Genomic DNA, 57,096 nt, shown 5'->3' with positions numbered 1-57,096 from the left:
GTCGGAGATGCTGATCCGGCCGAAGTCCATGGCCACGGTGGTGGCCGTCTTGGACTCCGAACCGTAGTTGTCGTCGATTCCGATACCGGCCTGCGTCATGGTCTCCTCGGTGGTCAGCGGCCTGATCTCGCTGACCGAGCCGACCATGGTGGTCTTGCCGACCCCGAAGCCGCCGACGATCACGATCTTCGCCGCGGCCTGGGCCGAGTGCGGCAGGTGGTCCCCGGTCCGCGGGCCGGAGAGGGTGTCAGAGCCGTTGAAGTCCATGCATCACCGCTTCGAGGAGGGAACGGTCGGGTACCGCCTGGCGGACGATCGGCGCGCGCGCCTGCACCAGTTCGGCCGTCAGCAGCTCCGTGATCAGGACCGTCATCGCGCTGAACGGCAGGTTGAGGTAGGCCGACAGCTCGGCCACGGACAGGGGGGCGGTGCACAGCCGCAGCAGTGCCGCCTGCTCGGGGGTCGCGGACGGGGGCGGGTCGGCGCGGGCCACGATCAGGGTCACCAGGTCGACGGCGGCACGGGCTCCGTCCTCGGCCGCACCGGCGACCACGTACAGCCGCTCGGGGTTCTTCTCCTCGCCCTCCTTGGCGGGCCTGGGCGGGGGCGTCGGTTCGTGTGCGGGGTAGCGCCTCTGGCGTCGCGGAGGAGTCATACGGTCTGCCCGTTGCGCCGCGGCGGACTGGTCAGATGGGCGCCGATGCGGACCACCAGGTCGCGCATCCGGGCGCTCATCAGTCCGGGCTCGGTCCGGATGTCCGCGAGCACCGCCAGGTAGGCGTTGGCACCGGCGGACATCAGATAGAAGTAGCCACCGTTGATCTCGATGATGACCAGCTTCATCCGGCCGTCGCTGTCCGGGATCTCCACGGCCACGGCGCCGGCCAGGCTCTGCAGTCCGGCGCAGGCCGCGGCGACCCGGTCGGCGGCGTCCGGATCGCCGCCGTAGCGGGCGATGCGCAGGCCGTCGGCCGAGAGGACGACGATCATCTCGATGCCCGGTACGCCGTCGTGGAGCTCCTTGAGCATCCAGTCGAAGTTGGCTCGCTGCTGGATCACTTGACGTCCCCCTCGTCGTCGGCCTCGGCGCGGGCCGGCTTCTCGATCAGGTGGGTGAAAGCGGTCGGGTTCTGGGTGAAGGCGGTCGGATCGGGGCCGGGATTGTCCTTCTTCAGTCCGTCCCAGAAGGCCTCGACCCACAGTCCGGGCTCGGGCTCCTTCTCGGCGGGCGCCGGCTCGGGCTCGGGCGTGCCCCACGGGGAGCGGCCCTCCTGCTCGGCGCGCTCGGCGGCGACCTGTTCGGCGATGCGCTGGCTGAGCGGGGTCTTGACGCGGCTGCGGCGCTGCGGCAGCCCGTTGGCGGTCCACTCGGTGACCTCGGGGACGTCGTCGTCCGCGGGCACCGGGGCGGGGATGCGCGGGCTGGTCGGGCGGCGTCGCTTGGGGGCGCGCTTGGGGCCCTCCACCGCGTCCTCACCGGGCCTGGGGATGGAGGTGGCGCCGATGCCGTGGGCGAGGCCCGGAGCCGGATCGGTGGTCATCATGTTGCTGGGCACCACGAGGACCGCGCGGACCCCGCCGTAGGCCGAGGCCCGCAGCGAGACCTGCATCTTGTACGTCGTGCACAGCCGGCCCACGACCGCGAGACCCAGGCGGGGGCTCTCGCCCAGCTCCTGCATGTCGACGCCGGCCTTGGCCTGCTCCAGCAGGTACTCGATCCGGGCCCGGGCCTCCTCGGTGAGGCTGACGCCGCCGTCCTCGATCTCGATGGCGACGCCGCTCTGCACCTCGACGGCGGTGACGTGCACCTTGGTCTGCGGCGGGGAGTAACGGGCGGCGTTGTCCAGCAGTTCGGCCGCCGCGTGGATGACGGGCTCCACGTCGGTGCCCTTGATGTTGACCTTGGCGATGGAGTGCAGTTCGACGCGGCGGTAGTCGAGGATCCGGGACATCGCGCCGCGCAGCACGCTGTACAGGGTGACCGGGTTGGGCCACTGACGGCCGGGGCGGCCGCCGCCGATGACGGAGATGGAGTCGGCGAGGCGTCCGATCAGCGCGGTGCCGTGGTCGATGCGCAGCAGGTCGTCGAAGACCTCCGGGCTGCGGCCGTGGTCCTCCTCCATCTCCCTGAGTTCCTTGGCCTGCTGGTGCACGATCGCCTGGACCCGCCGGGCGAGGCTGACGAAGGAGCGCTGGGTGGAGTCGCGCAGGACCTCCTCGCGGTCCACGATCTTGAGGATCATCCAGACCACCGAGCGCTGCGACTCGGGGATCCGCCGCCAGTCCGGGTCGGCGTCGATGATGTCGCGCATCACCTCCTGGGGGGTGTTGTTGGCGCGCAGGTACTGCACCGCCGTGGGGATGATCTCCGTTCCTAGACGGGTGATCTCCGCGTCGTGGTCGGCCAGGCGCCGCTCCAGGTACGCGCTGTGACGGGCGTGCTCGGCCCGCTGGTCGCGGAGGAGCCGCCCCCGGCGCACCGCTTCGGCGGCCGTGGCGCACACGAGCAGGGTGGCGACGGCGCCGCAGCAGGCGACGGCGAGGCGTGCCGGTTCCGGCACCAGGGCGACGGCGGCTCCGGCGGCCGCCGCCATCACCGTGGCGGGCAGCAACAGCACGCGTGTGTAGGGAAGTTCACGGCCACTGGGGGGCGGTTGAACACTCACCATGTAAGCCCTCTGAGACGAATCGGCTGGGGGTTCGGGGCAGCTTGCGAGGGGTATGCCAGGGAACTGACGGGATCTACCCGGCTTTTGGGAACAGGCGCACGATCCACCTCAACTCGGTGCGCCGCGGGCGAGCCTAGTCCGGCCGGATCATCGCCATGTCATATTCGGCAAGCACCTGAAACGACCCCTGTGACAGGAGTACGCTCCTGTCGCTTGCACGCTGCGACTCCGTTCGAACACGGAACGTCACGGCGTACGCCTGTACGACCGTGACTGACTGTGACGGGTGACCGCGAGCTCCACGGCCGGTCCGCCCGTGACACGAAGCGGCCCCCGCCCTTGAGCACAGGGTGGGGGCCGCTCTCGGCGTGCCGCCGGCCGGGCGCGCCACCGGCCGGGCGTGCGGTCGGTCTGGCGTGCCGCCGGCCGGGCGTGCGGTCGGTCTGGCGTGCCGTCAGTCGGGCATGCGGTCGGTCTGGCGTGCCGTCAGCCGACGGAGGAGTAGGCGACCACGCCGCGCAGCAGTCCGTCGACGGCCTTGCGGGCGTTCCTGGCGACCGTGGAGCCCTCCGCGGGGGCGGCGGCGCCGATCTGTCCGAGGACGTCGATCACCTGCTTGCACCAGCGCACGAAGTCGCCCGCCGGCATGTCCGCCTCGCGCAGCACCTCGTCCAGTCCCTTGCCCGAGGCCCACATGTAGGCGGCCCAGGCGAAGCCGAGGTCGGGCTCGCGCTGGCCCACGCCCTCGGTCTGGTTGATGCGGAACTCCTCCTCCAGGGCGTCCAGCCGGCCCCAGATGCGCACCATCTCGCCGAGCGCGGCCCTGGCCTTGCCCGAGGGCAGCTTGGGCGCCATGGCGTCGTCGCCCACCCGGGACTCGTAGACCAGCGCCGAGACGCAGGCGGCCAGTTCGGCCGGGGCGAGACCCTCCCAGACCCGCTCGCGCAGGCATTCGCTGGCCAGCAGGTCGAGTTCGCCGTAGAGCCGGGCGAGCCGCTTGCCGTGCTCGGTCACCTCGTTGCCGCGCAGGTAGTCGAGTTCGGTGAGCAGCGCCACGATCCGGTCGAAGGTGCGGGCGATGGTGTTCGTACGGCCCTCGATGCGGTGCTCCAGCTGCCGGGTGTCGCGCAGCAGCCGGTGGTAGCGCTCGGCCCAGCGGGCGTGGTCCTCGCGGTCGTTGCACCCGTGGCACGGGTGGGCGCGCAGCGCGGCGCGCAGCCGGGCGATCTCACGGTCGTCGGCCGCCTGCGAGCGGCGCTTGCGGTGCCGCTCCGGCGGGATGTGCCCGGCCTTGGTGCGCAGCGCGGAGGCCAGGTCCCGGCGGGACTGCGGGGAGCGGGGGTTGAAGGACTTCGGGATGCGCATCCGCTCCAGCGGTTCGACCGGGACCGGGAAGTCGATCGCCGCCAGCCGCTTGACCTGCCGTTCGGCGGTCAGCACCAACGGGCGCGGCCCGTCGTGCTGCTCCAAGCCGCGGTGGCCGTTGGACCGGCCCGCGGGCAGCCCCGGGTCCAGGACCAGTGCCAGGCCGGCGTACTTGCCGGTGGGCACGTGGATGACGTCGCCGGGCTTGAGCCGCTCCAGCGCGACGGCGGCCTCGGCGCGGCGCTGGGCGGCGCCCTGGCGGGCCAGTTCGGTCTCGCGGTCCTTCAGCTCCCGGCGCAGCCGCGCGTACTCCTCGAAGTCGCCGAGGTGGCAGGTCATGGACTGCTTGTAGCCCTCCAGGCCCTCCTCGTTGCGCTGCACCTGCCGGGAGATGCCGACCACCGACTTGTCGGCCTGGAACTGGGCGAAGGAGGTCTCCAGCAGCTCGCGGGAGCGGTGCCGGCCGAACTGCTCGACCAGGTTGACCGCCATGTTGTACGACGGCTTGAAGCTGGAGCGCAGCGGGTAGGTGCGCGTGCCGGCCAGCCCCGCCACCTGCTCGGGGTTCATGCCGCGCTGCCACAGCACCACCGCGTGGCCCTCGACATCGATGCCGCGGCGCCCGGCCCGGCCGGTGAGCTGAGTGTACTCGCCGGGGGTGATGTCGGCGTGCTGCTCGCCGTTCCACTTGACGAGCTTTTCCAGCACCACCGAGCGGGCGGGCATGTTGATGCCGAGCGCGAGGGTCTCGGTGGCGAAGACCGCCTTGACCAGCCCGCGCACGAACAGCTCCTCGACGACCTCCTTGAAGGTCGGCAGCATGCCCGCGTGGTGGGCGGCGATGCCGCGCTCGAGGCCCTCCAGCCACTCGTAGTAGCCCAGTACGTGCAGGTCCTCGGGCGGGATGGCGGCGGTGCGCTCCTCGACCAGCGCGCGGACCCGCTCCCGGGCCTCCTCGTCGTTGAGCCGGAGCCCCGCGTACAGGCACTGCTGGACGGCGGCCTCGCAGGCGGCCCGGCTGAAGATGAAGGTGATCGCGGGCAGCAGGCCCTCGGCGTCGAGCCGCTCGATGACCTCCGGGCGGCCCGGTGTCCAGACCCGGGAGCGCTGTCTGCGCTCGCGCTCGCGGTCGGCCTCGCGCATGGTCCGGCCGCGCCTGCGGTCCAGGTACGAGGGGCGGCTGGCCTCCATGCGGGCCATGCGCACCAGGTCGGGGTTGACGGCCTTGCGGTGGCCCTCGCCCTCCTCGAACAGGTCGTACATCCGCCGCCCGGCCAGCACGTGCTGGAACAGCGGCACCGGCCGGTGCTCGGAGACGATCACCTCGGTGTCGCCGCGGACCGTGTCGAGCCAGTCGCCGAACTCCTCGGCGTTGGACACGGTCGCCGACAGCGACACCAGGGTCACCGACTCCGGCAGGTGGATGATCACTTCCTCCCAGACCGCGCCGCGGAACCGGTCGGAGAGGTAGTGCACCTCGTCCATCACCACATAGCCGAGGCCGAGCAGGGTCTGGGAGCCGGCGTACAGCATGTTGCGCAGCACCTCGGTGGTCATCACGACCACCGGGGCGTCGCTGTTGAGGCTGTTGTCGCCGGTGAGCAGGCCCACCTTGTCGCTGCCGTAGCGGCGGCACAGGTCGGAGTACTTCTGGTTGGACAGCGCCTTGATGGGCGTGGTGTAGAAGCACTTCTTGCCCTGCTGCAGGGCGAGGTGGACGGCGAACTCGCCCACGATGGTCTTGCCGGAGCCGGTGGGCGCGGCGACCAGCACGCCCTTCCCCGCCTCGAGCGCCCGGCAGGCCTCGATCTGGAAGGGGTCGAGGCCGAAGTCGTACATCTCGCGGAAGCCCGCGAGCGCGGTGGCCTGCTCGGCAGCTCGCCTGCGCGCTGCCGCGTACCGCTCGGCCGGTGAGAGGTCCTGAGTCATCGTGCTTTCGAGCGTACCGGGCCGCGCTGACAACAGGACGATCAATATCCGCATCGGGCCCGGCAGGGGTGTTCCTGCCCTGCTCCGGACCCGGGACGGCCGGCCGCTCGCGGGGCGTGCGGCCGGCCGTGGGCCGGGGTGGCTCAGGTCACGTCGTCGTAGCCGTTGACCCGTTCCGGACCCGACTGCTCCGGCAGCGGGCCGGCCGCGCCGACCGGCTCGATCTCGCCGATGGCCTCGGGCGTGAGGTCCAGGTCGGAGGCCTCGTCGTCGGACAGGCCCGTCCCCTCACGCCGGCGCCTGCGGCGGTCGTTGAACAGGGAGAACGCCACGGCGACGAAGAACAGTCCCCAGATCGGCGCCGCCAGTGCCAGCATCGTGCCCGGGTCGGGGCTGGGCGTGGCCACGGCCGCGAAGGCGGCGATGCCGACGACCATGCCGCGCCACCAGCCGAGCATGCGCCGGCCGGACAGGATGCCGGTGAGGTTGAGCATGATCAGCAGCAGCGGCATCTCGAAGGCGAGGCCGAAGACGACGACCATGCGGATGCTCAGGTCGAGCAGGTCGTCCAGGGGCAGCAGGTTCTCGGCGCCGCTGGGCGTCAGGTCGATCATGAACCGCGCCGTCGTCGGCAGCACGTTGTAGGCGAGGTAGCCGCCGGCCAGGAAGAGCGGGAAGCCGAAGCCCACGAAGGCGTAGGCGTACTTCTTCTCGTTGCGGTGCAGGCCGGGGGCCACGAACGCCCACAGCTGGTAGAGCCACACCGGCGACGCCAGGACGACGCCGGTGGTCAGCGCGACCTTCAGGGCCAGCGTGAACGGCGCCAGCAGGCCGTTGACCGTGAGATGCGCGCAGTGGGCGTCCTTGGTCTTGGCGAGCTGACCGAAGGACTGGGGGCACCCGATGGAGTCGAGGACCGGCGCGGTGACGAAGTCGGTGATGTCCTTGTAGTAGAAGGCCGCCACCACTGTCACGACGAGGATCGCCAGGACACCCTTCGCAAGCCGGTTGCGCAGCTCACGCAAGTGGTCCGCGAGCGGCATGCGCCCCTCGGGATCCCTCTCCTTCTTAAGGGCAGGCTTGAGCAACCCACTTCCTCATCTCGTGCAGTGGACCGGCGGGTGCCGGTCCTCGCGTCAGCGCTGGGTCGTCGTGTTCGTCGGCTCGCTGACCGGCCGGGAGCTGGTCACGTCACCGGGGGATGCCTGAATCGTGCGCTGCGCCTGCTGGGGCTGCTCCTGCTCCGGCTGGGCGGAAGCGGACTCCGCCTTGCCGTCGCTCTTCATGGCCTTGGCCTCGCTCTTCAGGATGCGTGCGGACTTGCCGAGCGAGCGCGCCATGTCGGGAAGCTTCTTGGAGCCGAAAACGAGGACGATCACGACAATCAGCAGCACCAGGTGCCACGGCTCGAGTGCGTTGCGGAACATCGGTCTTCACCTTCTCACTGAGGCGGGGCGGCGGTTCCTGCCCGAGGGCACGGGCAGGGGGCTGGCCATCATGCTGACAGCGATCGTATCGCCCGGGGATGAACACGAGACCATCCCCACGTGGACTCGTGCGCGCGGACCGTGCCTCGTGTCCCGGGCCGCGCATAGAGCGTACCCAGCCGCGAGACCACGGGTACAGGCCCGGGCACCCCTGTGGACGACGTCCGGAACCGCCCGGAAGTTCCCGGGCCGGCTCACCGGGTGCCGGCCGCCCTCGTCGCGCTCACCGCCGCCCGTTCCAGGTCCTCCGCCGCCCTGCTGATACGCCGCGCCGAGTCCGACACCTGCCTGCCGAGGCGTTGCGCCTCGAGGAAGACCCGGACCGCCAGCACACCGAGGACCGCAAGTCCCACAAACCCCGCGGCTACCGCGAGCATCGGCCACACCATGGCCCTGAGCCTAGACGGTCCCCGGCCGGGGCCGTGCGGGGCGGGGGCCGGCGGCCGGTCCCGCAGGGCGTGCGAGGCGGGGGCCGGCGGCCCGTATCCGCCGCCGAGAGGGCGGACTTCGCGGTGATGAGCGGTCTTGGTGACGCGTGCCGATCTTCGTTTAAGATCTACGCCGACCACGGGGGATTGAGGGACCACGGACAAGTACGGCTGCCGACCAGCGGCCGGCCACCGCGTGTCCCGGCTCCCCCGACCACTCTCCGTACGCAGGGGGAAACATGAAATCCAGGCACCGCATCGGTCTCGTCGCCGCCGGCTCCGCGGCCCTCCTCGGCCTCGCGGCCGTCACCCCGGCGAGCGCCGCCACCATGTCGGCCGCCTCCGTCCACCGCGGCAGCGTGGGCTGCTTCAACTACTCCTGGGGGGACGGCAGCGCCACCTACACCATCTACTACCACAACACCTGCAATGTGAGGTCCGCCATCGCCGGCACCACCAACGCCCTGTTCAACAACAAGTGGTGTGCCACGGTGGGCGCGGGCGCCAAGGGCCACACGGTGGTGTACAACAAGCCCATGACCTTCTCCTCCGCCAAGGGCGGCCACTGCTGACCCGTCGGCACAGCGCTCGGGGGGCCGGGTCACGGCGACGTGGCCCGGCCTTCCGCTTTTCCGGGCGGGGCGCGCAGGGCGGCCGGGCCCGGGCGGCCGGGCGGGCTCAGACGGCGCAGTGCAGGCGCAGGGTCCTGACCCCGCCGCTGGTGAGCAGCTCGACGATGCGCTCCCCGGCCGGCTTGCGGGCCGAGACACCGCACGCGGGGCAGGTGAACGAGTAGAAGGTGGTACGGCTGGAGGCGCCGACCACCAGCCGCAGCGCGCCGGCGGCCAGCTCGAAACGGGCCCGGCAGTCGGGGCAGCACGCGCGGAACACCGCGGGAGCCACGTTCCGCATCCCCGCGAAGGCCCTTGCGACCGACATGCCACGCTCCCCTGCTGCCGCCGACTCGTTCACAGCGCTCGCTCCCGCCTGTCGTCGTTGCCGACCGGACCGGCCGGTCCACCGCGCACCCCGTGTCCCGCCCGGTCGCCATCGCCGCCCGGGGCTCCGGCGCCGGGTGCCGGGGCCCTGCCGCGGCCGGCCTCCTCCTCGACGCCGTCGTACGCGGCCAGGGCTTCGACGGCCGCCCGCCGGGCGGCCTCGGCCAGCTCGGCCGGCGCCACGATCCGGCCGTCCGGGCCCAGCCGCAGCGCCAGACGCCTGAGCGATGCCGGATCGGGGGTGCGCAGAGTGATACGGAGCCCGCCGTCGGGAAGCTCATCGGCGCTGTCGTGCGGGTAGTACTCGGCGACCCACCGGCCGCCGGGCCCGACCTCCACGACCACCTCCGGGTCCTCGGCCGCGGGCTGCACCAGCGCCTCGGACAGATCGCGCAGCTCCATCTCCGGCGGCGCGGACGGCTCGTCGAGGATCTTGATCTCGGCGACCCGGTCGAGCCGGAAGGTGCGCCGTGCCTCGGAGCGCCGGCACCAGGCCTCCACGTACGTGTGACCGACGCTGACCAGGCGGATCGGGTCGATCTCACGCTCGGTGACCTCGTCCCGCGCGGGCGAGTAGTAGCGGATCCACAGCCGGCGGCGTTCGGAGATCGCCCGGTCCACGTCGGCGAAGACACCGCCCTCGGACTCGAAGGTCACCGACAGCCGGGAGCTGGCGCCGGCTGCCTCGCCGGCCGCGGTCTCCACCTTGGCGGTCGCGCGCAGCAGCGCCTGCCGGTCGCTCTCCCGCAGGCCCGGCAGGGTGGCGACGGCGCGGGCGGCCACCAGCAGCGCGGTCGCCTCGTCGGCGGCCAGCCGCAGCGGCTCGGCCGCCTCCGCGCCGAGCGCCGCGGGGTTGTGCCACCAGATCCGCTCGCCGTCGGTGTCGATGTCCAGCAGATCGCCGCCGCGGAAGCTGGTGCCGCACATGGGCAGCACGTCGAGGTCGGAGACCAGCTCGTCCTCGGTGATGCCGAAGGCGCGCGCGACGTCCGCGACCCGGGCCCCGGGGCGCTCCCTGAGGTACGTCACCAGGGAGAGCATGCGCCGGGTCTGGTCGATGGCGTTCACGGGCCTGACCGGTTTGCCTGCCACAGTCCTGCTCGCTCCCCCTCAGCCCTTGGCCACGGCACGCAGCCGGTCCATCACGTCGGCACGCAGCTCGGCGGGTTCCAGGACCACCACGTCCGGTCCGAACTCCACCAGCCAGGCATCCAGTCCGTGCCCGTACGGAATCTCCAGCTCGTCCCAGCCGTCGCCCAGTTCCCGCACCGCGGTGGCCCTGGCCCGCAGCGGGTAGCCCGCGCCCGTGCGCAGGCGGATCCGCGCGGAGCGGTCGGCGATCTCGCCCGCCCAGCTCGCGACGGTCTCGCGCACGGTGACGACGTCGGGGACGGGAGCGGTGAAGCCGGTGCCGCGGCTGCGCACCCTGCCGGTGATCCGGGAGAGCCGGAAGACCCGCTCGGCGCCCCGGTCGCGGTCGTAGCCGGCGAGGTACCAGTGGCCGCGCCAGCACTCCAGCGCCCAGGGCTCGACGTGCCGGGTCTCCGGGCGGACGGCGCTGGCCTTGCGGTAGTCGAAGACCACCGGCCGGCGGTCGCGGCAGGCGAGCATCAGCGGCTCGAAGGCGGCCTCGTGCACCGGGATGCGCGGCTCCAGGGCGCCGTGCGCCTCGTAGGGGTCGACGTCCTCCGGCAGTCCGGCCGCGCGCAGTTTCTGCAGGGCGCCGCTGGCGGCCCCGGCCAGGCGGGCCTGCTGCCACACCTTGGCGGCCAGGCCCAGCGCGGCGGCCTCCTCGGCGTCGAGGGTGATGGGCGGCAGGCGGTTGCTGTCCCGGCGGGCGAGATAGCCGACCTCGCCGTCCAGGCCCTCCACGGTCTCGATGACCAGGCCCAGCTCGCGCAGGTCGTCCTTGTCGCGCTCGAACATGCGGTTGAAGGAGTCGTCGCTGCCCGCCGCCCGGCCCGGTCCGGAGGCCTCCACGTACGCCTCGATGGAGTCGCGCAGCTCGCGCTTGCTGAGCGGCCGGCGGGTCCCGAGCAGACACAGCGCCAGGTTCATCAGCCGCTCGGCCTTGGCAATGGCCATCGACGCCCTTCACCTTCCCTATGTGCTTACGAGCGTTGACCGTACCGCCCCGTGGTGCGCGGGCAAAAGCCGAGGGCCCATGCCCGGACAGGCATGGGCCCCAGGTGATCGGATCCCGTACGGGATCCGGCACGCCACGATCAGACCGCGACCAGGTCGCAGACGAAGATCAGCGTCTCTCCGGGCTTGATCCGGCCGCCGGCGCCGCGGTCGCCGTAGGCGAGATGCGGCGGGATGATCAGCTGGCGGCGGCCGCCGACCTTCATGCCCTGCACGCCCCGGTCCCAGCCGGCGATGACCTGGCCGACGCCGAGCTGGAAGCGCAGCGGCGTGCCGCGGTTCCAGGACGCGTCGAACTCCTCGCCGCTGGAGAAGGCCACGCCCACGTAGTGCACGGAGACGGTGTCGCCCGCCTTGGCCTCCGGCCCGTCGCCCTCCCAGATGTCCTTGATCTCGAGGTCGGCCGGGGGCTCGCCGCCCGGGAAGTCGATCTCGGGCTTCTCGATGCTCACGTCTTTCGCTCCTGCTCATCTACGACAAGGCAACGCGCACAGTCTCGCATTCCCGCCGCCCGCCCGCGCGCCCGAACCCGCCCCCGCGCGGGTCACATCACGGCCAGGATGTCCAGCGAGAACACCAGGGTGGAGCCCTTCTTGATCTCGCCGCCGGGCGGCGGGTTGTCGCCGTAGGCCAGGTCCGGGGGAACCACGATCAGCACCCGGCTGCCGACCTTCTTGCCGGTCACGCCCTGGGCGAGCCCCTTGACGATCTGTTCCATCTGCGGCAGCGCGAACTGGCTGAGCCGGCCCTGCTGGTACGTCGACTCGAACGTCTTGCCGCTCTCCCAGACCACCCCGGCGAACTGGCACAGCACGGTCTGGCCGGCCTTCACCACGGGTCCGTCGCCCTCCAGGACGTAGGCGGACACCAGCTTCTTCGGCGGGGCCGTCTTCGCCGGGATCTTCACCTCGGGGGCCTTGCCGTCGGTGTTGGTGCCCACGGTGGGCAGGCTCTTGTCCGTCTGCGGGACGGGCTTGCCCTTGGCGGAGCTCCGCGTGTTGAAGCGGTCGATCAGGTCGATGACGAAGACCAGGGTGTCGGTCCCGCTGATGCCGGCCTGGGCGTTGCCCTGGGGGCCGTAGCCCCAGGTCGGCGGCACGGCCATCTGCACCCGGCTGCCCGTCTTCTTGCCCGCGAGACCGTAGCGCCAGCCGTCGATGATGCCGCCCTGCGCCAGCTGGATGAGCAGCGGCGACTTGCGGTCGTAGGAGTTGTCGAAGACCTTCGCCGTGCTCCAGATCTGGCCCAGGTAGTGCGCCTGGATGAAGTCGTTCTCCGCGACGGCGGCGCCACGGCCCGCGATCACCGTCTTGACCGCGAGGTCCTTCGACGGCTCACCGCTGCCCTTGGCCACCGTCGGCTTCTCGCCGAACTTCGTGCCCGCGGTGATCGCCGGCAGCGGCCCGGAGACGATCTTCGGCGGCGGCGCGGCGGACGTGGCCGGGGCGGAGGGGGACGGCGTGGCGCTGTCGCTGGGCTTGCCGGAGTCGGCCTTGCCGTTGTCGCAGGCGGATAGCGTGATCAGTCCCGCGGGGACGGAAAGCAGAAGTGAGCGTCGGCGCACGGTGGGGGCCTCGTAATCGGTCGATCTTGCTGATGGCGTGCGCGCTACCTTACTGATGCGCGGGCGCCCGGACGGGTTTCGGCCCGCTCGGTTCCCGATTTCGGCCACGGCCGGACGACCCCCGGAACGGCGCCTCGGCACCATTCGGGCGCCGTACGCGGAAAACGTACGGCGCCCGGCTCTCGTTCCGGCGACTGTGCCGGCCGGTGTCTCACATTCCGGCGATGAGCTTCTCCACCCGGTCGTCCACCGAACGGAACGGGTCCTTGCACAACACGGTCCGCTGCGCCTGGTCGTTGAGCTTGAGGTGCACCCAGTCGACGGTGAAGTCCCGGCGCTGTTCCTGCGCCCGCCGGATGAAATCGCCGCGCAGCCGCGCCCGAGTGGTCTGCGGCGGGACCGACTTGCCCTCGAAGATCTTCAAGTCGTTGCAGATACGGGCGGCTTGGCCCTTCTTCTCCAGCAGGTAGTACAGGCCACGACGGCGGTGGATGTCGTGGTACGCGAGGTCTATCTGGGCGACCCGCGGATGCGACATGGTCATGTTGTGCTTGGCCCGGTACCGCTCGATGAGCTTGTACTTCATCACCCAGTCGATCTCGGTGCCGATCCGGTCCAGGTCCTCGGTCTCGATGGCGTCCAGCGTGCGGCCCCACAGCTCCAGGACCTGCTCGACCGTGCCGGTGCGGATGCCGCGGCGCTCGCAGAAGTCCACGGCCTTCTCGTAGTACTCCCGCTGCACCTCCAGCGCCGAGGCCTCCCGGCCGCTGGCCAGGCGCACCTTGCGGCGGCCCGTGATGTCGTGGCTGACCTCGCGGATCGCCCGGATCGGGTTCTCCAGGGTGAGGTCCCGCATCACCGTGCCGGCCTCGATCATGCGCAGCACCAGGTCGGTGGCGCCGACCTTCAGCAGCATCGTGGTCTCGGACATGTTCGAGTCGCCCACGATGACGTGCAGCCGGCGGTAGCGCTCGGCGTCCGCGTGCGGCTCGTCGCGCGTGTTGATGATGGGCCGGGAACGCGTCGTCGCCGAGGAGACGCCCTCCCAGATGTGCTCGGCCCGCTGGCTCACGCAGTACACGGCCCCGCGCGGGGTCTGCAGGACCTTACCGGCGCCGCACAGCAGCTGCCGGGTGACCAGGAAGGGAATGAGGATGTCCGCGAGCCGGGAGAACTCCCCGTGCCGTGCCACCAGGTAGTTCTCGTGGCAGCCGTAGGAGTTGCCCGCCGAGTCCGTGTTGTTCTTGAAGAGGTAGACGTCGCCCGCGATTCCCTCCTCGTGCAGGCGTCGTTCCGCGTCTACCAGGAGTCCTTCGAGAATGCGCTCGCCGGCCTTGTCGTGGGTGACCAGTTCGATCACATTGTCACATTCGGGTGTCGCATATTCCGGATGTGACCCCACGTCGAGATAGAGCCGGGCGCCGTTTCGCAGAAAGACATTGCTGCTGCGGCCCCATGACACGACACGGCGGAAGAGGTACCGCGCCACCTCGTCAGGCGACAGGCGGCGCTGTCCCCTGAACGTGCACGTGACGCCGTACTCGTTCTCCAGCCCGAAAATGCGGCGGTCCATGAGGGAACATTACGCCCGATCCCCCGAGCTGAAACGGGGTTCGGCAGCACGATTTGGATCATTTTCCGGTGAAGCCGCAACGACCGCGCCCCCGGCGGGAGCTGCGAGGACCCGTCCGGTGGCCATCAGGACCAGCAACGACACGGCCCCGGCCGCACCCGGCACGGCGAAGCCCCACAGCGCGCCACCCGCCTGGACCACCGGTCCCGCCACCCCCGTTCCGGCGGACGCGCCCACGGTGAAGGTGGTCACGAGCCAGGAGAACGCCTCGGTGACCGTCCCGGCCGGCGCGTGCCGGTCCACGATGACGAACGCGCAGGCGATGCAGGGCGCCAGGAACACCCCCGACAGCATCGTCAGCCCCACCATGGCCACCGCGCCGGGCATCAGCGTGAGCGGCAGGTAACACACCGCCAGAAGGGCCACCAGCACACGCAGTCGCCGCTCGGGCACACCTGTGAACCGGCGCGCGCCGTAGACGCTGCCGCCCGCCAGCGCGCCCAGCCCCAGCGCCGCCATCAGCCATCCGTACACCGCGTCGCCCCCGTGGGCGTCCGCGTAGGGCACGGCGGCGACCGTGATGGACCCCAGCGCGATGCCGACGAACAGGAAGGCCCCGAGCAGGGCCAGCAGGCCGGGCGAGCGCAGCGCGCCCAGCCAGTGCGCCTCCCGGGGCGCCGAGCGCCAGGCCCGCGAGGGCGGCGAGAGGACCACGGACAGGGCGCCCAGGACCCCGATGAGGTTGAGCACCACCAGCGCGGTCCGCGCCGACCACAGCGACACGCACAGGGTCACCAGCAAGGGTCCGGCGGTGAACATGACTTCCTGCGCCACCGCGTCCATGGCGTACGCGGTGTGCACCTGCTCCGGCCGGCGCAGCACCGCGGGCCACAGGGCGCGCAGACCGCCCTCCAGGGGCGGGGTGAACAGGCCGGCGGCCGCCACGGCCGGGTACGCGAGCGCGCGCGGCTCGGTGCCGGCCACGGCGAACACGGTCATCGCCAGCGCCGCGGCGAGGGCGGCGGGCAGCTGGACGCGGGGCTGCCCGTACAGGTCGACGAGCCGGCCCAGCACGGGCTGGCCGGCCGCGTTGGCCACGCCGTACACCGCGGCCAGCGCCCCGGCGAGGCTGTACGTGCCGCCCTCGGCGCGCACGAACAGCACGATCGCGATGGCGGCGGTCGCGTTCGGCAGCCGCCCCACCAGGGTGCCGGTCAGCAGCCGGGCGGCGTGCCGCGCCCGGAGGATCTCCAGGTATCCCGCGAATCCCGCGGTCATCGCTCCCGCCCTTCGTCGCCACCGGCCCGCCGGGGTGCGGGTCCTCCGGTGAAGTTTTACGTATAACGCGCTCGGCCATACGTACCATGTGCGCTGTTCGCCAGTCCAGACGACGTCCGTGAGCCGCGAGGCGCACGACCCCACGAACAGGAGCAGCCGCGCGGTGGCACCAGCTAGCACGCGTCCCACCAGCCGTGACGTCGCCCGGGCCGCCGGGGTGTCCCAGGCCGCCGTCTCGCTGGTGCTGGGCGGCAAGTGGCGCGGCCGGGTCTCGGAGGCCACCGCCGAACGGGTCCGGCGGGCCGCCCTCGATCTCGGCTACCGGCCCAACCTGGCCGCCCGCAATCTTCGCCTGGGCAGCACCCGCACGGTGCTCCTCGTCGTCCCGGCGCTCACCACGGAGTTCTTCGCGGGCGTCTACACGGGTGCGGCCCGGGTCGCCGCCGAGCACGGGTTCGGCGTGGTCCTCTACCCCTCCCCCGAGGGCGTCGGCCCGGCCCGGAACCCCTTCGCCTCCGCGCAGGCCGCCCTGGACGGCGTGATCGCCTCCTCCATGGCCGCCGACGCGCTCACCGCCATCCGCGGCGACCAGCTGCCCCTGGTGATGCTGGACAGCGACCCCGAGGGCAGCCTGGGCGCCGCCACGGTGAACCTGGACATCGCCGACGGCGTGCGCCAGGTCGCCGCGCATCTGCTGGACCTCGGCCACCGGCGTTTCCTGCACCTCGCCGCGGACGTGCCCTCCTGGACCTTCGAGGTACGGGCCCGGGAGCTCGCCGCCCGTGTGGGCGCGGTGCCCGGGACCACCCTGCGCACCGCCCGCGCCCCCATCTCCATCGAGGACGCCGTGGCCGCCACCGAGGCCGCGCTCGGCGCCCCGGGGCCCCGGCCGACCGCCCTGGTCTGCGACGACGACAAACTGGCCGCGGGCGCCTACAAGGCCCTGCGGCGCCTGGGTCTGCGCGTGCCCGACGACATGTCCGTCACCGGGCTGGACGACCTCGCCCTCGCCACGGCCATCGACCCCGAGCTGACCACGGTGCGGCTGGACGCCGAGCTGTTCGGCGAGCGGGGGATGCGGGCCCTGCTGGCGGTCCTGGAGGGCGGCGTCCCGGAGGGCGGGGACATCCCGGTGGAGCTGGTCGTCCGGGGGTCCACGGCCCCGCCCGCCGCCCGCTGAGCACCGCCGGGCGCCGCCCGCCGCCCGCCGAGCCGCGCTGCGCCCCGCCGGAAGTGACTGGCGCCCCGCAACGCCCGGTGCCCCGGCCGGATCACCGGGCGGGGCACCTGAGCGGGACGACCGGGAAGGGCGGGCCGGGCCGGCTACTCCTCCTCGGAGGCGTTCTCGCCGGAGCCCTCCGCCTGCGCGGCCGTGCCGTCGGCCTCCAGCAGCCGGGCGAGCTGCCGGCCGACGATGCGGCGGAACTTGCGCTTCTGCGGACGCGTCCGGTCCAGCACCGCCACCTCCAGGCGCTCGGCGGGGATCTCCCGCTCGCTGCCGTTGGTGTCCCGGGACAGGGCCTGCACCGCCAGCTTCAGCACCTCGGCCAGCGTCATGCCGTCCCGGTGCCGCTGGTCCAGGTAGCCGCTGATCTGCTCGGCGTTGCCGCCGACCGCCACCGAGCCGTGCTCGTCGACGATCGACCCGTCGTGCGGCAGCCGGTAGATCTGGTCGCCCTCCGGGGTCTCCCCCACCTCGGCGACCACCAGCTCCACCTCGTAGGGCTTCTCCGCCGCGCTGGAGAAGATCGTGCCCAGCGTCTGGGCGTAGACGTTGGCCAGCCCGCGGGCGGTGACGTCGTCCCGGTCGTAGGTGTAACCGCGCAGGTCGGCGTAGCGGACGCCGCCGATGCGCAGGTTCTCGTACTCGTTGTACTTGCCGGCGGCGGCGAAGCCGATCCGGTCGTAGATCTCGCTGAACTTGTGCAGCGCGCGGGACGGATTCTCACCGACGAACACGATTCCGTCGGCGTACTGCAGCACGACCAGGCTGCGACCGCGGGCGATGCCCTTGCGGGCGTACTCCGCCCGGTCGGCCATGGCCTGCTGGGGTGACACGTAGAACGGCGTCGACACCGGTTATCCGTCCCTTTCTGTGGCAGTCACTTCGATCACCTTCACACGTCCCGGCCGCCGCTACAGCAGCGCGGCGCGCGGGCCGTCGGGCTGCTCCAGACGCCGCTGGAGCACCGAGCGGGCGATCTCGGAGGACTCGTCCTCGGTGAGCCGGCGGAAACCCCCGTCGGTGATCACGGTGACGATCGGATAGATCCGGCGGGCGACGTCGGGACCGCCGGTCGCCGAGTCGTCGTCTGCCGCGTCGTACAGCGCCTGGACCACCAGCGTGGTCGCCTCTTCCTCGTTCAGGTCCTCGCGGTAGAGCTTCTTCATGGCACCGCGCGCGAAGATCGAGCCGGAGCCGGTCGCCGCGTAGCCGTGCTCCTCGGAACGGCCGCCGGTGACGTCGTAGGAGAAGATGCGCCCCTTGTCGCGGTCCACGTCGTAGCCGGCGAAGAGCGGCACCACGGCCAGGCCCTGCATGGCCATGCCCAGGTTGGAGCGGATCATGGTCGACAGCCGGTTCGCCTTGCCCTCCAGCGACAGCTGCGTCCCCTCGACCTTCTCGAAGTGCTCCAGCTCGAGCTGGAACAGCTTCACCATCTCCACGGCCAGGCCGGCGGTGCCGGCGATGCCGACCGCGGAGTACTCGTCGGCGGGGAACACCTTCTCGATGTCGCGCTGCGCGATGACGTTGCCCATCGTGGCCCGCCGGTCACCGGCCAGCACGACGCCCCCCGGGAACGTCACGGCCACGATGGTCGTGCCGTGCGGCGCCTCCAGGACGCCCTGCGTGGGCGGCAGCTGCCGGTTGCCGGGCAGCAGCTCCGGCTGGTGCTCGGAGAGGAAGTCCATGAACGAGGAGGACCCAGGCGTCAGGAAGGCAGCTGGTAGACGCCCGGTGCTACGAGTGTTGGCTTCCACGCGTTTCCTTCCAGGTAGTCGGCAGCTCGGTGCGCGGCGTCCGGGACCGTCCCGCAACAGGCCGAGGCCGGAATTGCAGTTGAAGCACAGTACGCCACGGACCCTACCCGTCTTGTGGCGGTGATCCACACGAACGGCGGAAGCCTTCGCCGGGCCCGCCGCGAGCCCTCTGCGGCCCCCGGCCGGGGCGGCATGCCGGGAAGCGAGGACTGCGTGCGGCGCGGTCCCACCGCACCGCACGCAGCACCTCGCCGACCTGCTCGTCCGCCGCCGCTCCGCCCGCCCTCCTCCGCAGGGAAGGAGGAAGGGGCCTACTGGCCGCCCTTCTGGACGAAGGACCGCACGAAGTCCTCGGCGTTGGCCTCGAGCACGTCGTCGATCTCGTCGAGGACGTCGTCGACGTCGTCGCTCAGCTTCTCGTGCCGTTCCTTGAGGTCGTCGCTCGCCTGGGCGTCCTGCGCCTGCTCCTCGACCTCCTCGGTGGAGCGCGTGGCCTTCTGCTGGCCGCCGCCGGTGTCCTTCGTTGCCATATCCCTCACCCCGCTCAGTTCGCCCGACATGGTCGGCAGGTCGGCATTCCTGCCGATCGGTGATGATCAGACCCTACAAGCCGGGTCCGACATCGGCCCCGCAGTTTCTCCAACGTACGGGGGCCATCTCGATGATTCCCGGACGCCGGGGTTTCCACCCCGCGCCGGCCGCCCGGCCCGGGTACCCGTTCAGCCGCCGGACAGGACCCTGACCAGGTCCTCGGCCGTGCGGCAGCGGTCCAGCAGCTCCTTGACGTGATTACGCGTTCCGCGAAGCGGTTCCAGGGTTGGGACGCGCTGGAGGGAGTCGCGGCCCGGCAGGTCGAAGATGACCGAGTCCCAGGAGGCCGCGGCCACGTCGTCGGCGTACTGCTCCAGGCAGCGGCCCCGGAAGTAGGCCCGGGTGTCCTCCGGCGGCTTCCTGCGGGCCCGGTCCACCTCGGACTCGTCCAGGAGGCGCTTGACGCGTCCGCGGGCCACCAGACGGTTGTACAGGCCCTTCTCGGGGCGGACGTCGGCGTACTGCAGGTCGACCAGGTGCAGGCGGGCGGCGTCCCAGTCCAGGCCGTCGCGGCGCCGGTAGCCCTCCATGAGCTCCCGCTTGGCGACCCAGTCCAGCTCGCCGGCCAGGCTCATGGGGTCGTTCTCCAGACGGTTGAGGGTGTCCTCCCAGCGGGCCAGGACGTCCTTGGTCTGCTCGTCGGCGTCCGCGCCGAACCGCTCCTCCACGTACTTGCGCGACAGCTCGAAGTACTCCATCTGGAGCTGGACCGCGGTGAGGGTCCGGCCGCTGCGCAGGGTGATCAGGCGCTTGAGGCCGGGATCGTGCGAGACCTGGTGCAGGGTGCGCACGGGCTGGTCCACGGCCAGGTCGACCGCGATGAAGCCGTCCTCGATCATGGAGAGGACCAGGGCGGTCGTGCCCAGCTTGAGGTAGGTGGAGATCTCCGACAGGTTGGCGTCGCCGATGATCACGTGCAGCCGGCGGTACTTCTCGGCGTCGGCGTGCGGCTCGTCGCGGGTGTTGATGATGGGGCGCTTCAGCGTCGTCTCGAGGCCGACCTCCACCTCGAAGTAGTCGGCGCGCTGGCTGAGCTGGAAACCGTGCTCGTGGCCGTCCTGGCCGATGCCGACGCGGCCGGCGCCGGCGAAGACCTGGCGGGAGACGAAGAAGGGCGTCAGGTGGCGCACGATGTCGGAGAAGGCGGTCTCCCGCTTCATCAGGTAGTTCTCGTGCGTGCCGTAGCTGGCGCCCTTGTTGTCGGTGTTGTTCTTGTACAGGTGGATCGGCTGGGCCCCGGGCAGCTGGGCGGCCCGTTCGGCGGCCTCGGCCATGATCCGCTCACCGGCCTTGTCCCACAGCACGGCGTCGCGCGGATTGGTGACCTCCGGCGCGCTGTACTCGGGGTGGGCGTGGTCGACGTAGAGCCGTGCGCCGTTGGTCAGGATGACGTTGGCCAGGCCGATGTCCTCGTCGGTGAGCTGGCTGGCGTCGGCGGCCTCCCGCGCGAGGTCAAAGCCTCGCGCGTCCCGCAGCGGGTTCTCCTCCTCGAAGTCCCACCGGGCCCGGCGGGCCCGGTGCATCGCCGCCGCGTAGGCGTTGACGATCTGGGACGAGGTGAGCATGGCATTGGCATTGGGGTGGCCGGGGACGGAGATCCCGTACTCCGTCTCGATGCCCATTACTCGCCGTACGGTCATGCGGCCCTCCTTGCCCGGCGGCGCCCTCGGTCGTGGGCGGCGCTCAAGTACCGCTGATGCCCGGGTGCCTGTGCGGTGCCCGTCCCCGCACTGCGCGACCCGGCGGTACGAAAGAGCCTAGAACGCCTTTGCGCTGGTGGGGAGATCATTTGCGTCATTGCCTGCTCCAGCCGTGGCCCGGAGAAACAGGTCGGCTGCGGGTACCCGCGAAGGGCACCCGCAGCCGCCCCGCCTTTACAGGTACTGACCGGTGTTCGCCACCGTGTCGATGGAGCGTCCGGTGTCCGCGCCCTGCTTTCCGGTGATGAGGGTGCGGATGTAGACGATCCGCTCGCCCTTCTTTCCGGAGATCCGGGCCCAGTCGTCCGGGTTGGTGGTGTTGGGCAGGTCCTCGTTCTCCTTGAACTCGTCCACGCAGGCCTGGAGCAGGTGGGAGACGCGGAGGCCCTTCTGGTTCTTCTCGAGGAAGTCCTTGATCGCCATCTTCTTGGCGCGGCCCACGATGTTCTCGATCATGGCGCCGGAGTTGAAGTCCTTGAAGTACAGGACTTCCTTGTCGCCGTTGGCGTAGGTGACCTCCAGGAAGCGGTTCTCCTCGGATTCGGCGTACATGTGCTCGACCGCGGTCTGGATCATGCCCTGGACCGTCGCGTCCTTGTCGCCGCCGTGTTCCGCGAGGTCGTCCGCGTGCAGCGGGAGACGCTCGGTGAGGTACTTGCCGAAGATGTCCTTGGCCGCCTCGGCGTCCGGACGCTCGATCTTGATCTTCACGTCCAGCCGGCCGGGCCGCAGGATGGCCGGGTCGATCATGTCCTCGCGGTTGGAGGCGCCGATCACGACCACGTTCTGCAGGCCCTCGACGCCGTCGATCTCGGCGAGCAGCTGCGGGACGATGGTGTTCTCCACGTCCGAGCTGACGCCGGAGCCGCGGGTGCGGAACAGGGACTCCATCTCGTCGAAGAAGACGATCACGGGAGTGCCCTCGCTGGCCTTCTCCCGTGCGCGCTGGAAGACGAGTCGGATCTGCCGCTCGGTCTCGCCGACGTACTTGTTCAGCAGCTCGGGGCCCTTGATGTTGAGGAAGAAGCTCTTGCCCGCGGCCTGCCCCGTCACCTCGGCCACCTTCTTGGCGAGCGAGTTGGCGACGGCCTTGGCGATGAGCGTCTTGCCGCATCCGGGCGGGCCGTAGAGCAGCACACCCTTGGGCGGACGCAGTTCGTGCTCCTTGAACAGGTCCGGGTACAGGTACGGCAGCTCGACGGCGTCGCGGATGGCCTCGATCTGGTTCCCGAGGCCGCCGATCTGCTCGTAGCCGATGTCGGGGACCTCTTCGAGGACGAGTTCCTCGACCTCGCTCTTGGGCACGACCTCGTAGACGTAACCGGAGCGGGGCTCCAGGAGCAGGGCGTCGCCGGGGCGGATGGTGACGTCGAGCAGCGGCTCGGCGAGCCGTACCACCCGCTCCTCGTCGGTGTGCCCGAGCACCAGGGCGCGCTCGCCGTCCTCGAGGATCTCCTTGAGGGTGACGATGTCGCCGACGCGCTCGAACTCCATGGCCTCGACCACGTTCAGCGCCTCGTTGAGCATCAGCTCCTGGCCGCGCCTGAGCTCGTCGAGGTCGACGCTGGGGCTGACGTTCACCCTCAGCTTGCGGCCGCCGGTGAAGATGTCGGCGGTGCCGTCCTCGTTCGCCTGCAGGAAGACACCGAAGCCGGCCGGCGGCTGGGCGAGCCGGTCGACCTCCTCCTTGAGGGCCACGATCTGGTCGCGGGCCTCGCGGAGCGTGTTCGCGAGCCGTTCGTTCTGCGCGGACACGCCGGCCAGGTTGGTCTGCAGCTCGACGATCCGCTCTTCGAGAATCCTCGTGTGTCGCGGAGAGTCGGCGAGCTTGCGTCGCAGGACGGCGATCTCCTGCTCAAGGTAGGCGATCTGCCCGGCCGGGTCTTCGGACCCTCGTCCCGGGCGGATGCCGCGGTTCATGTCGTCGTCGTGGGCTGCCACGGTCCTCACCTCCTCCAAGGGGAGCTGGACGCTTCCAGACCCTACCTGGGTGGGTGTCGATTGAAACCCCTAGATCACAAAGACTGTCGGGGTGTGTCCGATCTTCACCCTTGCGCTCTCCCTCACGCCAGGGGAATACCCACCGAACATGATTGGAAAGCCGTCAAGGGTAGGGTCGAGATGTTCAACACCCGTCGGAGCTGGCCGGATTCCCGTACGGCCCGACGTGACACGGCAGGAGAGACGATCGTGCAGCAGCGGACCTCGGACGGTGGCGAGGCACTGGAGGTCTGGATCGACCAGGATCTGTGCACCGGTGACGGCATCTGCGTGCAGTACGCACCCGAGGTGTTCGAGCTGGACATCGACGGCCTGGCGTACGTGAAGGGCGCGGACGACGAACTGCTGCAGGACAGGGGCGCGGCAACGCCCGTACCGCTGCCGCTGCTCACGGACGTGGCGGCCTCGGCGAAGGACTGCCCGGGCGAGTGCATCCATGTACGCCGGGTTTCGGACGGGGTCGAGGTCCACGGTCCGGACGCTGAGTGATGCACCAGGTGCGCCTGGTGACCTCTGTCTGATTCCTCACACCGTGCGAGGGGAGCCGCTGGGGCACGGGCGGCCCCCGGTCAGACGCTGTGTGCCGCGGAGGGCGCGGAACGGACGAACGCGCCGTTCTTCCACTGCCACTTCACGCTGTCCTTCAGATCGGGACAGCAATTGGGCACCTCGGGCGAGGAGTAGCCGAGCAGCGTGGCGGTGACCACGCCGGCGCGCACGGTGAAGTCCTTGACCGTGTACCGGTCCTTGGTGGCTATGAGGGTGGCGACCACGCGCGCGGTGCGGGCGCCCTCGGCCCGGGTGAGGACGTAGACGGCGTCGGGCGGCGTGCCCATCGAGCCGTCGCAGTGCACGACGGCCACCGTCTCCGGGCGCCCGTCGCCGTCGAGGTCGCCGGACGCCTTCTTGACCACGACCGGCTTCAGCGGCCCGCATTCGATGGGGAACGTCACGCCCGCGGTGTCCGGGGGCGCCGCCGCGGCGGGGGCGGCCCGGTCCCGGGCGCCGGAGGGCTGCGCGGCGGTGGCGGAGCCGGGCTGCAGCAGCGGGGAGACGGCGATGACCCCGGCCACGGCCGTGGCGGTCGCGACCCAGTGGATGGGCCGGGTGTGGGTGTGTGCCAGTTCCGGAGCGGCGGGGTGCTGCACTGGGCGTGTCTCCCGTGAGGGCTGTGCCGGTGGGGGGTGGCCAGCATCGTGCCACACGTCACAGGAGGGGGGAACGGGTGGGTGGGTACCCGGCCGGGTCCGGGCGCCGCGGGCGTGCTGGTGCGGTGTCAACGCGAGGGCGCCGTGGCGGAGTTCCCGTCCTTCCGGGGAACTCCGCCACGGCGCCCGTACGTTGTCCGCGTGCCCTGGGCGGCGGCGGGGGCCGGGTCAGCGGCCGGCGCCTCCGTCGGCGTTGGGGCCCTCGTAGTCCTCGCCGTAGGCGCCCTTGGCGGGGCGGCGGCGGCGCATGGGCGGCTCGACTCCGTCGGCGAGGCGGCGGGCGGTGAGCAGGAAGCCGGTGTGCCCGATCATCCGGTGGTCGGGGCGGACGGCCAGGCCCTCGATGTGCCAGTTGCGGATCATCGTCTCCCAGGCGGTCGGCTCGTTGAAGCAGCCGATCTCCCGGATGGACTCCACGGTCCGGGCGAGCTGGGTGGTGGTCGCGACGTAGCAGCACAGGATGCCGCCCGGCACGAGCGCCTTGGAGACGGCCTCCAGGCACTCCCAGGGCGCGAGCATGTCGAGGATGACGCGGTCGACGTCGGTGTCCGACAGGTTGTCCTGGAGGTCCCCGACGGTCAGCTGCCAGGCGGGGTGCGGACCGCCGAAGTAGCGCTCGACGTTGGCCTGGGCGATCTCGGCGAAGTCCGCGCGGCGCTCGTAGCTGTGCAGCATGCCCTGGTCGCCGATGGCCCGCAGCAGGAAGCTGCTGAGCGAGCCGGAGCCCACGCCGGCCTCCACGACGCGTGCGCCGGGGAAGATGTCGGCGAAGGCGAGGATCTGTCCCGCGTCCTTGGGATAGACGACGGCCGCCCCTCGGGGCATGGACAGGACGTAGTCGGGGAGCAGGGGACGCAGCGCGAGGTAGGCCACGTTGCCGGTGGTGCGGACAACGCTGCCCTCGGGTGCGCCGATCAGTTCGTCGTGCGGGAAGGAACCCTTGTGGGTGTGGAAGTTCTTCCCGGCCTCGAGCGTGAACGTGTAGTGGCGGCCCTTGGGGTCGGTCAGCTGTACCTGGTCCCCGACCTTGAAGGGCCCGCGGCGGCGGGCGGCACCGGTCGGTTCGGACATGTGACCAGCCTACCGGTCCGGCGGGGGGCCGCCGACCACACGGAGGGGGCGCCGGTGGCCGGTGGCGGGTGGCCTGTGGGGGGCGGCGGGTGGCCGGTGGGGGGCGACGGGCTTACGGGCGCCGGGCCTACGGGTGCCGGGCACCGGCGCCGGGATCCGGCTACGAGGGCTGGGGGCGGGCCATGGCCTTGACGAAGGCGCGCTCGACGTCGGCGGCGGACAGCACGCCGTAGATCTCGCCGGTCTCCTCGACCACGAGGTACTCCGTCGCCGGGGTGGCGCGCAGCACGTCCAGCAGCTCCTCACCGGCGAGCTCGGCGGAGACCCGCATCCCCTCGGTGAGGTCCTGGGCGAGTTCGCTGGCGTACACCCAGGGGCGGCGGTGCTCGGGGACGCCCGCGATCGCGGACTCGCGGACCAGGGACAGCGGCTCGCCCTGGCCGTCGACGACGACCAGGGCGCGGGCGCCGGCCGCGTTGGCCCGGCGCAGCGCCTCGGCGAGGGAGGTGTTGGTCTCCACCGGGACGGCACGGCGGGTCAGGGTGCGGGCGCGCAGTTCGGGCAGGTGCTCGCGCAGGCGGGCCATGCGCAGGCTGTTGCCGGCGCCGGTCCAGATGATCGCGGCGAGGATCGCGGCGAGCAGGGCGTCGGTGACCGTGTCCATGCCGACGCTGTCCTCGGCGGGGGAGCCGAGGGTGCCGGACTGGGTGAGCAGCGGCAGTCCGATCAGTACGGAGACGGCGAGGGCGCGGCCCACCCAGGCGGCGGCCACGGTGCCGCTCATCGGCCTGCCGGTGATCTTCCAGACGACGGCGCGCAGCATGCGGCCGCCGTCGAGGGGCAGACCGGGAAGGAGGTTGAAGACGGCGACGATGAGGTTGGAGATCATCAGCCCGGCCAGCAGGACCCCGAGGACCGTGCCCGGCTCGACGGGCTGGAGCGCCAGATAGAAGACACCGGCCAGGACCAGGGAGAGCAGGGGTCCGACGAAGGCGAGGACGAATTCGCGTCCGGGGGTCTCGGCCTCCTTCTCGATCTCGGAGACGCCGCCGAAGAACTGGAGCTGGATGCGGCGCACCGGGAGCTTGAAGCGGAGGGCGGCGACGGTGTGGGCCAGCTCGTGGACGAGGACGGAGGCGTAGAAGGCGACGGCGAAGAACAGGGAGACGAGGTAGCGGGCCGCGCCGAGCTCGGGCAGCACGCGGTCGAGCTGCCCGCCGAACACCCAGGTGATCAGCGCGGCGACCAGGAACCAGCTGGGGGCGACGTACACGGGCACACCGAAGGGGCGGCCCATGAGCAGCCCGCCGCCCGGCTCCCGCGGCCTGCGCGGCGGCGTGCCGCCGCCCCGGCCGGCCGGGGAGTGCGCGTGGGCCCGGTCGGGGTGGGCGTCGGGGCCGTCGCCCGGACGCCCGCCCGCGGCGGGGGCCGGGGCGCCCCAGGGGGCGGGGCGCCGGCCGGCCGGAGCGCCGGCCTGCGCCGGTGCGCCGGCGTCCGGCGGCGTCTGCGCGGGGCCGGCTTCGGGTCCGGGTCCGGCGTCGGGTCCGGGGCCGGGCGGGCGGGAGTCGTCGGCCGCACCGACCGCGGTCGGCTCCTCGCGCTCCTCCCCCGGCGCGCCGCCGGCCGGGCGGCCGTCGGTTCCCCCGCCCTCGCCCGTGCGCTCGCCGGCCGCGGCGCGGTCGGCCGGATCCCGGTGGTCCCCGGCCGGCGCGCGGCCGGCGGCCTGACCCGGACCGGCGGGCTCGACGCGCTCCGCGGGCTGCTCGCGGGTCGCCGCTTCCGTGCTGCCCGCAGCGTCCGCGCTGCCCGCAGCGTCCGCGCTGTCCGCAGCGTCCGCGGTCTCCGCGCGGTCCGCGGGCGTCGCTTCGTCGGCGGGCTCCGGGCCGCGCTCGGCCGGTCCGGTCCCGGGTCGTGCGGCACCGGCGGCCGGGGCCCCGGGACCCGTGGGGCGCTCGGCCGTCTCGTCGTTTCCGGGACGCGGCTGCCCGCTCCCGCCGCTCACGTCCACGGTGTCCCCTCGTTCGAAGCGCGTCTCCCGCGCCTGACGGCCGGAAGGTTACGGGTCGATGGTATGCGGCCGGGGCGGACGGTTCCGCCCGGCACCCCCTCTGTCTTCCCCGTCGGCGCGGGCATCATCACGGCGGCTGGGTCACTGTCGGTGGCCGGCCGTAAGGTCGGTGCCATGGAGACGACCACGGAGGCCGGGGCGGCACACCCCGGGAACGGCGACGCACCCGGACGCCCTGCGGCGCCGGCGCCGGAGGCGGGCACCGGCGCCCCGGCCACCGAGCCTGCCGCGCCCCCGGCCGCGACACCGGAACCGGCCCCCGCACGAGCGGCGGGCGCCCCCGCCCGGGGGGCCGTGCCGGAACCGCCCCCTGGAGGGGGCGCGAGCACATCCGCTGCGGGACCGGCCCGGGAAGCTGACACCGCCCCGGCCACCGCGGGCACCGCGACCGCACCGGCTCGGGAACCGGACGCGGCACCCGCCCCTGTACGGGTCGCCAGCGCACCCGCTCCGGGACCGGCCCCCGAACCGGACACGGCCCCGGCCACCGCGGCCACCGCGACCGCACCGGCTCCGGAACCGGACGCGGCACCCGCCCCTGTACGGGTCGCCAGCGCACCCGCTCCGGGACCGGCCCCCGAACCGGACACGGCCCCAGCCACCGCGGCCACCGCGACCGCACCGGCTCCGGAACCGGACGCGGAACCGGACACGGCACCCGCCCCGGGACCAGCCGCGGGCCCACTCGCCCCGGACCCCGCCCCCGAACCGGACACGGCACCCGCCCCGGGACCAGCCGTGGGCCCACTCGCCCCGGACCCCGCCCCCGAACCGGACACGGCACCGGCACCGGCACCGGCACCGGCACCGGCACCGGCACCCAGCCAAGCCACAGCCGCGCCCGCCCCGGAACCGGCCCCCGCACCCGGCGACGCCCCGGGAACCCCGGCGGCGGGTCCCGGCGCCGCGGCCGGGCCTGTCGCCCGCCCGGCGTCCGGCGCCCCGGCCGAACCCGGCGCTCCCCCGGTCCCCGCCGCCCCTCCCGAGCCCCACGCTTCTCCGGCGGCCGGCGCCGCCGCACCGGGCGCCGGGACGGCGGCGGGTGACGGGGCCGCCGGTGTGGCAGCCGCGGCCGGTGAGGGTCGGGGCGGCCCGGGCGGGGTGCCCTCCTCGTTGTCGCCCTCCCGGGCCGGGGACTTCATGCAGTGCCCGTTGCTGTACCGGTTCCGGGTGATCGACCGGCTGCCGGAGAAGCCGAGCGAGGCGGCGACCCGGGGCACCCTGGTGCACGCCGTGCTCGAGCGGCTCTTCGACGCCCCGGCCGCCGAGCGGACCGCGCCCCGCGCCAAGTCGCTGATCCCCGGCCAGTGGGACCGGCTGCGCGAGAGCAGGCCGGAGCTGATGGAGCTGTTCGCCGGCGACACCGACGGCGAGCGGCTGGCCGGCTGGCTGGCGCAGGCCGAGCAGCTCGTCGAGCGGTGGTTCACCCTGGAGGACCCCACGCGGCTGGAGCCGGCCGAGCGGGAGCTGTTCGTGGAGGCCGAGCTCGACTCGGGGCTGCGGCTGCGCGGCATCATCGACCGGGTGGACGTGGCGCCCACGGGCGAGGTGCGGATCGTCGACTACAAGACCGGCAAGGCCCCCCGCCCCGAGTACGCCGAGGGCGCGCTGTTCCAGATGAAGTTCTACGCCCTGGTGGTCTGGCGGCTGAAGAAGGTCGTGCCCCGCCGGCTCCAGCTGGTGTATCTCGGCAGCGGCGACGTGCTGACGTACGACCCGGTGCTGGCCGATCTGCAGCGGGTGGAGCGCAAGCTGCTCGCCCTGTGGGAGGCGATCCGGCGGGCCACCGAGACCGGTGACTGGCGGCCGCGTCCCACGAAGCTGTGCGGCTGGTGCGACCACCGGGCCCACTGCCCGGAGTTCGGCGGCACTCCCCCGCCCTACCCGCTGCCCGTGAGGGCGGCGGTCACCGGCGGTGACGCGCAGGGCAGAATGGGGCCGGACTAGCGAAGGAGACTCACGTGGCCATCCGCGTCCTACTCGTCGACGACCAGCCCCTGCTGCGCACCGGATTCCGCATGATCCTCGAGGCGGAGCAGGACATCGCGGTCGTGGGCGAGGCCGGAGACGGCCTGCAGGCCCTGGACCAGGTGCGCGCCCTGCAGCCCGACGTGGTGCTGATGGACATCCGCATGCCCCGGATGGACGGCGTGGAGGCGACCCGCCAGATCACCGGCCCCGGCCGGGACGGCCCGGCCAAGGTGCTGGTGCTGACCACGTTCGACCTCGACGAGTACGTGGTGGAGGCGCTGCGGGCCGGCGCGAGCGGCTTCCTGCTCAAGGACGCCCCCGCCAACGAACTGGTGCAGGCGATCCGGGTGGTGGCGGCCGGCGAGGCGATGCTGGCGCCCAGCATCACGCGGCGGCTGCTGGACAAGTACGCCACCCATCTGCCCTCCGGGGACGAGCCGGTGCCCGACACCCTGCACACCCTCACCGAGCGGGAGGTGGAGGTGCTCAAGCTGGTGGCGCGCGGGCTGTCGAACGCGGAGATCGCCGCCGACCTGTTCGTCAGCGAGACGACGGTCAAGACGCATGTCGGGCATGTGCTGACCAAGCTGGGCCTGCGGGACCGCGTGCAGGCCGCGGTGTACGCCTACGAGAGCGGTCTGGTGCGCCCCGGCGCGCAGTGACCGCGGGCGGCGGCAACCTACGCACGAGGGCACGCACGAGGGCGCCCCTCCCGGATTCCGGGAGGGGCGCCCTCGTGTCGTCGGTGGCCGCCGTCAGGCGCCCACGCCCCGGCCGAGCTCCCACAGCTGCAGCGTGGAGGAGGAGTTGAGCGCGTACGAGGCGCCCGTGATGTCGTCCCGGGCGGCGATGTACTGCTTGCCCTGCCACAGCGGCAGCAGCGGCACGTCGTTCGCGACGATGTCCTGCATCTCCGTCAGGCTCGAGGAGGCGGCCAGCCGGTCGGCCTCGCGGCGGGACTCCGGGATGAGCGTCTTGCGGATCTTGCTGTTGGCGTACGGCGTGTTGAGGGTGTTGTCCTTGTCGAGGAACGGCGCCAGGTAGTTGTCCGCGTCCGGGAAGTCGGGGAACCAGCCCATGCCGTAGACGTCGTAGGCGCCCTTCTGCTCCGCCGTGCGGAACTTGGACCACGGTGCGCCCTGGATGCTCACGTCGAACAGGCCGCTGGCGTTGAGCTGCTGCCGCAGGATCTGGAACTCCTTGGCGGTGGCCGGGCCGTAGTGGTCGGTCGTGTAGTGCATCGTCAGCTTGACCGGGGTGGTGATGCCGGCCTGCTGCAGCAGCGACTTGGCCTTGCTGACGCTGGGGTCGCCGTACTTGTTGAAGAACGAGTTGGAGTGCCCGGTGACGCTGGCCGCGACGAGCGAGTACAGCGGCTCGGCCTGGCTGCCGTAGACCTTGGAGACGAGCTCGCTGCGGTTGACGACCTGGGCCATCGCCTGGCGCACGGCCTTGCTCTTCACCGACGAGGCGTCGGTGTTGAAGCCGAGGTAGCGGATCTCCAGACCGGGCATCTCGACCAGGTCGATGTCGCCGCCGGAGGCGTTGGAGAGCTTGCGGATCTGCTCCGGCGACATGGTGCGGGTCATGACGTCGATGTCACCCTTGCTCAGGGCGTCGCCCATCGCGTCCGCGTCCTCGTAGGAACGCATCTCCACCTTGTCGTTGTTGACCTTCAACGTCCCCTTGTAGTTGGGGTTCTTGGTGAAGACGGCGCCGATGAGAACGTTGTCCTGGACCTCGCCCTTCATCGTGTACGGGCCGGAGCCGTCCACGTCGAAGCCGTCGCGCAGCTTGTTCTTCTCGTAGTCCTTGGAGCTGACGATGCCCGCGACGGGCGTCGACAGCTTGTACGGGAAGGTGGCGTCGGCGGTGTTGAGGTGGAAGATGACCTCGCGGTCGCCCTGGGTCTCCACGGTGTCGACGGTGGACAGCAGCGAGGCCACGCCGGAGGGGGCCTTGATGGCGCGGGCACGGTCGATGGAGTACTTCACGTCGGCCGCGGTGACGCGGTCGCCGTCGGCGAACTTCAGGCCCTCGCGCAGGGTGCAGGCGTAGCGCTCGTTGCCGCTGTCGGTGAAGCCGCACTTCTCGGCGGCCTCGGGGACGGGCTCGCCGTCGCCCTTGGGCTGGATCATCAGGGTCTGCACCGTCTGGCGCAGGATGTTCCAGGTGCCGACGTCGTAGGCGGACGCCGGGTCGATCGGCGCGGGGTCCTCCTTCGAGGCGGTGAACCGGTCGGTGGTGCCGACGACGATGGCGTCGCCGCTCTTGCTGCCGCTGTCGGACCCGCCGCAGCCGGCAAGAACCGGGGCGAGCAGGCCGGCTACGGCCGACAGCACCAAAGTCTTGCGGTTCATGCTCGAGTTTCTCCAGAGCTGTGATGTCCGTGTACCCGCCAAGCAGGGGTTGTTGCGACGGTTCACGGGGGTAGGGGCGATGTTCTCGCGACGAGATTAGTCGGCGCCCGCAGCAGGGTTCGCAGCCACCGGAGTTGAGTTCCCATCACGCAGCGGAACCGGGTGCGGACGGTCCGAAAACCCGCCACCGGAAGGATTAGTGCAGCGTTCCATCAATCGGGACACAAGGGCGTGCGGGCGCCGCACCAAAGGGGGTGAACAGCACACCTCGGGCCCCTTGTCGACCCCCGGCGGAGTGGCGAAACTCACACCTTCGTCCCGGTGGACGCGCACCCGAATTCGGCCATCCGGCCATGTTCGAATTCCTTCGGTGGCCCTGCGCCGGGCATTTCCTGTTCGCTTTTGCACGCTCGGTGAACAGCTAGGGCATTTCTGTCATCAGGCTGTGCAGAAAGGGCAGGTCCACCTCTTCGAGGGAGGTGACCACGGTGCGGCGCGGCGCCGGGGAGATGGGCGCGACGGACGGCACCGCGACGACCCGGCACCCGGCGGCCTCGGCCGCGGCGACTCCGGTGGCGGTGTCCTCGACGACCGCGCACCTGGCCGGGTCCACGCCCAGGCCGGAGGCGGCCAGCAGATAGGGGTCGGGGTGCGGCTTGGTGCGGGACACCTCGTCGCCGGCCACCGACAGGCGGAAGTGGTGGGCGCCGAGCGAGGTCAGCACCCGGTCGATGATGCGCCGGTGGGAGGCGGAGACCAGGGCGGTGGGGATCCGGTGGGCGGACAGCTCGGCCAGCAGCCGCTTGGCGCCCGGCATCAGCGGCAGCGCGTGCCGGATACGGCTCTCGAAGCCGTCGTTCAGCAGGACCATGACCTCGGCGAGGGTGACGGCGGCGCCGGTGGCCTCGATCAGGAAGCCGGCGCTGCGGGCCATCGGGCCGCCGACCACCACATGTCTCCAGGACTCGTCGAGCACGTGGCCCAGGGCGGCGAAGACCTCGACCTCCACCTCCCACCAGAAGCCCTCGGTGTCCACCAGGGTGCCGTCCATGTCGAGGAGCACGGCCTGCAGGGCCGACCCCTCGGCCGTACGGGTGCCGAGGGCGGGGACCGTACTGGTCATCCGGCATACCTCCTTGAGGGACGATCAGGCCGGTTCCCGCGCGGGAACCGGCCTGCAGTGGACCGACCAGTGTACGACGCGAACCGGGCGAACGCCTCGTTTGAACCGCTCCGGTCCGGGCACCCCCTGTACACGCCCCGTCAAGGGCCGGGGGTCACTTCGGCGCGCGTCGACGTACGTCTCAGCGTGCGTTGAAGTACTTCGCCTCCGGGTGGTGGATCACGATGGCGTCGGTGGACTGCTCGGGGTGGAGCTGGAACTCCTCCGAGAGACGGACGCCGATGCGCTCCGGCCGGAGCAGCTCCGCGATCTTGGCGCGGTCCTCCAGCTCGGGACAGGCGCCGTAGCCCAGCGAGAAGCGGGCGCCGCGGTACTTCAGGGCGAACATGTCCTCGATGCCGGCGGGGTCCTCACCGGCGAAGCCGAGTTCGGCGCGCACCCGCGCGTGCCAGTACTCCGCGAGGGCCTCGGCCAGCTGCACCGACAGCCCGTGCAGCTCCAGGTAGTCGCGGTAGGCGTCGGCGGCGAACAGCCGGGCGGTCTCCTCGCCGATGCGGGAGCCGACGGTGACCACCTGGAAGCCGACCACGTCCGTCTCCCCCGACTCCTCCGGGCGGAAGAAGTCGGCCAGGCACAGCCGGCGCCCGCGGCGCTGGCGGGGGAAGGTGAAGCGGGTGCGCTCGTTGCCCCGCTCGTCCAGCACGATCAGGTCGTCGTCCTTGGAGACGCAGGGGAAGTAGCCGTAGACGACCGCGGCCTCGAGCAGGTTCTCGGTCTGCAGGCGGTCCAGCAGGCCGCGCAGCCGGGGCCGGCCCTCGGTCTCCACCAGCTCCTCGTAGCTGGGGCCGTCGCCGGTGCGGGCCTGCCGCAGCCCCCACTGGCCCTTGAACAGGGCGCCCTCGTCCAGCCAGGAGGCGTACTCCTTGAGCTGTACGCCCTTGACCACGCGGGTGCCCCAGAAGGGCGGGGTGGGGACCGGGTTGTCGGTGGCGACGTCGGAGCGGACGTGGCCCTCCTCGGGGCGCTCCTCGATCTCGACCGTGGCCGCCCTGACCCGGCGCGGCCTCAGTTCGGGCAGCGTGGCCCCGGGCACGCCCCGCTTGACGCCGACCAGGGCGTCCATCAGGCGCAGGCCCTCGAAGGCGTCCCGGGCGTAGCGGACCTCGCCCTCGTACAGCTCGTGCAGGTCCTGCTCGACGTACGCCCTGGTCAGCGCGGCGCCGCCGAGGATGACCGGGTAGCTGGCGGCGAGGCCGCGGGCGTTGAGCTCCTCCAGGTTCTCCTTCATGATCACCGTTGACTTCACCAGCAGCCCGGACATGCCGATGACGTCGGCCCGGTGCTCCTCGGCGGCCTCCAGGATCGCGGAGACGGGCTGCTTGATGCCGAGGTTGACGACGTTGTAGCCGTTGTTGGACAGGATGATGTCGACGAGGTTCTTGCCGATGTCGTGCACGTCGCCGCGGACGGTGGCCAGCACGATGGTGCCCTTGCCTGCCTCGTCGCTCTTGTCCATGTGCGGTTCGAGGTGGGCGACGGCGGCCTTCATGACCTCGGCGGACTGCAGCACGAACGGCAGCTGCATCTGCCCCGAGCCGAACAGCTCGCCGACGACCTTCATGCCGTCCAGCAGGGTCTCGTTGACGATGTCCAGGGCCTTGCGGGTGGTGAGCGCCTCGTCGAGGTCGGCCTCCAGGCCGTTGCGCTCGCCGTCGATGATCCGCCGCTTCAGGCGCTCCTCCAGCGGCAGCGCGGCCAGTTCCTCGGCCCGTCCCGCCTTGAGCGACTTGGCGGTGGCGCCCTCGAACAGCTGCATGAGCTTCTGCAGCGGGTCGTAGCCCTCGCGGCGGCGGTCGTGGATCAGGTCCAGGGCAGTGGTGACCTGCTCCTCGTCGAAGCGCGCGATCGGCAGGATCTTGGAGGCGTGCACGATCGCCGAGTCCAGGCCGGCCTTGACGCACTCGTCCAGGAAGACGGAGTTCAGCAGGATCCGGGCGGCCGGGTTCAGGCCGAAGGAGATGTTGGACAGGCCCAGGGTGGTCTGCACCCTCGGGTGGCGCCGCTTGAGCTCGCGGATGCCCTCGATGGTGGCCAGGCCGTCCTTGCGGGACTCCTCCTGGCCGGTGCAGATGGTGAAGGTCAGGCAGTCGACGAGGATGTCCTCCTCGCGGATGCCCCAGTTGCCGGTCAGGTCGGCGATCAGCCGCTCGGCGATCTCCACCTTCTTCTCGGCGGTACGGGCCTGGCCCTCCTCGTCGATGGTGAGCGCGATCAGGGCGGCGCCGTGCTCCCGGGCGAGCGCGGTGACCTTGGCGAACCGGGACTCGGGGCCGTCGCCGTCCTCGTAGTTCACGGAGTTGATCACCGCGCGGCCGCCGAGCTTCTCCAGGCCGGCGCGCAACACGTCGACCTCGGTGGAGTCCAGCACGATCGGCAGGGTGGAGGCGGTGGCGAACCGGCCGGCCAGCTCCGTCATGTCGGCCACGCCGTCGCGGCCCACGTAGTCCACGCACAGGTCGAGCATGTGCGCGCCCTCGCGGATCTGCTCGCGTGCCATCTCCACGCAGTCGTCCCAGCGGCCCTCGAGCATGGCCTCGCGGAACTTCTTGGACCCGTTGGCGTTGGTCCGCTCGCCGATCGCCAGGTAGGAGGTGTCCTGCCGGAACGGGACGCTTTGGTAGAGGGAGGCGGCGCCCGGCTCCGGGCGCGGGTCGCGCTCGGGCGGGGTCACGCCCCGGACCCGCTCCACCACCTGGCGCAGGTGCTCGGGCGTGGTGCCGCAGCAGCCGCCGACCAGGGAGAGTCCGTAGTCGCGGACGAAGTGGGAGTGCGCCTCGGCCAGCTCCGGGGCGGTCAGCGGATAGTGCGCGCCGTCCTTGGTGAGCACCGGCAGGCCGGCGTTGGGCATGCACGACAGCGGGATCCGGGCGTGCCGGGACAGATAGCGCAGGTGCTCGCTCATCTCGGCGGGGCCGGTGGCGCAGTTCAGGCCGATCATGTCGACGCCGAGCGGTTCCAGCGCGGTCAGCGCGGCGCCGATCTCCGAGCCGAGCAGCATGGTGCCGGTGGTCTCCACGGTCACCGACACGATCAGCGGCACCTCGAGCCCGGCCACCTCCATCGCCCGGCGGGCGGCGATGACGGAGGCCTTGGTCTGCAGCAGGTCCTGGGTGGTCTCCACGATCAGCGCGTCCGCGCCGCCGGCGAGCAGGCCCTCGGCGTTCGCCTGGTAGGCGTCGCGGATGGCGGTGAAAGTGGTGTGCCCGAGGGTGGGCAGCTTGGTGCCCGGGCCCATGGAGCCCAGCACCCAGCGGGGGCGGCCGTCCCCGGCGGCGTACTCGTCGGCCGTCTCGCGGGCGATGCGGGCGCCCGCCTCGGACAGCTCGGCGACCCGGCCGGCGATGTCGTACTCGCCGAGCGCGGTGAGGTTCGCGCCGAAGGTGTTGGTCTCCACGCAGTCCACTCCGGCGTCGAAGTAGGCGGAGTGGACCGAACGGACGATGTCGGGGCGGGTCACGTTCAGGACCTCGTTGCAGCCCTCCAGCTGCTGGAAGTCGTCCAGCGAGGGCTCCTGGGCCTGGAGCATGGTGCCCATCGCTCCGTCGGCGACCACCACACGGGTGGCGAGCGCCTCGCGGAGCGCGGACACACGGGTCCGGCTGTCGGCGGAAGGGGACGGCGGCGACGAGGCCATGAAGGGGCTCCCTTGAATGCGACGGCTGTCGGCTTTGCGTCCTCACGAGAAGCCCGCGGGGAGCTTCCCAACGAGGGCGCACGCCGCCAGGGTATCCGGGACCGGCGCAGGGCGACCGGGGCGTCCACCACCCGGACGACGGCGACCCGCGCGCCACGCCGGGGAGCCGGGCGGCGTAACAGGTGACGACCGACCATTGGCGGACAGTCGCCATGGACCGGTAGTGTTCGACATTGCCGAACGGCGGCGCGGCCTGCTCGCCGGCGGCCGAACGGGACGGAGGCAGGACGGCGATGGCACGGAACATCCAGTCGCTCGAACGGGCGGCCGCGATGCTGCGGCTGCTTGCGGGCGGCGAGCGGCGGCTGGGCCTGTCGGACATCGCCTCGTCACTGGGCCTCGCCAAAGGCACGGCCCACGGCATCCTGCGCACCCTCCAGCAGGAGGGCTTCGTGGAGCAGGACGACGCCTCCGGGCGGTACCAGCTGGGCGCGGAGCTGCTGCGCCTGGGCACCACCTACCTCGACGTGCACGAACTGCGCGCGCGGGCCCTGGTGTGGACCGACGACCTGGCCCGCTCCAGCGGGGAGAGCGTGTACCTGGGCGTACTGCACCAGCAGGGCGTGCTGATCGTGCACCACGTGTTCCGCCCGGACGACAGCCGGCAGGTGCTGGAGATCGGGGCGATGCAGCCGCTGCACTCCACGGCCCTGGGCAAGGTGCTGGCGGCCTGGGACCCCGTGGCGCACAGCGAGGTGACCGAGGCCGACCGCAAGGCGTACACCGACCGGACCGTGTGCGACCTGGAGGACTTCGAGCACATCCTCGACCTCTCCCGCGCCCGCGGCTACGCGGCCGACGTGGAGGAGACCTGGGAGGGCGTGGCCTCCATCGCCGCGCCCATCCACGACCGCCGGCGCATGCCCGTCGGCGCGGTCGGCATCACGGGGGCCGTGGAACGGGTGTGCCGGGAGGGCGAGCTGCGCCAGGAGCTGATCGCGGCGGTGCGGGACTGCGCCCGCGCGGTCTCACGGGACCTGGGCGCCGGACGGTTCTGAGCACCGCCCCGGCTCCGGGCGCCGCCTGGCGTTTCGCATCGTCGGAGCCCTCGTACGGCACGCGCGCTCGCGCTCGCCGTACGAGGGCTCCGTCCGTGCGCCGCCGGGTGCCGAGCGCCGCCCTGTCCCCCCGTCACCAGGCAGCTGCGCCACAGCCCCGCCGCCGCGTCACCAGGCCGCTGAACGCCACAACCCCTCCCCCACGTCACCAGGCCGCCGCACGTCACAGCCCCTCCGCGTGCGCCCCTCCGCGCGCCACCAGCCGCTGAGCGGGGTGCCCCCGGTGCCCCGCCGCCGCCCGCCGCCGCGGCCCGCGCCCGGCCGGTCTCCGGTTTCCGCCTCCGTACCCCGGCCGGCGGTCCCCGCCCAGGCCTCACCCGGTGACGCGATCAGTAACGATCGGGCTTCCGGCGGCAGAACTCTTGACGCCCGTGTGACAGCGAGGTGAGACTCCCGTCCATCGGTCGGCATTGTCGAACACCTTGCGGCAAATACGCGTTAGAGTGTGACAACGCCAAGGGCCAGCACATCGCTCTCACCCCCGAGGGCGCCAGACCCCCGGTGGGACCCGGGGTGTGGCTACCCCTGGACGAAGGACAAAGGAGTCGCGGGTGTCCAGCTCCGACATCTTCATCGGCGAGACCATCGGTACCGCCATACTCATCCTGCTCGGCGGAGGCGTCTGCGCCGCCGTGACGCTCAAGGCCTCCAAGGCCCGTAACGCCGGTTGGCTTGCCATCACCTTCGGGTGGGGCTTCGCCGTACTGACGGCGGTCTACACTTCGGCGCCGCTGTCCGGCGCCCACCTCAACCCGGCGGTGACCGTCGCACTCGCGATCAAGGACAACGACTGGAGCAACGTTCCGACCTATCTGGCCGGACAGCTGCTCGGCGCCATGATCGGTGCGGCCCTGGTCTGGGTCGCCTACTACGGCCAGTTCCACGCCCACCTGACCGACAAGGAGATCGTCGGCGGTCCGGGCGCGCAGGCCACGGCGGCCAAGGCCGTCGAGGCCCAGGAGCAGGGCGCCGGCCCGGTCCTGGGCGTCTTCTCCACCGGTCCGGAGATCCGGAACGTGGTGCAGAACCTCCTGACGGAGATCATCGGCACGATCGTGCTGGTGCTCGCCGTCCTCACGCAGGGCCTGAACGACAAGGGCAACGGCCTGGGCAACCTGGGCGCGCTGATCACGGCGCTCGTGGTGGTCTCCATCGGTCTGTCCCTCGGCGGCCCGACCGGCTACGCGATCAACCCGGCCCGTGACCTCGGTCCGCGCATCGTCCACGCCCTGCTGCCCCTGCCCAACAAGGGCGGCTCCGACTGGGGCTACGCCTGGATCCCGGTGGTCGGCCCGGTCATCGGCGGCGCCATCGCCGCAGGCATCTACAACGTCGCCTTCGCCTAGCCGGGCGTCCCGGTGCCGCGGCCCTCGCGCCCGGCACCGGGGCCCCACCGCACGCGCCGTACGGACAGCCCCCTCAACCACGGAACCTCCAGGAGCACACAGTGACCGACGCCCACACCGCCGGCCCCTTCATCGCCGCCATCGACCAGGGCACCACCTCCAGCCGCTGCATCGTCTTCGACCGGGACGGCCGGATCGTCGCCGTCGACCAGAAGGAGCACGAGCAGATCTTCCCCAAGCCGGGCTGGGTCGAGCACGACGCCACCGAGATCTGGACCAACGTCCAGGAGGTCGTCGCCGGAGCGGTCGAGAAGGCCGGCATCACCCGCGACGACATCAAGGCCATCGGCATCACCAACCAGCGCGAGACCACCGTGCTGTGGGACAGGAACACCGGTGAGCCCGTCCACAACGCCATCGTCTGGCAGGACACCCGCACCGACGCCCTGTGCAAGGAGCTGGGCCGCAACGTCGGCCAGGACCGCTTCCGCCGGGAGACCGGCCTGCCCCTGGCGTCCTACTTCGCCGGCCCCAAGGCCCGCTGGCTGATCGACAACGTCGAGGGCCTGCGCGAGCGCGCCGAGGCGGGCGACATCCTCTTCGGCACCATGGACACCTGGGTCATCTGGAACCTGACCGGCGGCGTCGACGGCGGCAAGCACGTCACCGACGTCACCAACGCCTCGCGCACCCTCCTGATGAACCTGCACACCATGGAGTGGGACGAGAAGATCGCCGAGTCGATCGGCGTCCCGACGCAGATCCTGCCCGAGATCCGCTCCTCCGCCGAGGTCTACGGCGAGATCAAGGGCGGCAAGCTCGGCGAGCTGCTCGGCGGCATCCCGGTCGCCTCCGCGCTCGGCGACCAGCAGGCCGCCCTGTTCGGCCAGACCTGTTTCGCCGAGGGCGAGACCAAGTCGACGTACGGCACCGGCACCTTCATGGTGATGAACACCGGCGACAAGATCATCAACTCCTACAGCGGTCTGCTGACCACGGTCGGCTACCAGATCGGCGACCAGAAGCCGGTCTACGCCCTGGAGGGCTCGATCGCCGTCACCGGCTCCCTGGTGCAGTGGATGCGCGACCAGATGGGCCTGATCTCCACCGCCGCCGAGATCGAGACGCTCGCGCTCTCGGTCGAGGACAACGGCGGCGCCTACTTCGTGCCGGCCTTCTCCGGCCTGTTCGCCCCGTACTGGCGCTCCGACGCCCGCGGTGTGATCGCCGGCCTGACCCGGTACGTCACCAAGGCGCACCTCGCGCGCGCCGTGCTGGAGGCCACCGCCTGGCAGACGCGGGAGATCGCCGACGCCATGACCAAGGACTCCGGCGTGGAGCTCGCCGCCCTCAAGGTCGACGGCGGCATGACCTCCAACAACCTGCTGATGCAGACGCTCTCGGACTTCCTCGACGCCCCCGTGGTGCGCCCGATGGTCGCCGAGACCACCTGCCTCGGCGCCGCCTACGCCGCCGGCCTCGCCGTCGGCTTCTGGAACAGCACCGACGACCTGCGCCAGAACTGGCGCCGGGCCGCCGAGTGGACCCCCCGCATGGACGCGGACACCCGCGACCGTGAGTACAAGAACTGGCTCAAGGCCGTCGAGCGGACCATGGGCTGGCTCGAGGACGAGGAGTAAGAAACCGCAATGACCAGTCAGTCCACCCTGCAGTCCGTGCCTGCCCTGGGAACGCGCCCGGCCTACGGCGTAGGCCCGAGCCGAGCCGAGACCCGGGAGCAGCTCTCGAAGGCGACGTACGACCTCCTCGTGATCGGCGGCGGCATCCTGGGCATCTCCACCGCCTGGCACGCCGCGCAGTCCGGCCTCAGGGTGGCTCTGGTCGACGCCGGCGACTTCGCCGGCGCCACCTCCTCCGCCTCCTCCAAGCTTCTCCACGGCGGTCTGCGCTACCTGCAGACCGGCGCGGTGAAGCTGGTGGCGGAGAACCACTTCGAGCGCCGTGCGGTCTCCCGGCAGGTGGCCCCCCACCTGTCGAACCCGCTGACCTTCTACCTCCCCGTGTACAAGGGCGGGCCGCACGGCGCGGCGAAGCTCGGCGCGGGCGTCTTCGCCTACTCCGCGCTGTCCGCCTTCGGCGACGGCGTGGGCCACCTGCTCAGCCCCTCCAAGGCCGCGCAGGACGTGCCCGAGCTGCGCACCGAGAACCTCAAGGCCGTGGCCGTCTACGGCGACGACCAGATGAACGACGCGCGCATGGCGCTGATGACGGTCCGCGCGGCCGTGGAGGCCGGGGCCGTCGTACTCAACCACGCGGAGGTCACCGGCCTGCGCTTCACCAAGGGCCGGGTCACGGGCGCGGAGCTGAAGGACCGGCTCTCCGGCGACGAGTTCGGCGTGAACGCCCGCCTGGTGCTCAACGCGACCGGCCCCTGGGTCGACCACCTGCGCAGGATGGAGGACCCCGATGCCGCACCGTCCATCCGGCTGTCGAAGGGCGCGCATCTGGTCCTGAAGCGCACCGCCCCGTGGAAGGCCGCGCTCGCCACCCCGATCGACAAGTACCGCATCACCTTCGCCCTCCCCTGGGAGGACATGCTGCTGCTCGGCACCACCGACGAGGAGTACGAGGGCGACCCGGCCGATGTCGCGGTCAATGACAAGGACATCGCCCAGATACTCGACGAGGCCGCGTTCTCCATCCGCGACCAGCAGCTCGACCGTGACCTGATCACCTACGCGTTCGCCGGTCTGCGCGTGCTGCCGGGCGGCCCCGGCGACACCGCCAAGGCCAAGCGCGAGACGGTGGTGACCGAGGGCAGGGGCGGCATGCTGTCCGTGGCCGGCGGCAAGTGGACCACCTTCCGGCACATCGGCCGCACGGTGATGGCCAAGCTCCAGTCGCTGCCCGGCGCGCCGCTCGGCGACGACTTCGAGCCGGTCTCGGCGCTGCCGAAGAAGCTGCCGCTGCCGGGCATCGCCAACCCGCGCGCGGTGGCGCACCGGCTGCTGGTGGACCGTCCCGCGCCCGGCCCCCGCATGGCCGCGGACACCGCCCGGCACCTGGCCACGCACTACGGCTCGCTCGCCTTCGACATCGCGCGGCTGGCGAACGAGGACCCGGAGCTGGGCGAGCGGGTCCACCCCGACGCCCCGGAGATCTGGGCGCAGGTCGTGTGGGCCCGGGACCACGAGTGGGCCGAGACCGCGGACGACGTGCTGCGCCGGCGCACCACGCTGACCATCCGCGGCCTGGCCACGGACGAGGTCCGTGCGAAGGTGCAGGACCTGCTCGACCGGAAGTGACCGTCGGGCGGAAACGGGCGGCCAGCTCCCACCGCACTGGGGGCCGGCCGCTTTTCCGATCATGGGTGTCCCGTCCCGGGGAACGGGGCAGTCATCCGTTCACTCCCCCGTGCAAGGGGGCTGCGGGCGCACCCGCCGGACGCCGTAAGGTTGGTGGGTCAGGCGAGGGCACGTCGGAAGGAGGCGCTGGGTGATCGAGCTCGAGGGGGTTCCCGAGCTGATCGACCCGGTCATGGTGGCCGCGTTCGAGGGCTGGAACGATGCCGGTGACGCCGCCTCCACCGCGGTCGCGCATCTGGACAAGGAGTGGAAGGGCGAGGTGTTCGCGGCGCTGGACGCCGAGGACTACTACGACTTCCAGGTGAACCGTCCCACGGTGTTCATGGACGCCGGAGTGCGCAAGATCACGTGGCCCACGACAAGGTTGTCGGTGGTCCGGGTCGGCGGCGAGAAGCCGCGCGACCTGGTGCTGGTGCGCGGCATCGAGCCGTCCATGCGCTGGCGCTCGTTCTGCAACGAGCTGCTCGGCTTCGCGCACGAGCTGGGCGTGGAGCTGGTGGTCATCCTCGGCGCGCTGCTCGGGGACACCCCGCACACGCGGCCGGTGCCGATCAGCGGGACCACGTCCGACGCGGGCCTGGCCCGCCGGATGGACCTGGAGGAGACCAAGTACGAGGGCCCGACCGGCATCGTCGGCGTCCTGCAGGAGGCGTGCACGCACGCCGGGGTGCCCGCCGTGTCGCTGTGGGCGGCCGTCCCGCACTACGTCTCCCAGCCGCCGAACCCCAAGGCGACGCTGGCGCTGCTGAACCGCCTGGAGGACCTGCTCGACCTGCGGATACCGCTGGGCGAGCTGCCGGAGGACGCGCGCGCCTGGCAGGTGGGCGTGGACCAGCTGGCCGCCGAGGACAGCGAGGTCGCCGAGTACGTGCAGACGCTGGAGGAGGCGCGGGACACCGCCGAGCTCCCGGAGGCGTCGGGCGAGGCGATCGCGCGCGAGTTCGAGCGGTATCTGCGGCGCCGCGACGGCGGCGGCCCGCCCTCCCCCGGCGGGCACGCCACGGCGGAGGGCACCGAGGGCGGCTCCTATCTGCGGGAGGGCCCGGGCACGGGCCGCACCCGTCCCCCGAAGCCCTCCCGTCCGGATCCGGACGAACCGGACGGCGCGGACGGCGCGGACGACGAGTCGTCGGACGACTGACCCTCCGGGCACTGCCCGGCACACGCGCGGTGGTTCCCGGCATGCCCCCTGCCGAAGTCCGGCCGACCCGCCGGGTCCCGGCCGGGCCGCCGGACCCCCGCCGGCCCGCCGGACGGCGCCGGGTCACCATGCGGGCCGGTGAATCCGGCACGCGGACGCGCGTCCCCCTGACGACACAGGTACGCGGGACGCGCCTGCCCCGGTGAATCCGGCGCGCGGACGCGCGTCCCCCGGCGACGCGAGTACGCGGGACGCGCCTGCCCCGGTGAGTCCCGCACGTGGGCGTGCGTTCGCTGGCGACGCAGATACGCGGCACGCACGTGCCCACGCGGGCGCGCGTCCCCTGGCGACGCGGGTGCGCGGGGCGCGCGTGCACTGGTGTCGCGGGTGCCCGCGCCGCGGTTCGGTGGCCACGGGACGGCGCCGGGGCCCGCTCGTCCGTGTGCGGCTGTCGGCGCGTCTGTGCGCCCCGGCGGCCGTACCCCCCCGTTCCGGTCGATGTGCCGCCGCCCGCCCGCCGTGGGGTCCGGCCCGGGTGGGACGGTGGCGGGGCGGCCGGCGGTCGCAGGGGCCGGTCCGGCGGGGGCCGGAGCGTCAGGGGTGCGGGAGCGGCCAGCCGGCCGCTCGCGCGCCCGGTGCCGTGCGGCTCAGAGGGCCACGCCCAGGAGGGCGTCCACGGCGCGGGAGACCAGGCCGGGGGCGCCGGGGTCGGTGCCGCCCTCCCGCTCCTGGAGGGCCGCCCAGCGGTCGACCGCGGCGAGCGCGGCCGGGGCGTCGAGGTCCTCGGCGAGGGCGTCGCGGATCTCCTCGACCAGCGCGCCCGCCGGCGGGCCGTCGGGCCGGGAGACGGCCGCGCGCCAGCGGTCGAAGCGGGCGACGGCGTCCCGCAGCACCTGGTCGGTCCACTCCCAGTCGGAGCGGTAGTGGTGGGCGAGCAGCGCCAGCCGTATCGCGCCGGGGTGCACGCCGTCGCGGCGCAGCCGGGAGACGAAGACCAGGTTGCCCTTGGACTTGGACATCTTCTCGCCGTCGAGGGCGACCATGCCGGCGTGGACGTACGCCTTGGCCATGGGGAACTCGCCGGTGAGCACCTGGGCGTGCGAGGCGCCCATCTCGTGGTGCGGGAAGGCCAGGTCCGAGCCGCCGCCCTGGACGTCGAAGCCCATCCCGAGGTGGTCCAGGGCGATGGCCACGCACTCGATGTGCCAGCCGGGCCGCCCGCGGCCGAGCGAGCCGCCGTCCCAGCTGGGCTCGCCGTCGCGGGCGGCCAGCCACAGGACCGGGTCGAGCGGGTTCTTCTTGCCGGGCCGGTCGGGGTCGCCGCCGCGCTCGGCGGACAGCAGCCGCATGGCGGCGGCGTCCAGGTGGGACACCTCGCCGAAGTGCGGGTCGGACTCCACGGAGAAGTACACGTCCCCGTCGAGTTCGTACGCCGCGCCGAGGTCGCGCAGCCGTTCCACCAGCGGGACGATGCCGGGTATCGCCTCCACCGCGCCGATGTAGTGCCGGGGCGGCAGCATCCGCAGCGCGGTCATGTCCTCCCGGAACAGGGCCGTCTCACGCTCGGCCAGCGCCACCCAGTCGACGTCGTCGCGCTGCGCCCGCTCCAGCAGCGGATCGTCGACGTCGGTGACGTTCTGGACGTAGTGCACCTGGCGCTTGGTGTCGAGCCACACGCGCTGCACGAGGTCGAACGCGTTGTACGTCGCCGCGTGCCCCATGTGGGTGGCGTCGTACGGGGTGATGCCGCAGACGTAGATGCGGGCGACGGGACCGGGAGTGAGGGTGACCAGGCCCCCGGTCGCGGTGTCGTGGATCCTCAGGTCGCGGCCCTGACCGGGCAGGGCGGGGACCTCGGAAGCGGGCCAGGCATGCATGTCATGAGCGTAACCGGACCGTGGTCCCGTCCACGAACCGGACCGGACCACATGGCCGGGAAGGCGCTCTTGCGCGACTCCCGCCGGTGTGCGGGGCCGCCCGCCGCCCCGCACCGCACCGCCGGCCGGGCGCGGCTACACCGGTGGCCAGGGGATGGCAGGCCACTTGCCGCCGGGCTCGGGGTGGGTGCCGGAGGCGAGCAGGGCGTCCACCCGCGCGCGGGTGGCCTCGATCTCGGCCGGGGTGATCAGGCCCGCCAGGCGGGCGGCCAGGGTGCCGCGCTCGCCCAGGGAGTCCCGCAGGCCCTTGAGGACGCCCGTGGCCTCCGGCGGCAGCGGCTCGCCCGCCCAGCCCCACAGGAGTGTGCGCAGCTTGTTCTCGACGTTGAAGGTGACGCCGTGGTCGATGCCGTAGAGCCGCCCGTCCGGGGCGGGCAGCAGATGGCCGCCCTTGCGGTCGGCGTTGTTGATCACCGCGTCGAGCACGGCCATGCGGCGCAGCCGCTCGTCGTCGGCGTGCACGAGCAGGGCGGTGCGCCCCTGGCCGACCTCGGCGAAGCCGACGGCCTTCCAGCCGGGCTCCGGTTCCTCGGCGTCGACGAGCGCGAGCAGTCCGGGCGCCGTGTCCTCGCCGGTGGCCTCGATCCACAGCTGGACCATGCCCTCGCCGTAGGGGCCGTCGCGCAGCACGGTGGGCGGCACCAGGCCCCAGCCGGTCGCCTCCGAGACCGCGTAGGCGGCCACCTCGCGCCCGGCCAGGGTGCCGTCGGGGAAGTCCCACAGCGGGCGCTCCCCGGCGACCGGCTTGTAGACGCAGGCGGCCTGCCGCCCCTCGTGCTCGACGGTGCAGAACAGCGCCGCGTTGGAGGCGTCACGGATACGGCCGCGCACGGTGAGCCCGCCGCGGGTGAGCAGCAGCTCGTCGGCCGCCGCGCCGGGCCTCACGCCCCGCGGCGGTATCCGTTCTGGCGCGGACATACGTGTCCTTCCGGGTCGAGCGGGAGGCTGCACAGCGGGCACGGCGGCCGCCCCGCGTTGACGACGTCCAGGGCACGCTTGGCGAACGCTCTCGCCTGGGCGCCGGTGAGGCGGACCCGCAGCATCGGGGGACCGTTCTCCTCGTCCTGGAGCAGCCGCTCCTCGGCCTCGGCGAGGTCCTCCTCGGACTCGGCGTCGAGCTCGACGAGGGCCTGTGCCTCGACGATCATCCGCTGGTCCTCGCCGTCCCAGGCGAGGGCCATGGTGCCGACGCGGAACTCCTCCTCGATGGGGGTGTCCAGCGGACCGGTGTCGGTGATCTCGGCGGGGGCCATCGCGGGCACGGCGGCATTGCCCCCGCTGCGGCGCACCACCTCGTCGAGCAGTTCGTCCATGCGCTCGGCGAGCGCGGCGACCTGGGTCTTCTCCAGGGCCACGCTGGTCACCCGGGAGCCGGCGGTGGCCTGGAGGAAGAACGTACGGCGTCCGGGCAGTCCGACCGTGCCGGCCACGAAGCGGTCCGGGGGGTCGTAGAGGAACACCTGACGGGACACGTCCTGTCTCCTGGGGGGATCGGATCGGGAAAACGAACGGCGGATGGGCGGGCGGCGGGTCGGGGGCGACGCTTCACCCTACTGCGGCCGACGATCACGGTGCGCCCGCGCCGCCTCCGACCGGTGCGTCCTCGCCCGCCGTCTCCTCGCGGGGCACCAGGGACGCGAAGTCGCCGGTGTCCCCGAGCCGTACGAGGAACGGCCGCAGACGGGTGTAGCGGATCGCGGTGACGGAGCAGGGTTCCACGGAGATCCGCTGGAAGAGGTCCAGATGGAGCCCGAGCGCCTCGGCGACCAGGGACTTGATGATGTCGCCGTGCGAGCACATCAGGTAGACGGCGTCGGCTCCGTGGTCGCGTTCCACGCGCGCGTTCCACTCGCGCACCGCCTCGGCGGCCCGGGTCTGCATGGCGCGCATGGACTCGCCGCCGGGGAACGCCGCCGCCGAGGGGTGCGCCTGCACGACCTCCATCAGCGGTTCGTCCTTGAGCTCGGCCAGCTTGCGGCCGGACCAGTCGCCGTAGTCGCACTCCCCGATCCGCTCGTCGGTGTGGACGGTCAGCTCTGGCCGTGCGTCCAGCAGGGGCCGTACCGTTTCCTGGCAGCGTTGCAGGGGACTGGTGACGACCTCGGCGATCGGCAGCCCGTCGAGCCGCCCGGGCAGCGCCGCGGCCTGTTCGGTCCCGCGTTCGTCGAGTGCGACGCCGGGGGTCCGTCCGGCGAGCAGCCCGGAGGTGTTGGCGGTGGAACGTCCGTGCCTGACGAGGATCAGCGTGGGCATGCGGCCCAGAGTAGGCGTACGGACAACTCCGGCGACGGCCGGGCGAAGGGAGACAGCACCCCGTGATCGTCGACTGTGCCATCTACTGTGAGGGACACCGCGCGGACGGACCGAAGGACTTCTCGGACGCCCTGGCCGAGGCACGTGCGGTCGGCGGCTTTGTGTGGGTGGGGCTGCACGAGCCGAGCGAGGAGGAGTTCGAGCTGGTCAGCGAGGAGTTCGCGCTGCATCCGCTGGCGGTGGAGGACGCGCTGAAGGCGCACCAGCGGCCCAAGCTGGAGGTCTACGACGACTCGCTGTTCGTGGTGCTGAAGCCGGTGATGTACGAGCCGCGCAGCGACGCGGTCTCCACCGGGGAGATCATGATCTTTCTGGGTGATTCCTTCGTGGTGACGGTCCGGCACGGCGAGAGCGACGGTCTGGCGGCCGTACGGCGCCGGCTGGAGCAGGAGCCGGAGACGCTGGGCCAGGGTCCGACGGCCGTGCTGTACGCGATCGCCGACACCACCGTCGACCACTACCTGGACGTGGCGACCGAGCTGCAGACGGACCTGGAGGAGCTGGAGACGGAGGTCTTCACCCCGGAGCGGGGCGGCTCGCGCAACACCGCCTCGCGGATCTACACCTTCAAGCGGCAGATCACGGAGTTCCGGCGGGCGACCGGCCCGCTGGCGCTGCCCATGTCCCGCCTCGCCGGGACCGGCACGGCCTCCTCGCTGTCGGCCGTGCCCTTCGTGGACGACAAGGCGCGGCCGTTCTTCCGGGACGTCAGCGACCACCTGACCCGGGTGAACGAGTCCGTGGAGGGCCTGGACCGCCTGGTGTCGGACGTCCTGTCGGCGCATCTGGCGCAGATCAGCGTGCAGCAGAACGACGACATGCGGAAGATCTCGGCGTGGGCGGCCATGGCCGCGGTGCCGACGATGATCGCGGGCATCTACGGCATGAACTTCGAGCACATGCCGGAGCTGCACTGGCTGTGGTCGTATCCGGCGGTGATCGCGGCGATGGCACTGCTGGAGGTGCTGCTGTACCGGCTGCTGAAGCGGCGCGAGTGGCTGTGAGGCGGCGCGGGTGGCTGTGAGGCGGCGCGGCCTGGCTGTGAGGCGGCGCGGGTGGCTGTGAGGCGGCGCGGGTGGCTGTGAGGCCGCGCCGGTCCGCTTCCGGTTCAGGCCATCTCGGGCGCCGGGGCGGGCGGGCCGCCGAGCGCGTCGCGCCGCTCGGGCGTCCGCAGGGTCACCATCCTGCGCCGGCCGGCCAGGCGCTCGTAGGCGTAGGCCGCGTGGATGCCGGCGGCGAGCAGCGCAGACCTTGCGCGGGACCAGCCGAGGATGCGGCCCATCCGGGCCATGACGGCGAGGCTGACGTCGCGGTGGACGCGGATCTCGGCGAGCGCGTACTCGCGCAGCGTCCGCCGGACGGTCCGGCCGTAGCCGGCGGCGGCCAGGCGCAGCAGTTCCTCGTGGCAGTAGGCGAGGTGGTTGGCCTCGTCGTCGGCGATCATCCGCACCGCGCGACCCAGGTCGGGGTGGTCGCCGAAGTACCGGCGCAGCAGGGCCATCTGTTCGGCGGCGCGCTGCTCGGTCACCCGGCTGTGCGCCAGGTAGACGACGATGTCCCGTTCGGTGAGCGGCTCGTCGGAGCGCAGCCGCTCGTGGGCGAGGCCGATGCCGCGCCGCTCCAGGAGCATGGTGTAGTCGGTCTCCGGGGGCACCGGGACGGGTTCCAGGCCGCGCTTGCGGAGCAGCGCGCGGAAGATCCGCCCGTGCTTGTCCTCGTCCGCGCCGTGCCGGGCGATCTTCGGGGCGAGGGCGCGCCGGCTCGCCGGCACCAGGGCGGCGATCCGCCCGTTCTCCCAGCCGCCCTGGGCCTCCCCGCCGGCCGCGATGGAGCAGAACAGCCGGAAGGACTCGTCGTGGTCGAGGATCTCCCGGAACAGGCTCCTGGGGGAAAGCATGCGGGCCACCTCCCTGCGCGACCGCCGGACCGTCGGACCTTCGCGGAGGTCGAGTCAAGTGCGGCGGCGGGGGTGCCGCAACCGGGCGGCCGGACGGCTGCGCCGAACGGGGCACGGCGTCCCGGCGCCCGGGCGTAACCACCGGGGGGCCGGGCGCGTTGTTGTCCGTGACGGCCGTGGCGGGGAAGACCCCCGAGCCCCCACCACGGCCGCGGAAGAACCCGGTGCGGTACGGCCGTGGAAGACCCGGTTGCGGTCCCCCGGCCGGGCGGCGTCAGGCCAGCCCGGCGCGCTCCAGGGCCTCGGTGCCGGCGCGCAGCGAGGCGAGCCGCTCGTCCAGGGTGAAGCCCGCGGGGGCCAGGGTCAGCGTGGTGACGCCGGCCGCGGCGTAGGCCTTCATCCGGTCGGCGATCCGGTCCACGGAACCGAGCAGCGTGGTCTGGTCGATGAGCTCGTGCGGTACGGCCGCGGCGGCGCCTTCCTTGTCCCCGGACAGGTACTTGTCCTGGATCTCGGCCGCCTGCTTCTCGTAGCCCATGCGGCGGGCGAGCTGGTTGTAGAAGTTCTGCTTGCGGCTGCCCATGCCGCCCACGTACAGCGCGGTGTAGGGCCGGAAGGTGTCGGCCAGGCGGGTCACGTCCTTGTCGTCGCCGACGGCGAGCGGCACGGTCGGGCAGACGTCGAAGCCCTCCATGGTCAGTCCCGCCTTCTCCCGCCCGGCGCGCAGATGCCGCAGGGCGGTCTCCTCGAGGTGGTCGGCGGAGGGGAAGATCAGCAGTGCGCCGTCGGCGATCTCGCCGGTCTGCTCCAGGTTCTTGGGGCCGATGGCGGCGATGTAGAGCGGGATGTGCTCGCGCTGCGGGTGCACGGTCAGCTTGATCGGCTTGCCGGGGCCGCCGGGCAGCGGCAGCTTCCAGTGCTCCCCGTCGTAGGAGAGGCGCTCGCGGGTCATGGCCTTGCGGACGATCTCGACGTACTCGCGGGTGCGGGCCAGCGGCTTGTCGAACTTGACGCCGTACCAGCCCTCGGAGACCTGGGGGCCGGAGACGCCGAGGCCGAGGCGGAAGCGGCCGCCGGACAGCGAGTCGAGGGTCGCGGCGGTCATCGCCGTCATCGCGGGCTGCCGGGCCGGGATCTGGAAGATGGCCGAGCCGACGTCGATGCGTTCGGTCTGGGCGGCGACCCAGGTGAGCACGGTGGCCGCGTCCGAGCCGTAGGCCTCGGCCGCCCAGCAGACGGCGTAGCCGAGCCGGTCCGCCTCCTGGGCGACGGCCAGATTGTCCGCGTCCATCCCGGCACCCCAGTAGCCGAGGTTGATCCCGAGCTGCATGCCGTTCCCCTTACCGATCAGTAACGTCCCTTGTGCGGGAGACACTAGCGCGGGGGCGCGCTGCGTGGCAGGTCGCGGCGGTGTGACGGCCGGAACTCGGGTTGTCCACAGGCGGCCCGCGCCTGATCCGTGGCCAGTAATCTCGGCGTTCATGGAGCAGAGGCATCTCGGCCGTACGGGCCTGCGCGTGTCCCGCATCGGCCTCGGCACCCTCACCTGGGGCCGCGACACCGACGAGCACGACGCCGCGGACATGCTGAAGGCGTTCTGGGAGGCGGGCGGCACCCTCGTGGACACGGCCGACGTGTACGGGGACGGGGAGGCCGAGTACCTGCTGGGGCGGCTCATGGACGGGCTCGTGCCCCGGCGCGACCTGGTGATCTCGACCAAGGCGGGCAGCGTCCCGGACCCGGAACGGCGCTTCGACGGCTCCCGGGGCCATCTGCTCGCGGCGCTGGACGCCTCGCTGTCCCGGCTGGGCACGGACCACGTCGACGTGTGGCACGTCCACGCCTACGACCCGTTCACGCCGCTGGAGGAGACGCTGCAGACGCTGGACCTGGCCGTCGCCAGCGGCCGGGTGTGCTACGCCGGGGTGTCCAACTTCTGCGGCTGGCAGCTCGCCAAGGCGGCGACCTGGCAGCTGGCGGCGCCCGGCTCCCGGACCCGTTTGGCGAGCACGCAGATGGAGTACTCGCTGCTGCAGCGCGGGGTGGAGCGCGAGGTGCTGCCGGCCGCGCTCGACCTGGGCATCGGGATGCTGCCCTCCTCCCCGCTGGGGCGGGGCGTGCTGACGGGCAAGTACCGCAACGCGACCCCGCCGGACTCGCGGGGCGCCTCCGAGCAGCTCGCGCCGTTCGTCGAGCCGTATCTCGACGACACCGCGAGCCGCATCGTGGACGCGGTGACGACGGCGGCGGACGGGCTGGCGGTGACCCCGCTCCAGGTCGCCCTCGCCTGGGTCCGGGACCGGCCCGGGGTGGCCGCCCCGATCGTCGGCGCACGCAACGCGCAGCAGCTCACGGCGGCGTTGTCAGTGGAGGAGCTTAGTCTTCCTGACGAGATCTGCCGGGCGCTCGACGACGTGTCGGCGCCGGTGCACCGCTACCCCGATCACGACTGGAGCACGCTGTGAGCACGGAGCCGGAGACCACGCACGAGGCCGGCCCGCAGACCCCGTCCGGGACCGCCGGGGCGGTCCCGGACGGCCCGGACGAACCGGACGACGCGGCCACCCGCGCCGCCGGGCGGGGTGACGCCGGGCCCGGCGACGACGTGCGGTCGCCGGCCCCGGCGCCGGGCGGCGGCGCGGGCGGTTCCGGCGGCGCGGATTCGGCCGGCCCGGCCGGCGAGGACACGGGCAGCCCGACGGGCGGGGACACGGGCAGCCCGGCCGGCGGGGATGCGGACGAGGGCGGTTCCGACGCCGGGGCGGAGGGCGCCGCCGGTGCCGAGGGGACCGGTGCCGAGGGGACCTCCGGGCCGGAGGGCGACGCCGAGGGCTCAGGTGCCGTGGAGACCGCCGGGCCGGAGGGCGACGCCGGTGCCGACGGGGCCGCCGGTCCCGAGGGGGCCGCGGGTCCCGAGGGGGCCGCGGGTGGCGAGGGGGCCGCGGGTGGCGAGGGGGCCGCGGGTGGCGAGGTGTCGGAGGCCGAGGCCGAGCTCGCGGCCCAGCGGATCGAACGGGAGCGGATCGAGCGGCGGAAGGCCGGGAAGAAGGGGCCGATCGAGAGCGGGGGCAAACTCAAGGGCACGGCGGCCGACCTGCTCGCCGCGGTGCGGGCCGTGGAGAGCGGCGAGAAGCCCGTGGCCACGGTGTTCGCCGAGCCCGGGCCCGCGCGGCGCCAGGCCGCACCCGAGCCGGTACGGCGGCCGGGGCCCGTGCCCGCCGAGGCGCCCGCCGTGCCCGCCGCGCCCGCGCCGCGGACGGTCGAGGCCCTGAGCCGGCTGCTCGCCGAGGGCGGCGCCCCGGAGTCCCTCGCCCCGCAGGTGGCGGCGGCCCTCGGCGAGGACGCCCCGGAGAGGCTGCGGGCCGACCCCTGGCTGCTGCTGCGGGTCGCCGGGGTGCGGCCGGAGCAGGCCGACGGATTCGCCCGCGGTCTGCTCGGCGCGGACTGCGGCCCGGGCGACGACCGCCGCGGCCGGGCCTTCACGGTCTGGCTGCTGGAGCAGGCCGCCCTGGCCGGGCACACGGCGCTGGAGGCGCCCGCGCTCACCGCGGCCCTGGACCGGCGGGGCGTGCCGGACCCCGACGCGGCCCTGCGGAGCACGCTCGCGGAGGGCGAGGCCCTGGTCTTCCAGGACGCGCTGGAGGAGCCCGGAGCCCCGGCCGCCCCGGTGTCCACCCCCGCCGCCCGGGCCCCGGAGGCGGAGGACGGCGCGGACCCGGGGGACGACGGCGAGCAGCGTCCGGTACGGGTCCTCGTCGGGCTCGAGCGGTACGCGCTCGCCGAGGAGAGCCTGGCCGACGCGGTGGCCCGGCTGCTCAACTCCACGCCCAAGGACGGCGGCGGCTCACCGGCCGGTGACTGGGAGCGGGCGGCGGCCTCCGCGCGGGGCTCCACCGCCGAGCTGATCCGCGCGGTGGCGGCGCACAGTCTGGTGCTGCACACGGGCGGCGAGGCCTCCCGCGTGGAGCCGGCGCGGCTGCTGCACGCGGCCCACGCGCTCGGGCTGCGCGGCTGGGCCGCCGCGCACAGCCCGCTCGGCCGGGACGCCTTCGCCGGGCTGCTGCGCGAGGTGCGGCAGGCGTACGGGCCGTCCGGCGGCCCGTCGGAGGGGCCGGCCGGGGAGGCGGGGCGGACCGGGCCCGCGGTCACCACGGTCGCCGCCCTGCTGTCGGGCGCCGAGGGGCCGGGCCGGGACGTCGAGGGGGCGCTGGACCTGGATCTGCTCGTCGTGCTCGACGCACCGCAGCTGGACGTGGAGGCGGCGGCGTTGCTCGTGGAGTCGCTGCCGGAGGGTGCCCGCCTGGTGTGGGCGGGCGACCCCGGGGTGCTGGGGTCGGTGGGACCGGGCCGGGTCTTCGAGGACCTGCTGGCGGCGCGGGTGTGCCCCCATGTGGCCTCGCGGGTGCCGGACCCCGGGCCGCTCGGCGAGCTGGTCTCCGGCATCGGCGTCGGCGAGCTGAACCAGGTGGAGGCGCCGGGCAAGGAGGTCGTGATCGTCCCGGTGCGGGACGCCGGTGAGGCGGTGCACCGGACCGTGCAGCTCGTCGCGGACTCGGTGCCGCGGGCGATCGGCGTTCCGGCCGAGCAGACCGTGGTGATCACCCCGGGCCATGGCGGCGCGGTGGGCACCCGGGCGCTGAACGCGGCGCTCAAGGAGCGGCTCAACCCTGGTCCGGGCCGGTTCGGCGGCTTCGACCCGGGCGACCGGGTCGCCTACTCCCCCGCGCCCGGCCGGGTGCTGCCCGGCCAGGTGGTGGGAGCCGACGCCGAAGGACTGCGGCTGTCCTGTGCGGGCGCCTCCGTGGTGGTGCCCAGGGAGCGGGTGGACGGCTGTGTGCGGCACGGGTGGGCGCTGACCGCGCACCAGGCCGTGGGCGCCCGGTGGCCCGCGGTGGTGGTGGTACTGCCCGGCGACGCGGCCCAGGCGCTCAGCAGGCCGTGGGTCTACACGGCGTTCGGCCGTGCCGTCCGCCATCTGTCCGTGGTCCACGGCGTGGAGCAGGCGCTGGCCAGGGCCGTGGCCGAGGTCCCGGCCAAACAGCGCACAACCCGCCTGCCGACCCTGCTGCGGGCGCAGGCCCGGGCCCAGTCCACGAACTGAGCCCGGGGCCCCGGAGACCCCGGGCGCCCTCCCGGCCGGGGCGATCACCGGCGCCGCGGAAGCCGAGGCAACCCCCCACGCCACGGAAGCCCGGGCGCCCTCCGGGACGGGGCACCCGACGGGGGCGGAGGCCGGGGCGATCACCGGCGCCGCGGAAGCCGAGGCAACCCCCCACGCCGCGGAGGCCCGGGCGCCCTCCGGGACGGGGCACCCGACGGGGGCGGAGGCCGGGGCGATCACCGGCGCCGCGGAAGCCGAGGCAACCCCCCACGCCGCGGAAGCCCGGGCGCCCTCCGGGACGCGGGCGCCGGAACGCCCCACGGCCCGGTGCCGAAATACCCCGGACCCGTGGGCGCCACGAAAGCCGGGACGACCCCGCCGGGGCGGGCGCCCTCAAAAACGGGGCCGCGGGAGCCGGGGCCATCTCCGGGCCGTGGGGGCCGAAGCACCCCACGGGCCGGTGCCCGAACGTCCACGGGCCTGTGGGCGCTTCGGGAGCCCGGGGGCGCTCGTGTCGCTGTTCAGCGGTCGGAGATGTCCAGCGGTTCCAGATCCCCGTCCTCGTCGAGGTCGTCCTCGTCCAGAGGGGCGTCCTCGTCGTCGGTGTCCGCAGTCTCCTCCGCATCCTCGTCTTCGTCCTCGTCGTCCTCGTCGTCGAAGACCGCGCTGACGTCGAAGCGGCAGATCACCCGTTCGTCGTCGACGTGCTCGAAGGGGGCGTCCAGCCATTCGCCGGGGGCGGCCGGATCGTCCGTGGCCGTGACCCAGAGCGTCGAGTCGCCCTCGTCCAGGCCGAACTCCTTGTGCCGGGAGGCGATCTCGTCCGGTTCGAACTCGCCGAACAGGACGCCCAGCGCACCGGGCACCGTGCCGGCGACGCCCTCGCCGACGCCCACTCCGGTCTCGGAGTCGGCGGCCTCCACCCGCTGCGCCTGTGCCAGCAGCCGCTGCGGCTCCGCCACGGCGTAGTCGCGGCGGATCAGCACGCTGATCGCGTGGGGCTCCTCGGGACCCCGGTACGGCGGCAGCGACTCCTCACCGGGGATCTCGAAGGGCGTGACCTCGTCGTACCGGTCGTAGAGCAGCTCGTCGTAGGCCTCCGCGGCGGCGGCCAGCTGGTTGAACGCCTCGTAGACGGCCGGGTCGTCCTCGCCCGACCTGCGTTCGACCGCGGCCAGGTGGCGGTCGAGCGCGGTCTTGACCGCCTCGGCGGCGGCGCGTACCTCGGCAGCGGTGGGCTGCGCAGCATCAGACATAGTGCAGACGCTATCCGCACCGGGCCCCAGCCCGCACAATGGATGCGATGGCGGAATACGAATTTGTCGACGTGTACGTACCGCGCGGGGTCTCCCGCAAGGAGACGGCACGACTGCTGACGGACCACGCTGAGTACGGACACTGGGAGTTGTACCGTCTGAGCCTGCTGCGCGACGGCAGCCGCAGGGTGCGGTTGCGCCGGCGGATCATCCGCCAGGTGCGCGCCACGTGGTGAGCTGAGACGGCCCGGACCGATGCGGGCCCCGCCGACGCGGGGCCCGCATCGTCGTGCGCGCGCCTACACGGAGGCGCGGGCCCTGCGGTACAGCACGGCGCCCGCGAGCAGCGCGCCCGCGCCCACCGGGACGACGGCGCCCATCGGCAGCTCGCTGCCGGTGTGGGCGAGCTGTGCCCCGCCGCCGGTGGCGGACCGCCCGCCCGGCTGGTCCACGTGCACCGCCGAGCCGCCGCCCGGCGTGGTGCCCCCCTTCGAGGGCGGCGTCGCCGGGGTGCCGGGGTTCCCGGGAGTCCCCGGGTTGCCAGGGGTGCCGGGGTTCCCGGGCGTGCCCGGGTTGCCGGGAGTCCCCGGGTTGCCAGGGGTGCCGGGGTTCCCGGGCGTGCCCGGGTTGCCGGGAGTCCCAGGATTGCCGGGGGTGCCGGGGTTGCCCGGCGTACCGGGGTTCCCGGGCGTGCCCGGGTTGCCGGGCGGGTTCTCGTGGCCGCCTCCCGGCGGCGTCCCGTGACCGCCGCCGGTGTTGGCGCAGTCGTTGCCGCGCGCCGCGTTGCCCGCGCCGATCAGGTTGACGCTGTTGCCGCAGACGTTGACCGGCACGTGCACCGGTGCCTGCACCACGTTGCCGGACGCGATGCCCGAGGAGCGGCTCGTGTGCCCGGCGGCGTGCGCGCCGCCGTGGCCCCGGTGGCCGTGCCCCGAGTCGCCGTACCCGCCGGACGGGCCGCCGCCGTCGCGGTTGGCGCACGTGTTGCCCGCGGCCGGGTTGAGCAGCCCGATCACGTTCACGGTGTTGCCGCAGACGTTCACCGGCACGTGCACCGGTGCCTGCACCACGTTGCCGGACAGCACGCCGGACGAGCCGGACGCGGCGCCGGCCGCCCCCGCGTCGGCGTGGGCGGCGCCGCTCGCGGCGGCGATCACGCCCGTTGCCGCGGCCACGGTCATCAGGCCCTTGCGGGTGACCTGTCGCATAGTGATGAATCCCTGCCTTCGACTTCGAGTTCGACTTCTCGGAACCTTGCGGAACGCGATATGCGATCGGCCGGAAAAGGCGGAAGAACCGTCCGGAAAAACCGTTCGCGTTCGCGTGCGAAAACCGGCCGGCCCCCGCGCGCACCCGGGGCGCTCCCGGGGCCCCCGGGTTGGGCCCCCCCCCCCCCGCGCCCGGCGCGGCCGACCCAAAAGGGGGGGGGCCCCACCGCACGAGTGGTCGGCGGGGT

General features: G+C 72.7%; 48 protein-coding genes (1 of these 48 cut by a window edge). 14 read left to right on the top strand and 34 right to left on the bottom strand.

Translation table 11 applies throughout. The features are described from left to right. From ACI2LW_RS20565 to ACI2LW_RS20530, 8 genes are all read right to left on the bottom strand, one after another. On the bottom strand, window positions 1–267 hold the 5' portion of the coding sequence (locus ACI2LW_RS20565) for a GTP-binding protein (RefSeq protein ID WP_404732638.1). It extends 354 nt beyond the left edge of the window; the window shows 267 of its 621 coding nt (coding positions 1–267); it begins with the start codon at window positions 265–267; its stop codon lies off the left edge, out of view. Further along, complete coding sequence (locus tag ACI2LW_RS20560; protein ID WP_404732637.1) at window positions 248–655, bottom strand: DUF742 domain-containing protein; 408 nt, start codon at window positions 653–655, stop codon at window positions 248–250. Before ACI2LW_RS20560 ends, ACI2LW_RS20565 begins: the two co-directional genes overlap by 20 nt. Next, complete coding sequence (locus tag ACI2LW_RS20555; RefSeq protein WP_404732636.1) at window positions 652–1,059, bottom strand: roadblock/LC7 domain-containing protein; 408 nt, start codon at window positions 1,057–1,059, stop codon at window positions 652–654. The genes ACI2LW_RS20560 and ACI2LW_RS20555 overlap by 4 nt, the downstream gene beginning before the upstream one ends. Then, entirely contained in the window at window positions 1,056–2,669 is a 1,614-nt protein-coding gene (locus ACI2LW_RS20550; protein WP_404732635.1) for an ATP-binding protein, read from the bottom strand. The genes ACI2LW_RS20555 and ACI2LW_RS20550 overlap by 4 nt, the downstream gene beginning before the upstream one ends. 486 nt (window positions 2,670–3,155) lie before the next feature. Next, window positions 3,156–6,008, bottom strand: coding sequence for a DEAD/DEAH box helicase (locus ACI2LW_RS20545; protein ID WP_404732719.1), 2,853 nt, complete (start codon window positions 6,006–6,008; stop codon window positions 3,156–3,158). A gap of 98 nt (window positions 6,009–6,106) precedes the next feature. Continuing rightward, on the bottom strand, window positions 6,107–7,006 hold the full coding sequence (gene tatC, locus ACI2LW_RS20540) for a twin-arginine translocase subunit TatC (RefSeq protein WP_404732634.1): 900 nt from the start codon (window positions 7,004–7,006) through the stop codon (window positions 6,107–6,109). Window positions 7,007–7,099: 93 nt separating this feature from the next. Beyond that, a complete protein-coding gene (gene tatA / locus ACI2LW_RS20535) occupies window positions 7,100–7,390 on the bottom strand; it encodes a Sec-independent protein translocase subunit TatA (protein WP_391598916.1) in 291 nt (96 codons plus the stop codon). 254 nt (window positions 7,391–7,644) lie between these two features. Beyond that, a complete protein-coding gene (locus ACI2LW_RS20530; protein WP_404732633.1) occupies window positions 7,645–7,839 on the bottom strand; it encodes a hypothetical protein in 195 nt (64 codons plus the stop codon). Between the two features lie 278 nt (window positions 7,840–8,117). Here ACI2LW_RS20530 and ACI2LW_RS20525 point away from each other — a divergent pair, with 278 nt between their 5' ends. After that, entirely contained in the window at window positions 8,118–8,450 is a 333-nt protein-coding gene (locus ACI2LW_RS20525; RefSeq protein WP_404732632.1) for a hypothetical protein, read from the top strand. A gap of 106 nt (window positions 8,451–8,556) precedes the next feature. Here ACI2LW_RS20525 and ACI2LW_RS20520 read toward each other — a convergent pair whose 3' ends face one another. The 7 genes from ACI2LW_RS20520 to ACI2LW_RS20490 all read right to left on the bottom strand — a co-directional run bounded on the left by ACI2LW_RS20520 (window position 8,557) and on the right by ACI2LW_RS20490 (window position 15,436). Then, window positions 8,557–8,817 (bottom strand): hypothetical protein, encoded by a 261-nt coding sequence (locus tag ACI2LW_RS20520; protein WP_391598913.1) that lies wholly within the window; start codon window positions 8,815–8,817, stop codon window positions 8,557–8,559. 29 nt (window positions 8,818–8,846) lie between these two features. Next, entirely contained in the window at window positions 8,847–9,968 is a 1,122-nt protein-coding gene (locus tag ACI2LW_RS20515; protein ID WP_404732631.1) for a helix-turn-helix transcriptional regulator, read from the bottom strand. 18 nt (window positions 9,969–9,986) lie between these two features. Continuing rightward, window positions 9,987–10,961 carry a helix-turn-helix transcriptional regulator gene (locus ACI2LW_RS20510; protein ID WP_404732630.1) on the bottom strand — a complete coding sequence of 325 codons (975 nt, stop codon included), beginning with the start codon at window positions 10,959–10,961 and terminating at the stop codon, window positions 9,987–9,989. 140 nt (window positions 10,962–11,101) lie between these two features. Next, window positions 11,102–11,473 (bottom strand): FKBP-type peptidyl-prolyl cis-trans isomerase, encoded by a 372-nt coding sequence (locus ACI2LW_RS20505; RefSeq protein ID WP_404732629.1) that lies wholly within the window; start codon window positions 11,471–11,473, stop codon window positions 11,102–11,104. Between the two features lie 92 nt (window positions 11,474–11,565). After that, window positions 11,566–12,585: an FKBP-type peptidyl-prolyl cis-trans isomerase gene (locus ACI2LW_RS20500; RefSeq protein ID WP_404732628.1), complete on the bottom strand. Its 1,020-nt coding sequence runs from the start codon at window positions 12,583–12,585 to the stop codon at window positions 11,566–11,568. Between the two features lie 211 nt (window positions 12,586–12,796). After that, window positions 12,797–14,158 carry a Pup--protein ligase gene (pafA, locus tag ACI2LW_RS20495; RefSeq protein WP_381079727.1) on the bottom strand — a complete coding sequence of 454 codons (1,362 nt, stop codon included), beginning with the start codon at window positions 14,156–14,158 and terminating at the stop codon, window positions 12,797–12,799. A 9-nt stretch (window positions 14,159–14,167) separates the two neighbouring features. Then, window positions 14,168–15,436 (bottom strand): MFS transporter, encoded by a 1,269-nt coding sequence (locus ACI2LW_RS20490; protein WP_404732627.1) that lies wholly within the window; start codon window positions 15,434–15,436, stop codon window positions 14,168–14,170. Between the two features lie 163 nt (window positions 15,437–15,599). On the opposite strand from ACI2LW_RS20490, the gene ACI2LW_RS20485 reads away from it, so the two are divergent. Then, a complete protein-coding gene (locus tag ACI2LW_RS20485) occupies window positions 15,600–16,616 on the top strand; it encodes a LacI family DNA-binding transcriptional regulator (protein ID WP_404732626.1) in 1,017 nt (338 codons plus the stop codon). Between the two features lie 143 nt (window positions 16,617–16,759). On the opposite strand, the gene prcA is transcribed toward ACI2LW_RS20485, so the two are convergent. The 5 genes from prcA to arc form a co-directional block, all read right to left on the bottom strand. Continuing rightward, the gene (gene prcA / locus ACI2LW_RS20480; protein WP_404732625.1) at window positions 16,760–17,512 is read right to left on the bottom strand and encodes a proteasome subunit alpha; all 753 of its coding nucleotides are present in this window, start codon (window positions 17,510–17,512) and stop codon (window positions 16,760–16,762) included. A gap of 60 nt (window positions 17,513–17,572) precedes the next feature. Continuing rightward, entirely contained in the window at window positions 17,573–18,418 is an 846-nt protein-coding gene (prcB, locus tag ACI2LW_RS20475) for a proteasome subunit beta (RefSeq protein ID WP_404732718.1), read from the bottom strand. 311 nt (window positions 18,419–18,729) lie between these two features. Then, window positions 18,730–18,948, bottom strand: coding sequence for a ubiquitin-like protein Pup (locus ACI2LW_RS20470; RefSeq protein WP_404732624.1), 219 nt, complete (start codon window positions 18,946–18,948; stop codon window positions 18,730–18,732). Between the two features lie 189 nt (window positions 18,949–19,137). Next, complete coding sequence (dop, locus tag ACI2LW_RS20465; RefSeq protein ID WP_404732623.1) at window positions 19,138–20,649, bottom strand: depupylase/deamidase Dop; 1,512 nt, start codon at window positions 20,647–20,649, stop codon at window positions 19,138–19,140. 234 nt (window positions 20,650–20,883) lie between these two features. Beyond that, window positions 20,884–22,650, bottom strand: a complete 1,767-nt coding sequence (arc, locus tag ACI2LW_RS20460; RefSeq protein ID WP_404732622.1) for a proteasome ATPase — start codon at window positions 22,648–22,650, stop codon at window positions 20,884–20,886. Between the two features lie 249 nt (window positions 22,651–22,899). On the opposite strand from arc, the gene ACI2LW_RS20455 reads away from it, so the two are divergent. After that, the gene (locus ACI2LW_RS20455; protein WP_404732621.1) at window positions 22,900–23,199 is read left to right on the top strand and encodes a ferredoxin; all 300 of its coding nucleotides are present in this window, start codon (window positions 22,900–22,902) and stop codon (window positions 23,197–23,199) included. 80 nt (window positions 23,200–23,279) lie between these two features. Here ACI2LW_RS20455 and ACI2LW_RS20450 read toward each other — a convergent pair whose 3' ends face one another. From ACI2LW_RS20450 to ACI2LW_RS20440, 3 genes are all read right to left on the bottom strand, one after another. Continuing rightward, window positions 23,280–23,858, bottom strand: a complete 579-nt coding sequence (locus ACI2LW_RS20450; RefSeq protein WP_404732620.1) for a hypothetical protein — start codon at window positions 23,856–23,858, stop codon at window positions 23,280–23,282. A gap of 228 nt (window positions 23,859–24,086) precedes the next feature. Continuing rightward, window positions 24,087–24,989, bottom strand: coding sequence for a tRNA (adenine-N1)-methyltransferase (locus ACI2LW_RS20445; RefSeq protein WP_276109401.1), 903 nt, complete (start codon window positions 24,987–24,989; stop codon window positions 24,087–24,089). A 160-nt stretch (window positions 24,990–25,149) separates the two neighbouring features. Further along, window positions 25,150–26,997, bottom strand: coding sequence for a site-2 protease family protein (locus ACI2LW_RS20440; RefSeq protein ID WP_404732619.1), 1,848 nt, complete (start codon window positions 26,995–26,997; stop codon window positions 25,150–25,152). Window positions 26,998–28,116: 1,119 nt separating this feature from the next. Here ACI2LW_RS20440 and ACI2LW_RS20435 point away from each other — a divergent pair. Together ACI2LW_RS20435 and ACI2LW_RS20430 are read left to right on the top strand one after the other, a co-directional pair. Next, window positions 28,117–29,004, top strand: a complete 888-nt coding sequence (locus ACI2LW_RS20435) for a RecB family exonuclease (RefSeq protein ID WP_404732618.1) — start codon at window positions 28,117–28,119, stop codon at window positions 29,002–29,004. 14 nt (window positions 29,005–29,018) lie between these two features. Further along, window positions 29,019–29,690 carry a response regulator transcription factor gene (locus ACI2LW_RS20430; RefSeq protein WP_030179609.1) on the top strand — a complete coding sequence of 224 codons (672 nt, stop codon included), beginning with the start codon at window positions 29,019–29,021 and terminating at the stop codon, window positions 29,688–29,690. 93 nt (window positions 29,691–29,783) lie between these two features. Here the strand turns inward: ACI2LW_RS20430 and ACI2LW_RS20425 are convergent, their stop codons facing one another. From ACI2LW_RS20425 to metH, 3 genes are all read right to left on the bottom strand, one after another. Then, entirely contained in the window at window positions 29,784–31,388 is a 1,605-nt protein-coding gene (locus ACI2LW_RS20425) for an ABC transporter substrate-binding protein (RefSeq protein WP_404732617.1), read from the bottom strand. Between the two features lie 421 nt (window positions 31,389–31,809). Then, window positions 31,810–32,511 (bottom strand): HAD family hydrolase, encoded by a 702-nt coding sequence (locus ACI2LW_RS20420; protein WP_404732616.1) that lies wholly within the window; start codon window positions 32,509–32,511, stop codon window positions 31,810–31,812. A gap of 181 nt (window positions 32,512–32,692) precedes the next feature. Continuing rightward, window positions 32,693–36,205, bottom strand: a complete 3,513-nt coding sequence (gene metH, locus ACI2LW_RS20415; protein WP_404732615.1) for a methionine synthase — start codon at window positions 36,203–36,205, stop codon at window positions 32,693–32,695. Between the two features lie 293 nt (window positions 36,206–36,498). Between metH and ACI2LW_RS20410 the strand changes: the two genes are divergently transcribed. The 5 genes from ACI2LW_RS20410 (at window position 36,499) to ACI2LW_RS20390 (ending at window position 43,136) form a co-directional block, all read left to right on the top strand. Further along, window positions 36,499–37,263 (top strand): IclR family transcriptional regulator, encoded by a 765-nt coding sequence (locus tag ACI2LW_RS20410; protein WP_404732614.1) that lies wholly within the window; start codon window positions 36,499–36,501, stop codon window positions 37,261–37,263. Window positions 37,264–37,874: 611 nt separating this feature from the next. After that, entirely contained in the window at window positions 37,875–38,669 is a 795-nt protein-coding gene (locus ACI2LW_RS20405; RefSeq protein WP_404732613.1) for an MIP/aquaporin family protein, read from the top strand. 101 nt (window positions 38,670–38,770) lie between these two features. Next, window positions 38,771–40,309 carry a glycerol kinase GlpK gene (gene glpK / locus ACI2LW_RS20400; RefSeq protein WP_404732612.1) on the top strand — a complete coding sequence of 513 codons (1,539 nt, stop codon included), beginning with the start codon at window positions 38,771–38,773 and terminating at the stop codon, window positions 40,307–40,309. 9 nt (window positions 40,310–40,318) lie between these two features. Then, window positions 40,319–41,935: an FAD-dependent oxidoreductase gene (locus tag ACI2LW_RS20395; RefSeq protein WP_404732611.1), complete on the top strand. Its 1,617-nt coding sequence runs from the start codon at window positions 40,319–40,321 to the stop codon at window positions 41,933–41,935. A gap of 190 nt (window positions 41,936–42,125) precedes the next feature. Next, window positions 42,126–43,136: a PAC2 family protein gene (locus ACI2LW_RS20390; protein WP_404732610.1), complete on the top strand. Its 1,011-nt coding sequence runs from the start codon at window positions 42,126–42,128 to the stop codon at window positions 43,134–43,136. A 647-nt stretch (window positions 43,137–43,783) separates the two neighbouring features. On the opposite strand, the gene mshC is transcribed toward ACI2LW_RS20390, so the two are convergent. From mshC to ACI2LW_RS20370, 4 genes are all read right to left on the bottom strand, one after another. Continuing rightward, window positions 43,784–45,013: a cysteine--1-D-myo-inosityl 2-amino-2-deoxy-alpha-D-glucopyranoside ligase gene (gene mshC, locus ACI2LW_RS20385; RefSeq protein WP_404732609.1), complete on the bottom strand. Its 1,230-nt coding sequence runs from the start codon at window positions 45,011–45,013 to the stop codon at window positions 43,784–43,786. A 135-nt stretch (window positions 45,014–45,148) separates the two neighbouring features. Further along, window positions 45,149–45,991 carry an SCO1664 family protein gene (locus ACI2LW_RS20380; protein WP_404732608.1) on the bottom strand — a complete coding sequence of 281 codons (843 nt, stop codon included), beginning with the start codon at window positions 45,989–45,991 and terminating at the stop codon, window positions 45,149–45,151. Next, a complete protein-coding gene (locus ACI2LW_RS20375; protein ID WP_404732607.1) occupies window positions 45,955–46,545 on the bottom strand; it encodes a DUF3090 domain-containing protein in 591 nt (196 codons plus the stop codon). The genes ACI2LW_RS20380 and ACI2LW_RS20375 overlap by 37 nt, the downstream gene beginning before the upstream one ends. A gap of 94 nt (window positions 46,546–46,639) precedes the next feature. After that, complete coding sequence (locus tag ACI2LW_RS20370; RefSeq protein ID WP_404732606.1) at window positions 46,640–47,326, bottom strand: histidine phosphatase family protein; 687 nt, start codon at window positions 47,324–47,326, stop codon at window positions 46,640–46,642. Window positions 47,327–47,388: 62 nt separating this feature from the next. On the opposite strand from ACI2LW_RS20370, the gene corA reads away from it, so the two are divergent. Then, a complete protein-coding gene (gene corA, locus ACI2LW_RS20365; protein WP_404732605.1) occupies window positions 47,389–48,390 on the top strand; it encodes a magnesium/cobalt transporter CorA in 1,002 nt (333 codons plus the stop codon). Window positions 48,391–48,494: 104 nt separating this feature from the next. Here the strand turns inward: corA and ACI2LW_RS20360 are convergent, their stop codons facing one another. Together ACI2LW_RS20360 and ACI2LW_RS20355 are read right to left on the bottom strand one after the other, a co-directional pair. After that, entirely contained in the window at window positions 48,495–49,283 is a 789-nt protein-coding gene (locus tag ACI2LW_RS20360; RefSeq protein ID WP_404732604.1) for a ferritin-like domain-containing protein, read from the bottom strand. 274 nt (window positions 49,284–49,557) lie between these two features. Further along, window positions 49,558–50,613 (bottom strand): LLM class F420-dependent oxidoreductase, encoded by a 1,056-nt coding sequence (locus ACI2LW_RS20355; protein WP_404732603.1) that lies wholly within the window; start codon window positions 50,611–50,613, stop codon window positions 49,558–49,560. Window positions 50,614–50,764: 151 nt separating this feature from the next. On the opposite strand from ACI2LW_RS20355, the gene ACI2LW_RS20350 reads away from it, so the two are divergent. Together ACI2LW_RS20350 and ACI2LW_RS20345 are read left to right on the top strand one after the other, a co-directional pair. Continuing rightward, window positions 50,765–51,748, top strand: a complete 984-nt coding sequence (locus ACI2LW_RS20350) for an aldo/keto reductase (protein WP_404732602.1) — start codon at window positions 50,765–50,767, stop codon at window positions 51,746–51,748. Next, window positions 51,745–54,384 carry a helix-hairpin-helix domain-containing protein gene (locus ACI2LW_RS20345; RefSeq protein ID WP_404732601.1) on the top strand — a complete coding sequence of 880 codons (2,640 nt, stop codon included), beginning with the start codon at window positions 51,745–51,747 and terminating at the stop codon, window positions 54,382–54,384. Before ACI2LW_RS20350 ends, ACI2LW_RS20345 begins: the two co-directional genes overlap by 4 nt. 521 nt (window positions 54,385–54,905) lie before the next feature. On the opposite strand, the gene ACI2LW_RS20340 is transcribed toward ACI2LW_RS20345, so the two are convergent. Then, a complete protein-coding gene (locus tag ACI2LW_RS20340) occupies window positions 54,906–55,640 on the bottom strand; it encodes a hypothetical protein (protein ID WP_404732600.1) in 735 nt (244 codons plus the stop codon). A 47-nt stretch (window positions 55,641–55,687) separates the two neighbouring features. Here ACI2LW_RS20340 and ACI2LW_RS20335 point away from each other — a divergent pair, with 47 nt between their 5' ends. Beyond that, entirely contained in the window at window positions 55,688–55,876 is a 189-nt protein-coding gene (locus ACI2LW_RS20335; protein WP_361512068.1) for a DUF5703 family protein, read from the top strand. A gap of 63 nt (window positions 55,877–55,939) precedes the next feature. On the opposite strand, the gene ACI2LW_RS20330 is transcribed toward ACI2LW_RS20335, so the two are convergent. Next, complete coding sequence (locus tag ACI2LW_RS20330) at window positions 55,940–56,848, bottom strand: chaplin family protein (protein ID WP_404732599.1); 909 nt, start codon at window positions 56,846–56,848, stop codon at window positions 55,940–55,942. Window positions 56,849–57,096: the final 248 nt, after the last annotated feature.

The organism is Streptomyces sp. NPDC004065 (assembly GCF_044903565.1).
Lineage (GTDB): Bacteria > Actinomycetota > Actinomycetes > Streptomycetales > Streptomycetaceae > Streptomyces.
This window is presented reverse-complemented; position numbering and strand designations above follow the sequence as displayed.

What these genes read in the sequence shown, in the direction of transcription:
- ACI2LW_RS20560 (WP_404732637.1), bottom strand. Translation starts at nt 655, where the DNA reads ATGACTCCTCCGCGACGCCAGAGGCGCTACCCCGCACACGAACCGACG.
- ACI2LW_RS20550 (WP_404732635.1), bottom strand. Translation starts at nt 2,669, where the DNA reads ATGGTGAGTGTTCAACCGCCCCCCAGTGGCCGTGAACTTCCCTACACA.
- tatC (WP_404732634.1), bottom strand. Translation starts at nt 7,006, where the DNA reads ATGCCGCTCGCGGACCACTTGCGTGAGCTGCGCAACCGGCTTGCGAAG.
- tatA (WP_391598916.1), bottom strand. Translation starts at nt 7,390, where the DNA reads ATGTTCCGCAACGCACTCGAGCCGTGGCACCTGGTGCTGCTGATTGTC.
- ACI2LW_RS20530 (WP_404732633.1), bottom strand. Translation starts at nt 7,839, where the DNA reads ATGGTGTGGCCGATGCTCGCGGTAGCCGCGGGGTTTGTGGGACTTGCG.
- ACI2LW_RS20525 (WP_404732632.1), top strand. Translation starts at nt 8,118, where the DNA reads ATGAAATCCAGGCACCGCATCGGTCTCGTCGCCGCCGGCTCCGCGGCC.
- ACI2LW_RS20520 (WP_391598913.1), bottom strand. Translation starts at nt 8,817, where the DNA reads ATGTCGGTCGCAAGGGCCTTCGCGGGGATGCGGAACGTGGCTCCCGCG.
- ACI2LW_RS20510 (WP_404732630.1), bottom strand. Translation starts at nt 10,961, where the DNA reads ATGGCCATTGCCAAGGCCGAGCGGCTGATGAACCTGGCGCTGTGTCTG.
- pafA (WP_381079727.1), bottom strand. Translation starts at nt 14,158, where the DNA reads ATGGACCGCCGCATTTTCGGGCTGGAGAACGAGTACGGCGTCACGTGC.
- ACI2LW_RS20490 (WP_404732627.1), bottom strand. Translation starts at nt 15,436, where the DNA reads ATGACCGCGGGATTCGCGGGATACCTGGAGATCCTCCGGGCGCGGCAC.
- ACI2LW_RS20470 (WP_404732624.1), bottom strand. Translation starts at nt 18,948, where the DNA reads ATGGCAACGAAGGACACCGGCGGCGGCCAGCAGAAGGCCACGCGCTCC.
- dop (WP_404732623.1), bottom strand. Translation starts at nt 20,649, where the DNA reads ATGACCGTACGGCGAGTAATGGGCATCGAGACGGAGTACGGGATCTCC.
- ACI2LW_RS20445 (WP_276109401.1), bottom strand. Translation starts at nt 24,989, where the DNA reads ATGTCCGAACCGACCGGTGCCGCCCGCCGCCGCGGGCCCTTCAAGGTC.
- ACI2LW_RS20425 (WP_404732617.1), bottom strand. Translation starts at nt 31,388, where the DNA reads ATGAACCGCAAGACTTTGGTGCTGTCGGCCGTAGCCGGCCTGCTCGCC.
- ACI2LW_RS20420 (WP_404732616.1), bottom strand. Translation starts at nt 32,511, where the DNA reads ATGACCAGTACGGTCCCCGCCCTCGGCACCCGTACGGCCGAGGGGTCG.
- metH (WP_404732615.1), bottom strand. Translation starts at nt 36,205, where the DNA reads ATGGCCTCGTCGCCGCCGTCCCCTTCCGCCGACAGCCGGACCCGTGTG.
- ACI2LW_RS20410 (WP_404732614.1), top strand. Translation starts at nt 36,499, where the DNA reads ATGGCACGGAACATCCAGTCGCTCGAACGGGCGGCCGCGATGCTGCGG.
- ACI2LW_RS20395 (WP_404732611.1), top strand. Translation starts at nt 40,319, where the DNA reads ATGACCAGTCAGTCCACCCTGCAGTCCGTGCCTGCCCTGGGAACGCGC.
- mshC (WP_404732609.1), bottom strand. Translation starts at nt 45,013, where the DNA reads ATGCATGCCTGGCCCGCTTCCGAGGTCCCCGCCCTGCCCGGTCAGGGC.
- ACI2LW_RS20380 (WP_404732608.1), bottom strand. Translation starts at nt 45,991, where the DNA reads ATGTCCGCGCCAGAACGGATACCGCCGCGGGGCGTGAGGCCCGGCGCG.
- ACI2LW_RS20370 (WP_404732606.1), bottom strand. Translation starts at nt 47,326, where the DNA reads ATGCCCACGCTGATCCTCGTCAGGCACGGACGTTCCACCGCCAACACC.
- ACI2LW_RS20360 (WP_404732604.1), bottom strand. Translation starts at nt 49,283, where the DNA reads ATGCTTTCCCCCAGGAGCCTGTTCCGGGAGATCCTCGACCACGACGAG.
- ACI2LW_RS20355 (WP_404732603.1), bottom strand. Translation starts at nt 50,613, where the DNA reads ATGCAGCTCGGGATCAACCTCGGCTACTGGGGTGCCGGGATGGACGCG.
- ACI2LW_RS20350 (WP_404732602.1), top strand. Translation starts at nt 50,765, where the DNA reads ATGGAGCAGAGGCATCTCGGCCGTACGGGCCTGCGCGTGTCCCGCATC.
- ACI2LW_RS20340 (WP_404732600.1), bottom strand. Translation starts at nt 55,640, where the DNA reads ATGTCTGATGCTGCGCAGCCCACCGCTGCCGAGGTACGCGCCGCCGCC.
- ACI2LW_RS20335 (WP_361512068.1), top strand. Translation starts at nt 55,688, where the DNA reads ATGGCGGAATACGAATTTGTCGACGTGTACGTACCGCGCGGGGTCTCC.
- ACI2LW_RS20330 (WP_404732599.1), bottom strand. Translation starts at nt 56,848, where the DNA reads ATGCGACAGGTCACCCGCAAGGGCCTGATGACCGTGGCCGCGGCAACG.